The sequence below is a fragment of the Streptomyces fumanus genome (assembly GCF_014655295.1).
Lineage (GTDB): Bacteria > Actinomycetota > Actinomycetes > Streptomycetales > Streptomycetaceae > Streptomyces > Streptomyces fumanus.
Window position 1 is genome coordinate 341,321 of sequence record NZ_BNBI01000004.1, and the last position, 57,671, is coordinate 398,991.

Annotated in this window: 43 protein-coding genes and 1 pseudogene (1 of these 44 cut by a window edge); 27 read left to right on the top strand and 17 right to left on the bottom strand. The window is 72.7% G+C overall.

The genetic code is table 11. The annotated features are described in order from the left end of the window. Nucleotides 1-1,146, top strand: partial view of a PQQ-dependent sugar dehydrogenase gene (locus IE316_RS10995; RefSeq protein WP_190204028.1) — the 3' portion only. Its footprint begins 1,170 nt before the window's first position; the window shows 1,146 of its 2,316 coding nt (coding positions 1,171-2,316); its start codon lies beyond the left edge, outside the window; its stop codon occupies nt 1,144-1,146. A gap of 207 nt (nt 1,147-1,353) precedes the next feature. Here the strand turns inward: IE316_RS10995 and IE316_RS11000 are convergent, their stop codons facing one another. Beyond that, nucleotides 1,354-2,244 carry an NmrA/HSCARG family protein gene (locus IE316_RS11000; RefSeq protein ID WP_190204029.1) on the bottom strand — a complete coding sequence of 297 codons (891 nt, stop codon included), beginning with the start codon at nt 2,242-2,244 and terminating at the stop codon, nt 1,354-1,356. An 83-nt stretch (nt 2,245-2,327) separates the two neighbouring features. Continuing rightward, the gene (locus tag IE316_RS11005) at nt 2,328-2,768 is read right to left on the bottom strand and encodes a MarR family winged helix-turn-helix transcriptional regulator (protein WP_190204030.1); all 441 of its coding nucleotides are present in this window, start codon (nt 2,766-2,768) and stop codon (nt 2,328-2,330) included. Between the two features lie 505 nt (nt 2,769-3,273). On the opposite strand from IE316_RS11005, the gene IE316_RS11010 reads away from it, so the two are divergent. The 15 genes from IE316_RS11010 (at nt 3,274) to IE316_RS35935 (ending at nt 20,637) form a co-directional block, all read left to right on the top strand. Beyond that, nucleotides 3,274-4,089 (top strand): hypothetical protein, encoded by an 816-nt coding sequence (locus IE316_RS11010; protein WP_190204031.1) that lies wholly within the window; start codon nt 3,274-3,276, stop codon nt 4,087-4,089. A gap of 239 nt (nt 4,090-4,328) precedes the next feature. Continuing rightward, entirely contained in the window at nt 4,329-5,771 is a 1,443-nt protein-coding gene (locus IE316_RS11015) for a hypothetical protein (protein ID WP_229910326.1), read from the top strand. Between the two features lie 14 nt (nt 5,772-5,785). Next, nucleotides 5,786-6,178 (top strand): hypothetical protein, encoded by a 393-nt coding sequence (locus IE316_RS11020; protein ID WP_190204032.1) that lies wholly within the window; start codon nt 5,786-5,788, stop codon nt 6,176-6,178. Between the two features lie 2 nt (nt 6,179-6,180). Further along, nucleotides 6,181-6,369, top strand: coding sequence for a hypothetical protein (locus IE316_RS11025; protein ID WP_190204033.1), 189 nt, complete (start codon nt 6,181-6,183; stop codon nt 6,367-6,369). Beyond that, a complete protein-coding gene (locus IE316_RS11030) occupies nt 6,366-6,866 on the top strand; it encodes a hypothetical protein (protein ID WP_190204034.1) in 501 nt (166 codons plus the stop codon). The genes IE316_RS11025 and IE316_RS11030 overlap by 4 nt, the downstream gene beginning before the upstream one ends. Nucleotides 6,867-6,912: 46 nt before the next feature. Further along, nucleotides 6,913-7,296 (top strand): hypothetical protein, encoded by a 384-nt coding sequence (locus IE316_RS11035; RefSeq protein WP_190204035.1) that lies wholly within the window; start codon nt 6,913-6,915, stop codon nt 7,294-7,296. After that, nucleotides 7,293-8,972: a hypothetical protein gene (locus tag IE316_RS11040; protein ID WP_190204036.1), complete on the top strand. Its 1,680-nt coding sequence runs from the start codon at nt 7,293-7,295 to the stop codon at nt 8,970-8,972. The genes IE316_RS11035 and IE316_RS11040 overlap by 4 nt, the downstream gene beginning before the upstream one ends. Beyond that, entirely contained in the window at nt 8,972-9,310 is a 339-nt protein-coding gene (locus tag IE316_RS11045; RefSeq protein ID WP_190204037.1) for a hypothetical protein, read from the top strand. The genes IE316_RS11040 and IE316_RS11045 overlap by 1 nt, the downstream gene beginning before the upstream one ends. Further along, nucleotides 9,307-9,774, top strand: coding sequence for a hypothetical protein (locus IE316_RS11050; protein WP_190204038.1), 468 nt, complete (start codon nt 9,307-9,309; stop codon nt 9,772-9,774). The genes IE316_RS11045 and IE316_RS11050 overlap by 4 nt, the downstream gene beginning before the upstream one ends. A 3-nt stretch (nt 9,775-9,777) precedes the next feature. Further along, on the top strand, nt 9,778-11,094 hold the full coding sequence (locus IE316_RS11055) for a baseplate J/gp47 family protein (protein ID WP_190204039.1): 1,317 nt from the start codon (nt 9,778-9,780) through the stop codon (nt 11,092-11,094). Continuing rightward, the gene (locus IE316_RS11060; RefSeq protein ID WP_190204040.1) at nt 11,091-14,162 is read left to right on the top strand and encodes a LamG-like jellyroll fold domain-containing protein; all 3,072 of its coding nucleotides are present in this window, start codon (nt 11,091-11,093) and stop codon (nt 14,160-14,162) included. Before IE316_RS11055 ends, IE316_RS11060 begins: the two co-directional genes overlap by 4 nt. Continuing rightward, entirely contained in the window at nt 14,159-14,644 is a 486-nt protein-coding gene (locus tag IE316_RS11065) for a hypothetical protein (RefSeq protein ID WP_190204041.1), read from the top strand. The genes IE316_RS11060 and IE316_RS11065 overlap by 4 nt, the downstream gene beginning before the upstream one ends. A 27-nt stretch (nt 14,645-14,671) precedes the next feature. Next, the gene (locus IE316_RS11070; RefSeq protein ID WP_190204042.1) at nt 14,672-16,099 is read left to right on the top strand and encodes a M48 family metallopeptidase; all 1,428 of its coding nucleotides are present in this window, start codon (nt 14,672-14,674) and stop codon (nt 16,097-16,099) included. A 4-nt stretch (nt 16,100-16,103) separates the two neighbouring features. Then, complete coding sequence (locus IE316_RS11075) at nt 16,104-16,724, top strand: hypothetical protein (RefSeq protein ID WP_190204043.1); 621 nt, start codon at nt 16,104-16,106, stop codon at nt 16,722-16,724. Nucleotides 16,725-16,737: 13 nt separating this feature from the next. Continuing rightward, nucleotides 16,738-20,637, top strand: a complete 3,900-nt coding sequence (locus IE316_RS35935; RefSeq protein WP_190204044.1) for an AHH domain-containing protein — start codon at nt 16,738-16,740, stop codon at nt 20,635-20,637. Nucleotides 20,638-20,785: 148 nt separating this feature from the next. On the opposite strand, the gene IE316_RS11085 is transcribed toward IE316_RS35935, so the two are convergent. Genes IE316_RS11085 through IE316_RS11150 form a run of 14 tightly spaced genes read right to left on the bottom strand, consistent with a single transcriptional unit; the run spans nt 20,786 to nt 39,175 of the window. Next, a complete protein-coding gene (locus IE316_RS11085) occupies nt 20,786-21,709 on the bottom strand; it encodes an SDR family oxidoreductase (protein ID WP_190204045.1) in 924 nt (307 codons plus the stop codon). After that, nucleotides 21,706-22,794 (bottom strand): ROK family protein, encoded by a 1,089-nt coding sequence (locus IE316_RS11090; protein ID WP_229910327.1) that lies wholly within the window; start codon nt 22,792-22,794, stop codon nt 21,706-21,708. Before IE316_RS11090 ends, IE316_RS11085 begins: the two co-directional genes overlap by 4 nt. After that, nucleotides 22,775-23,149, bottom strand: coding sequence for a cupin domain-containing protein (locus tag IE316_RS11095; RefSeq protein WP_190204046.1), 375 nt, complete (start codon nt 23,147-23,149; stop codon nt 22,775-22,777). The genes IE316_RS11090 and IE316_RS11095 overlap by 20 nt, the downstream gene beginning before the upstream one ends. Further along, a complete protein-coding gene (locus IE316_RS11100; protein WP_190204047.1) occupies nt 23,146-24,312 on the bottom strand; it encodes a sedoheptulose 7-phosphate cyclase in 1,167 nt (388 codons plus the stop codon). The genes IE316_RS11095 and IE316_RS11100 overlap by 4 nt, the downstream gene beginning before the upstream one ends. Further along, nucleotides 24,293-26,386 carry a 4-alpha-glucanotransferase gene (gene malQ / locus IE316_RS11105; RefSeq protein WP_190204048.1) on the bottom strand — a complete coding sequence of 698 codons (2,094 nt, stop codon included), beginning with the start codon at nt 26,384-26,386 and terminating at the stop codon, nt 24,293-24,295. The genes IE316_RS11100 and malQ overlap by 20 nt, the downstream gene beginning before the upstream one ends. After that, entirely contained in the window at nt 26,383-29,604 is a 3,222-nt protein-coding gene (locus IE316_RS36080) for a Cof-type HAD-IIB family hydrolase (RefSeq protein ID WP_190204049.1), read from the bottom strand. Before IE316_RS36080 ends, malQ begins: the two co-directional genes overlap by 4 nt. A 13-nt stretch (nt 29,605-29,617) precedes the next feature. After that, nucleotides 29,618-30,541, bottom strand: coding sequence for a carbohydrate kinase family protein (locus tag IE316_RS11115; protein WP_190204050.1), 924 nt, complete (start codon nt 30,539-30,541; stop codon nt 29,618-29,620). Then, nucleotides 30,538-31,671 (bottom strand): sugar phosphate nucleotidyltransferase, encoded by a 1,134-nt coding sequence (locus tag IE316_RS11120; protein WP_190204051.1) that lies wholly within the window; start codon nt 31,669-31,671, stop codon nt 30,538-30,540. The genes IE316_RS11115 and IE316_RS11120 overlap by 4 nt, the downstream gene beginning before the upstream one ends. Then, the gene (locus tag IE316_RS11125; RefSeq protein WP_229910328.1) at nt 31,664-33,757 is read right to left on the bottom strand and encodes a glycogen/starch synthase; all 2,094 of its coding nucleotides are present in this window, start codon (nt 33,755-33,757) and stop codon (nt 31,664-31,666) included. Before IE316_RS11125 ends, IE316_RS11120 begins: the two co-directional genes overlap by 8 nt. 2 nt (nt 33,758-33,759) lie before the next feature. Further along, nucleotides 33,760-35,229, bottom strand: a complete 1,470-nt coding sequence (locus tag IE316_RS11130; protein ID WP_190204052.1) for a phosphotransferase — start codon at nt 35,227-35,229, stop codon at nt 33,760-33,762. Between the two features lie 7 nt (nt 35,230-35,236). Then, nucleotides 35,237-36,037 (bottom strand): ABC transporter permease, encoded by an 801-nt coding sequence (locus IE316_RS11135; protein ID WP_190204053.1) that lies wholly within the window; start codon nt 36,035-36,037, stop codon nt 35,237-35,239. Continuing rightward, nucleotides 36,034-36,843, bottom strand: coding sequence for an ABC transporter permease (locus IE316_RS11140; RefSeq protein WP_229910329.1), 810 nt, complete (start codon nt 36,841-36,843; stop codon nt 36,034-36,036). Before IE316_RS11140 ends, IE316_RS11135 begins: the two co-directional genes overlap by 4 nt. Beyond that, the gene (locus IE316_RS11145) at nt 36,840-37,880 is read right to left on the bottom strand and encodes an ABC transporter ATP-binding protein (protein WP_229910330.1); all 1,041 of its coding nucleotides are present in this window, start codon (nt 37,878-37,880) and stop codon (nt 36,840-36,842) included. Before IE316_RS11145 ends, IE316_RS11140 begins: the two co-directional genes overlap by 4 nt. 2 nt (nt 37,881-37,882) lie before the next feature. Beyond that, nucleotides 37,883-39,175: an aspartate aminotransferase family protein gene (locus tag IE316_RS11150; RefSeq protein WP_190204055.1), complete on the bottom strand. Its 1,293-nt coding sequence runs from the start codon at nt 39,173-39,175 to the stop codon at nt 37,883-37,885. Nucleotides 39,176-39,434: 259 nt separating this feature from the next. Here IE316_RS11150 and IE316_RS11155 point away from each other — a divergent pair, with 259 nt between their 5' ends. Both IE316_RS11155 and rfbB read left to right on the top strand, forming a co-directional pair. After that, nucleotides 39,435-40,502: a glucose-1-phosphate thymidylyltransferase gene (locus IE316_RS11155; protein ID WP_190204056.1), complete on the top strand. Its 1,068-nt coding sequence runs from the start codon at nt 39,435-39,437 to the stop codon at nt 40,500-40,502. Beyond that, entirely contained in the window at nt 40,499-41,476 is a 978-nt protein-coding gene (gene rfbB / locus IE316_RS11160; protein WP_190204057.1) for a dTDP-glucose 4,6-dehydratase, read from the top strand. Before IE316_RS11155 ends, rfbB begins: the two co-directional genes overlap by 4 nt. Nucleotides 41,477-41,541: 65 nt before the next feature. On the opposite strand, the gene IE316_RS11165 is transcribed toward rfbB, so the two are convergent. Further along, nucleotides 41,542-42,576, bottom strand: a complete 1,035-nt coding sequence (locus tag IE316_RS11165; RefSeq protein ID WP_190204058.1) for a LacI family DNA-binding transcriptional regulator — start codon at nt 42,574-42,576, stop codon at nt 41,542-41,544. A 244-nt stretch (nt 42,577-42,820) separates the two neighbouring features. Here IE316_RS11165 and IE316_RS11170 point away from each other — a divergent pair, with 244 nt between their 5' ends. From IE316_RS11170 to IE316_RS11210, 9 genes and pseudogenes are all read left to right on the top strand, one after another. After that, nucleotides 42,821-44,095, top strand: a complete 1,275-nt coding sequence (locus tag IE316_RS11170; protein ID WP_190204059.1) for an extracellular solute-binding protein — start codon at nt 42,821-42,823, stop codon at nt 44,093-44,095. 26 nt (nt 44,096-44,121) lie between these two features. Then, nucleotides 44,122-45,144, top strand: coding sequence for a carbohydrate ABC transporter permease (locus tag IE316_RS11175; RefSeq protein WP_190204060.1), 1,023 nt, complete (start codon nt 44,122-44,124; stop codon nt 45,142-45,144). 8 nt (nt 45,145-45,152) lie between these two features. After that, complete coding sequence (locus IE316_RS11180; RefSeq protein WP_229910347.1) at nt 45,153-46,025, top strand: sugar ABC transporter permease; 873 nt, start codon at nt 45,153-45,155, stop codon at nt 46,023-46,025. A 27-nt stretch (nt 46,026-46,052) separates the two neighbouring features. Further along, complete coding sequence (locus IE316_RS11185) at nt 46,053-47,738, top strand: glycoside hydrolase family 13 protein (protein WP_190204061.1); 1,686 nt, start codon at nt 46,053-46,055, stop codon at nt 47,736-47,738. Next, nucleotides 47,726-48,784 (top strand): LacI family DNA-binding transcriptional regulator, encoded by a 1,059-nt coding sequence (locus tag IE316_RS11190; RefSeq protein ID WP_190204062.1) that lies wholly within the window; start codon nt 47,726-47,728, stop codon nt 48,782-48,784. Before IE316_RS11185 ends, IE316_RS11190 begins: the two co-directional genes overlap by 13 nt. 412 nt (nt 48,785-49,196) lie before the next feature. Beyond that, on the top strand, nt 49,197-50,903 hold the full coding sequence (locus IE316_RS11195) for a carbohydrate-binding module family 20 domain-containing protein (RefSeq protein WP_190204063.1): 1,707 nt from the start codon (nt 49,197-49,199) through the stop codon (nt 50,901-50,903). A gap of 150 nt (nt 50,904-51,053) precedes the next feature. Next, nucleotides 51,054-54,194, top strand: a complete 3,141-nt coding sequence (locus IE316_RS11200; RefSeq protein ID WP_190204064.1) for an alpha-amylase family glycosyl hydrolase — start codon at nt 51,054-51,056, stop codon at nt 54,192-54,194. 101 nt (nt 54,195-54,295) lie between these two features. Continuing rightward, nucleotides 54,296-57,367 (top strand): annotated as a pseudogene (locus tag IE316_RS11205) (alpha-amylase family glycosyl hydrolase); the annotation flags it as partial. Between the two features lie 27 nt (nt 57,368-57,394). Further along, nucleotides 57,395-57,601 carry a hypothetical protein gene (locus tag IE316_RS11210; RefSeq protein ID WP_190204065.1) on the top strand — a complete coding sequence of 69 codons (207 nt, stop codon included), beginning with the start codon at nt 57,395-57,397 and terminating at the stop codon, nt 57,599-57,601. Nucleotides 57,602-57,671: the final 70 nt, after the last annotated feature.

Here is a 57,671-nt window from a genome sequence, read left to right on the forward strand (position 1 = left end):
GCGGACGCGACGGCCCGCGGACTGCCGGGGGCACCCGCCCGCTCGGTGCTCGGGATGGCGTTCGATCCCGCGTCCACCCCCACCAGCCCGATCCTGTGGATCACCTCCAACACCATGTACGCCGGCGGCACCCCGAACGAACCCGACTGGTCCAGCAGCATCGCCAAGCTGAGCGGGCCGAACCTCGCCACGTACACCGAGGTGATCAGCCATCTGCCGCGCTCGGTGAAGGACCACGAGACCAACTCCCTCGCCTTCGGCCCGGACGGCGCCCTCTACGTGACGCAGGGCGCCCTCAACGGCATGGGCGCCGCCGACCCGGTCTGGGGCAACCGGCCCGAGCACCTGCTCAGCGCGGCGGTGCTGCGCCTGGACCCGGCCAAGCTCCCCGCGTCCGGCGCCGTCGACGTACGGACGGAGAGCCCGGGAACGTACGACCCGTTCGCCGCCGACGCGTCGCTGACCCTCTACGCGACCGGCATACGCAACGCCTTCGACCTGGTGTGGCACAGCAACGGCCATCTCTACACGCCCACCAACGGGTCCGCGGCCGGCGGCAACACTCCCGCCACCCCCTCGCCGCTGCCCGCTGCCTGCACGGGCCACCGCATCGACGCGGCGACGGCCGGACCCTACACCGGCCCCGCCGTCCCGGCGCTCACCTCCAACCCGGTCGCGGAGACCGACTACGTCTTCGACGTGAAGAAGAACCGGTACTACGGGCACCCCAACCCGGCGCGCTGCGAATGGGTCCTGGCCGGCGGCAACCCCACTTCGGGCACCAACCCGTTCGAGGTCACCGGCTACCCGGTGGGCACCCTGCCGGACCGCAACCTCGATCTGGCGGGGATGTACGACGCCGGGCCGCACGCCTCCGCGAACGGTGTCGTGGAGTACCGCAGCGACACGTTCGGCGGCGCGCTCAAGGGCAGGCTCCTGGTCGTGCGGTACAGCAGCGGCCAGGACATCGAGACGTTCGGTGTCGACGCACAGGGCCGGTTGTCGGCGCCCACGGTCGGCACGACGGGCTTCACCGGCTTCCAGCAGCCGCTCGACGTCACCGAGGACACCGCGAAGGGCACGCTGTACGTCACGGAACTGGGCGCGTCGAGGATCACCCTGCTGCGGCCCAGGGTGTCATCGTGAGGAACGGGGCCCGGGGCGGGGGCAGGACCCACGGCTGAGCCCCGGCCGCCGGAGCGACGCCCGCCGTCGCTCCGGCGGCCGGGGGAGGCGGGCGCGGCCGGGAACGCCGCCGCCGGGCCGGACAGAAGACGCCGCGACCGCCCAGAAGCCGCCGCGGAACGACGCTGGGCCCACAGCCTGGCCGAGCGACGCACCGCGGCCGGAGGCTCAGGAAACAGCCACGTCCGCGGGCGCGGTCCAGTTGGTGGCTCGGATCCACTCGGCCAGGTCCAGAGTGGCCGGCTCGATCGAGCGCACCACCGCGGGGTCCGAAGGGTACTCCGCCGCCTTCGCGAACTCCTGGAACATCACCTTGTCGAGGTCGCTGGGCAGCACGCTCAACGGGAGGGCCTCGTACCGTGCCGGGAGCCCGGCGCGTGCGCCGAACGCCGCGGCGATCTGCGGGCCCGTCAGCTCGTCGCCGACGAGCTCGATGACTCCGCCGGGCGCCTCCGCGGTGTCGAGCAGGAGCGCGGCGGCGACCCGGCCGACGTCCCTGACCGAGATCATCTTCAGGGCGACGTCCTCCGGCAGCGGCAGCCTCAGCACGATCTCCCCGTGCTCCAGGCTCGGTGCCAGCACGCTCGCGAAGTTCTCCATGAAGGCGGTCGCGCGAACCATCGAGGCCCTGAGGCCGGACTTCCTCAGGTACTCCTCGATCGAGTGCTTCGAGTCGTGGTGCGGCACACCCCGCTCCCGGTCCGCTCCGAACACCGAGTTGAACACGACGTGCGGGACGCCCGCCTCGACCGCCGCGTCGATGAGCGTGGTACCGATGCGGATCTCCGCCTCGACCTCTTGGAGGCTGTTCGCCTCCGGAGTCATGAAGGAGAACCCCTCGACCGCCGCCAGCGCGGTGGCCACCGACGCCGGGTCGTCGGCCCGGACGGCCGCCAGCTCGACGCCGCGGGCGGCCAGCGCCTGAGCCCGGTCGGACCGCGGGTCGCGGACCAGAGCCCGCACCCGCGCCTTGTGGTCCAGCAGCGCGTCGACCACCGCCCCGCCCTGCTGTCCCGTCGCGCCGAAGACTGCGATCGTGCCGGTCGTCCGTGGGTTCATCGCTGCCACCCTTCACTAGTTCATGGCGTGAACGAAATTAGTTCACGGCATGAACTTCGTCAAGGTGCCGGTACGGCAGGACCTCACGGTGTGGTGGATCGGTTCGAGGTGGGTGCGGAGAGGTCCGAGGTGTCCACGATGGCGGTGGCCACGCGCTCGAAGTCGCGCTGGTCGTCGGCGTCGAGGTTCCCCGCGATCTCGGGCAGGCGCTTGGCGACCTCGGCGAAAACGGCCTCGGCGAGCACCTTCCCCGTGGGCGTCGCACTGACCATGACGACCCGTCGGTCCTGCGCTGAACTCGCCCGGCGGGCCAACTCGCGCCGCGCGGTGCGATCGACCAACTGGCTCAACGCGTTCTTGGTCATACCCAACGACGCGGCGAGGTCGGCCATCTGCCGCGGCTCGTTCCTGACCGCGCAGAGCAGCGTGGCCTGCGAGGGGGTCAGGTCGAACTCGGCGCAGATCTGCGCGTACTTGCGCTGGATGAGGACCGAGAGCCAGAAGAGCTTGTCACCATAGTCCACGCCGACCTCCTCGGTCCGATGGCGAACGATCAGTCCTGCTCGTCGCGGGCCTGCGGACCACGCCACTCCCGACCACGTTGATCGACTCACCCTGTTCCTTCACCCTCAGTATCCGGCAAAGGCTGTCGACATCCTCCACCGGCCCCCACAGCGGGCGCATCGGAATTCGTTGCCGCTCGTGACGGTCGTCGTCTCGTGCGCACGCGCCCGCCAGAGGCCGTGCCACCCCGTACGGCGGGGCCCGACCGGCAGGCCGGTGACCACGCGTCAGGGTGGTGTGCCCTGTGCGCCCGAAATGACGAAAAACGGAAGGTAAATCAGTCCGACGGGCAGAGCGACGCCTTCCGTCGTGCACGATGTTCGGCGTGACCGTGAAAGTGGTGGCGGCCCGGCCTGCGGGACCGTTTGCTGAAATGGTGGCCGCTGCCGCCGAGTCGGGCCTGCCTCGCGATCCGCTGCCGCCGCATCGCCGCGACCCGGCCGCCCGCACCGCGAGGGCGGCCTCGTGAGCGCCTTCGTCGACGAGCAGATGGTGCGGCTGCGGGACCCCGCGCAGTTGGCCGCCCTGGTGGATCCGCCGGGAGACACCGAGCACGCCCGGGTCCGCGCGCTGCTGGCCGCCATGTACACCATGGACTTCGCGACCGTCCGGGACGTCTCGGACCTGCACGTGCGGCAGGTGGAGTTCCAGCGGCCCGTGGTCGCCGCCCGGCGTACCAGCGGGAACTGGTTCCGGTCGACCCCCGCGTACACCAGGACCGAGGTCGCCCTGGAGCAGCGGGATCCGCTGGCGCCGCTGTGGGTGGATCTGTCGGCCGAGATCGATGTCACGCTGCTGCTCGAGGTCGACGGCGGCGCGGTGGAGTCCGTCGTCACGCGGGAGATCACCGGGGTGACCAGCCTGGACGACTTCCGCAGCCGCTTCCGCTTCCTCGACGTGGACGCGTTCCTGCGCAAGCACGACATCACCACCGTCGAGGAACTGCGCGAGGCGTTCCAGTACCTGCTCACCGAGATCCATCTGCGCGCCCCGGGGCCGTTCGACCCCGACGACCCGGCGAACAGGCACCCGTACGAGCTGCGGCTCGCGATGCTCATCCGGGACACCGTGGACGTCGCGTCCCTGCTGCGGGACGCGAAGCTGGCGCGGGCCGCCGTGGAGAGCGCGGTCCTGCCGGGCGAGGCCGGCGGGGCGGAGATCCGGACGCCGTACGCCCCGGTGCTCCTCATACCCGCGGCAGTTGCCCCGGGCGGGCCACTGAGCACCACCGCCCTGGAGTCGTTCTTCGCCGCCGAAGGAGTGCTCGCTCTCTTCGTCTGACGCCCGGCACCGGGCATGCGGGAGCCATGCCCCGACCGCCGCGCCCCCGCACCGGCGGCCCGGCCGGCGCCCGCCACCCCGCGGGCGGAGGAGACCGGCGCGGCCGTGATCCCCGCCCCCGTGACCGCGAACCCGCCCCGCTCCCGCGCTCAGCCACGGGCAGCGGGCAAGGCCGCGCCGCAAGCCGGCGGCCCCGTTCCACCGACTGAGCACCGAGCGAGCATGGAGACGGAACATCGATGACTGTCCGCTATATCCGGGTGAACCCGGTTGCCGACCTGTTCGCGCCCGCGGTGCGTGCGTACGGCAACGTCGCCGTGGTGGGCCAGGTCCAGCCCGCCGCCCCGGCCCCGGCCGCGCCGACCGCCGCGGCGGCCTCCGGCGCGGGCCTGGGGGTCGGCAACTACCGCTACGCGGTGACGCTGGTGACCGCGCAGGGCGAGACCGAGACCGGCGCCGAGGCCGCCGTCGCCACCACCACGGGCAACCAGACCGTCAACCTCACCGCCATCCCGACGGGCGCGGCGGGCACCGGCACCGTGGGCCGCCGGATCTACCGCACCGCCGTCAACGGGCCCGCGGGCTCCGGGCAACTGCTGGCGAAGATCGATGACAACACCACGACCACCTTCAGCGACACCGTGCCGGACGCGCGGCTGGGCGACGAGCCGCCCGTCGTCCGCCCGAACACCCCGACCGCCTTCACCGACCCGGCCGAGGCCCGCCGCCGCGTCCCGGGCCCCCTCGGCGAGTCCATCGCGCTCGCCTTCGCACAGTCGCCGGGCCCGACGCTGGTCTACGGCGTGCGCACGGCCGGGACGGCCGGGACGGACTGGGGAACGGCCCTCGGCACGGTGGCGGCCCTCGACGTACAGCTCGTCGTCCTCGCGAACACCGCTGTCGACGGCACCACCGCCGCACCGAACGGCGCGATCGCCCAGCTCGCCGGCCACGTCACCAGCGTGTCCAGCACCGGCGGGGACGGCCAGGAGCGGATGGGCGTGGCCATGCTCGCCAAGGGGTCCACGGCGACCTCCGTCGTCACCGGGAGTCTGGCCAGCGAGCGGATGGTCTACCTCGCCCACAAGAGCGACCAGGACGCGGCGGCGGCCCTGGCGGGGGTGATCGCCGGCTACGAGCCGCACATCTCGATGCTGCTCAAGCCGGTCAACATCACCAGCGCGCCCCTCACGCCCGCGGAGATCGCGACCATCAACGGCACCGAGACCTTCGGGAGCGGTCCGGCCGGGAACGGCGTGAACTGGCTGGTCGACCCCGTGCTGATCCCCGGGCACGGCACCTACCTCGGCGAGGGCTACACCGGCGACCCCGGCGGCAAGAAGTACATCGACATCGTCCGCACCGTCGACGACGTGTCCTTCCGCCTCAAGGCCCAGCTCATCAAGACCATCGGGACCCTGCGGGTGAGCCGCACCGGGCTGCGCACCCTGGAGGCCCGGATGGAAGCGGTGCTCCAGCCCCTGGTGCAGAGCGAGGTCATCGAGGGCTTCGAGATCACCTCGCCGCTCAAGGCGCTGCTCGACAAGGACCCGAACACCCTGACGGAGGCCGAGCGCGCCCGGATCGACGACGCGCAGGCCCAGCGCGTGGTCGAGGTCCTGGTCTCCGTCGACTACGCCGGGGCGGTCCACCGCCTGTCGATCACGCTCAAGTTCGTGTAGGAGGACCCGCGACCATGGCCGACTGGAACACCCGCCTCGAGGTCAAGCTCGGCGATCGGACGATCACCCCGATCACGAACTTCACCCCCACCTTCAACGTGCCGCACACCGTGGTGCACAGCCTGGAGCAGGACAACACCGGCTACGTACGGCAGCCCTTCACCTTCACCTTCACGATGACCGTGCCGGCGATCGCCTCGACCGTCGCCGACCTCACCGAACTGGCGGTCACCGGCGCCGAGTTCGCCGTCACGGTGGCCGAGAGGCGCGGCACCGACTGGGCGTTCAACGCCATGAAATTCGCCCGCTGCGTGGTCACCTCGGCCTCGCCCAGCAACGTGGTCGTCGACGGGGTGCCGCAGGCGAACTTCACCTGCATGGCACTGACCGTCGGCGTGGAGGACTGACCGTGGCAGGCCCCGGCGACACCGCCCTCCCGGCCGCCGGGCCACCAGCCCCGGCCGGCCGGGGCGCGGCGGTCCACTACTACTTCCCGGTCGAGGTCGAGGTGGCCGGCGACGCGGACGACGCCCTCGTGCAGCGGGTCGTCTCCGAGGTCTTCGCGCAGCTCGACCGCGAACTGGCGAGCCGGCAATGACCAATCCGCCGGTGCTGGTCGGCGCCGTCCCGCTGCTGCATGTGCAGAGCATGTCGATCAGCCAGGGCTACCGGATCGAGCGGATCCTGGGCAGCCGCTGGTCACAGGCGACCCAGCCGACCGTGAAGACGATCGCGATCGAAGCGATCCTGATCGGCCCGGACCGGCTGCTGGTCAAGAAGGCGCTGGAGGCGATGGCGCTGACCAGCCGGGCGCTCGCCGCGGCCGCCGGGCCGCTGCTGGCGGTGGCCGGCATCCCGGTGGTGTCCGGCCTGACGATCAGTCTGGACATGCAGATCACCGATCTGCGCATCACGCAGAGCACGACGAAACGGGAGGCGCTGGACGTCTCGCTGAGCCTGCAGCACGTGCCCCGCTCCAACCTCTCGGCACTCGCCGGCGAGGCGGCGGACATGGCGCTCGCGGCGGGCACGGCGGCCTCCCGGGCCGCGCCGCCGCCCAGCCCGGCGCCCCGCAGCCCCGGCCCCCCGCTCTAGGGCCGCCCCGGCCCTCCCCAGTCACCCGTATCCGTCTGGAGTCCGGATGAGCGAACCACCTTTCCTGCGTCTGCCCGTCGACCCCGACGAGGGCTTCCCGCAGTCGTTCCGGCTCTCCTTCGAGGGCCGCTCCTACGTCTTCGGCCTCCAGGTCACGATCGCCGAGGAGGCGCTGCCGGACGCGAGTGCCCCGGCCGGCCTCGGCACCGTGCTGGAACTGCCGGGCGACGGCGCCTTCCTGGTGGTGTCCGTGGTCCGTGAGGGGACCGCGGAGGGCGTCACGCTGCTGCGCCGCAAGGTGATCCCCGGCCTGGTGTACCGCGCGGGCGAGCTCGCGCTGGTCTTCCGCACCGTCCGGATCGCGCTGGGCAACCTGAACGGCGCCGGCCGGTGGGGTTCCGAGGTGGTGGCGGGGGTGGCGCTCGCATGAGCCTGGTGCTGTGGCACCGCGTCCACGTCGAGCAGGCGTCCGGCGGCGGGGGCGGTCTGCTCCAGGCGGCCGCCTCCTTCGCCGGGTTCGGCGGGCTGCCGCTGACGGTGAGCAACGACGTGTACGCCGGCGGGCTCGTCCTCGACGCGAAGGTGACCGTCGAGATGGGCGAGGGCGCGACCGCAGACACGTTCCGCGTCACCCTCTACGACCTGCCCGCCGACACCGTCCGGCAGCTCCGGTCGGGCTACGCGTCGGACGGGCTGAAGGTGACGATCCGGCTCGGCTACTTCGACGACCTGGGCACGCGGTTCGGCGCGCGGCCGGTGATGACCGGGCGGGCCACGGAGGTGACCACCGGGATCGGCGACGGCGGGCTGACGGAGACGGTCATCGAGGGCCAGGAGGAGGCCGGTCACCTGCTGCGCAACAAGCCGGCCAGGCTGGACCGGCCGGCCGCGCTGCCCCGGATCAAACTGGTCCGCGACCTGCTGCCGGCCGGGGTGGACCTGGCGCCCGGCTCGACGATCCCCGGATCGGTGGGCGATGTCAGCGTCTGCTCCGGCAACACCCTCACCGCGCTCCAGCAGCTCGCCGCCGACGCGGACGTGCCGATCGTCGTACGGGACGGCTCGGTCCTGCTCGGCGACGCGGTCGGGCGGGAGTCCGCGCCCGTCCAGGTCGATCCCGACCGGAACCTGGTCGCCCGCGCGGACACCCAGGCCGAGGGCCCGGACATCCCGGCGCAGGGCGCGGCGCCCGCCGTACGCACCGGTCTGGAGGTCACCGTTCTCGGGCACCCCGAGCTGCGCGCCGGGCAGACCGTCACCGTGACCGGGCTCGACGACGTCCCGGACGGCCCGCTGCGCATCGGCCGGCTCACCCACACCTACGGCGCGGCCACCGGCTACACCTGCCGGCTCACGCTCACCGCGGTCGCGCCGGGCAAGCGGGCCCGGCTCACCGGCGGTGTGCGCGGCGTGGTGGACCGCATCGGCGACGTGGTCGAGCGCGGCCGGTCCGACCACCCGGCGATCGACGTGGGCGAGGTGACCGCGTACCGCCCGGGCAAGGACGGCAAGCACGTCACGGACCTCCACTACGGCCAGCACCCGCAGCCCGACGTGTCCACGCCGAGCGTCGCGAGCCCGGTCGACGACGACGTGAAGCTGCACGCCAAACCGCTCGCGGCACCCTTCGCCTTCCACAAGGTCGGCCTGATGACCCCGGTCTACCCCGGGATGCGCGCGCTGCTCGCGCACAACCGCGGCGCGGTGGACGACGCCGTCGTCGCCGGCTGGCTGTGGTCCCGGCAGTCGGGGCACGAGCCGCCCGGCAACGAGCCCGGCGACTACTGGCTCGCCCTGCCCACCGAGCTGGACGACGACGGCCTGCCCACGGGCAAGGGCGCCAACGACCTGATCGACGCCGCCGGCCGCAGGACCGTGCAGGTGCGGGCGCTGCACGTACTGGTCGGCGCACGGAAGCTGCCGGAGGTCGGGAAGCGGCCCGAACCGCCGGCCGACGACACGGTGACCATCGAGCACCACTCCGGCACCAGGATCGAGATCTCGTCCCAGGGCCAGGTCACCGTCACCACCGACGACAAGTCGCTGACCCTGACCAACGGCAAGGTGTCGCTCCGACTCGACGGCGCGAGGGTGGCGGTGTCCTGATGCCGAAGGTGCTCACCGCCGCCGCCCAGCTCGTCTGCGCCCACCAGGGACTGCTGACGGTGCGGGCGTCCACCGCGGCGCTCACCGCCGGCGGGTCGCCCGTGCTGGTGCAGGCGGACATCCTCGCCGCGACCGTGACCGGCTGCACGAACAACGGCCCCGGGCTGAAACCCTGCCTCAAGGTGACGGCGGTCGTCACCGGGCAGAGCCGCACACTCACCGTGTCCGGCCAGCCGGTGATGCTGGACACGGCGCTGGGCCTCACCGACGCCGTCCCGCCGCAGCCGGTGCTGTGGCAGGTCCGCAGCGCGGGCCAGACCGTGCTGGAGGCGTCATGACCAGCCCCGCCCCGCCGCCCGGGGACATCCTGTACGGCTGCGGCTTCCGGCTCCAGGACGGCGACCTCGTGCTCGCCGCGGACCCGCGGAAGGCCGAGCCGCAGATGGTGCACGGCCTGGCCAACCTCGAACAGGCGCTGACGCTGCGGCTGCTCACCCCGTTCGGCACCGATCCGCTCAACGCCGGCTACGGGCTGGACGTGCGGGGGGCGTTCACCGGCGCCCACGACCGGCGCACGGCCAAGGAGCTGATCCGGCTCGAAGTGGTGCGCACCCTCGGCTCCGATCCGCGGGTCCGCGAGGTCACCGAGGTGCTGTTCGACGACGACCCGCAGTTCGTGACCCAGGTGCTGGCGGCCGGCGGCCGTCCGTCCGACCACCGCACGCGGCAATGGCAGGTGCTCGTGACGGTGGAGACGGTCCAGAACGTCACGACGTCGGTCCTGATCGATGTGGAGTTCTGAGCGATGACCGAATACGGGGTGACCAGGGACGGCTTCGTCGTCAAGGGCATCGACGCCATCATGGACGACACCCGGGAAAGAGCCCGGCAGATGTGGGCCACCCTCGGTCTGACGGCCGACCTCAGCGCCACCAGCCCGCTGACCAAGCTGATCGAGGCCGCGGCCATGGAGGACGCCGAGCTCTGGAAGCGGCTGCAGGACTACTACTACAGCGGCTACGTGTCCACCGCGACCGGGGACAGCCTCGACCTGCTCGGCAAGGACGTCGGGCTGCCGCGCCGCGACCTCTTCGCCACCGGGAAGGTCACCCTGTCCCTCACCGGGGGCCTGCCCGGCCGTACCTACGTCGTGCCGGAGGGCATCGTCCTGGTGGCCCCGTCCCTCGGGCAGTCCTTCGCGACCACGGCCACGGCCGAACTCACCGCCGCCGCCCCCGCGCGGGACGTGCCGGTGCAGGCCCTCGCCCGCGGCACCGACGGCAACGCCAAGAAGGACAAGATCACCGCGATCGACCCCGCATACCGCGCGGCCTACCTGGCCGACTTCGGCCCCGCCGACGTGACCGTGCACAACGCGGCGGACCTCACCGGCGGCGAACGCCACGAGGACGACGACACCTACCGCGGCCGGCAACTCGGCATCGCCCGCACGGTGTGGACCTCGGAGGCCGTCCAGCAGGCCGTGCTCGACGTCGACGGCGTCGTGGACGTGCTGGTCTCCGACCCCTTCGGCGGGGTGGACGTGTCGCAGAGCGTCTTCGACGAGTTCTCCTTCGCCGAGCGGCTGTTCAGCGCCGAGCGGCGGATCGGGGAGCCGTACACCTTCGACGTGGTGGTGGCGCACGACTACCGCTGGCCCTGGCGCACCACCGGCGCGGTGCCGGGTCTCTTCGAACGGGTCCGGAAGGTGCTGGAGGAGGTCCGGCCGCCCGGAGTGCACCCGAACGTCCTGGAGGCCGACCACATCGACGTCGGTGTGCGCGCCCTCGTGGTCGTCGAGCGCGGCTCGGACGAGGCGGCGCTGGACCGGGCGATCCGCTCCCGGCTCGCCGGCGCCCTCGGCACCCTGCGGCTCGGCGGCGACGTGCTGTACAGCCAGGTGGTCAGGACCGTGGTCGAGGTGGAGGGCGTACTCGACGTCCAGCGCCTGCACCTGCGCCGCCACCCGGCGGCGTTCGGCCGGATCACCTTCGGCGAGGTGGTGTTCCAGACCACCTCGGTGGACGCCGCGGTGGGGCAGAACCTGGTGATGGGCCCGACCGAGCTGCCGGTCTTCCGCCCCGACGCCGCCCTGCACGACCTGGAGCTGGTGACGCCGTGACGCTGCCCGCCGAGCTCGACCTCGCCTCCGTCGCCCGCGGCGCCGCGGGCCGGATGTCCCGCCGCCTCACCGCGCCCTTCGCGGCCGGCGGCGACGTGCTGCACCTGACGCTCGTGCCGGCCGCCGGCGTACCGGATGCGGCCGATGTCGGCGGATACGACTTCACCGACCACGTCGCCCGCTTCGGCGCCCTGCCCACCCCGTCGTACGTGGTGCGCACCCTGCGCGACCTCGACAGCGACACCCGGGTGAGGGTGCGCGTCGCGGATCCGGCCCTGGCCGGCGGCGCGGACGCCGCGGAGGTGATCCTCCCGGCCGGCGCCCTGGCCGGCGAGTCGGTGCCACTGCCGCTGCCGGCCGGCGCCACCGACGCCGCCCGGCTCACCCGGCTCACCGTCGCCCGCCGGGCCGGGGCCGGCTTCGTCCCCGCGCCCGGCGCGGTGGCGGACCAGTGGGCGGTCACCGCGCTGCTCGGCCACACCGCGCGCCTGCTGTGGGTGCTCGGCGCCGAACGGGACGTGCTGCGCCGCCAGATCGCCAGGACCGCCACCCAGCGGCAGCTCGCCACCGCGTCCGGCGTGAGCCTCGACCTGCTCGGCGCCGACCTGGCCGTGCCGCGCTTCCCGCCGCTGGCCCACTCGGTGGACGACGACACCGTCGCGCTCTACCACCTGGACGACGTGCCCGGCGCGCCGGTCGCGGTGGAGGACTCCACCGGTCGCTTCCCCGGCCGCACCGCCCACCACGGGACGCTCTCGGGCAGCGTCACCCTGGGCGCCCTCGGGCGGTACGGCACCGCCGCCGCCTTCACCGGTTCCGGTGCCGTGACGGTCACCTCCGCCACCGCCTTCGACGTCCCCGCGGACGCCGCGCTGACCGCCGAGTGCTTCGTCAGACCGGACGCCGACGGCCCGGACGCCCGGATCCTGGCCCGCCGCGCCGCGACCGGTGCGGGGTGGTCGATCGAGCTGGGCGCGTTCGGCCGCGGCCTGCCCCGGACCGTACGCGCCACGGTCTGCGACGGCATCCGCGAACTGGTGCTGTACGGCGGCCGCCAACTGCGCACCGACCGCTTCACGCACATCGCCCTCGTCCTCGACCGGGCCGAGGGCTCGGTCGCGCTGCTGCTGGACGGCGCACCGGCCGACGTGCGCCCCGCATCGGAGCTCGGCGCGCTCACCGCCGCGCAGCCGCTGGTGATCGGCCCCGGGCCGGGCACGCCGCTGCGGGCCACCGTCGACGAGGTGCGCGTCAGCCGGGTGGCCCGCCGGGGCTTCGCCCCCGTGCTCGGCGAGGACGACGACCACTACCGGCGCCGGCTGAGCATCTTCCGGACGTGGACGCTGCCCACCCCGGCCGCGCTCACGGCCGTGCTCAACGGCCTCGTCGGCAAGATCGGCGGCGTGGCCGACCCGCTCGTCGTCGACGACACCGATTCCCCCGCCGACCGCGGCCACCTGATCGTCCGGGTGGTGCCGGCGGCGCTCCCGCCGGGCGAGAGCATGGACGCCACCGGCCGCCGCGGGGTGGTGTCCGAGGACGACCTGTACGGCGACGCGGACGACCTGGCGATCGACCCGGCGCTGCTGCTGAGACACGACGCGGCCGACGTGGACTACGGGCCCGTGACGTCCGGCGACCCGCGTCTCATGCAGCCGCCGCTGGCCCGGATGCTCGACCGGCTGCGCACGATGACCGGCGCCGCGGGCCGCCTGCACGTCGTGGCCGCCTGGACCCCGGACGCCGCGGACGCCCGTGCGGCGGGCCGCGCCGTCGTCCTGCGGCACGGCGCGATCGCCGTGCCCGAACTCGCCGCGCTCGCCCACCGGGCGGGATTCGGGCTGGTGCGGACCCTGCCGGACGCGACCGGGGTGTACGCCTCCTGCGCCCCGGGCACACCGGTCGTCATCGGCCTTCCGGGCGCCGCCGGGCAGGACATCACCGTCGAGGCCGGCTCGACCGTCACCCTGGCCGCCTCGCCGGTGCCGCCCGCCGCGGCCGACCTGCGCTGGTCGGTGGCGGCCGGCGGGGTCGGGGTCGCCCCGGCCGCCGCGGGGCGGGCCACGGTGACCGCGGTGACCCCCGGCCCCGCCGTGATCACCCTCGACGTCGTGTCCGGTGGGTTCGCCGCCACCGCCTCGGCCGCGGTACGCGTACTGCCGGCGACCCTCGCCACGGGCGCGTCGATCTCCGCCGACGGCACCCTGGGCGCGGGCCGGGACGCGGCGGGCGCTCCCGCCGAGCGCTTCGACCCGGCCTTCCTCGTGACGTTCACCCACCCCTCGGTCACCGCCGCCACCGCGGACGCCGGCCGGATGCAGCCCGGCACGGCCGGCCGGCTGCGCGCACTGGTGAGCGGCCTCACCGGCACGCTCACGCTGAGCTCGGGTTTCGTCCCGGTGCCGGCGGGCGGCACGCCGACGCTCGCCTCCCAGGGCCGGGCCCTCACGATGCGGCACTCCGCGCTGTCCGCCGGACGGCTCGCGGCGCTGGCGCACGCCGCCGGCTTCAGTTGGGTCACCGTGGACGGCTCCGACGTCAAGGTGCTGCACCGCGCCGAGGACCTGGTCGTGGTCAGCGGATCCGGCGAGGTCGAGGAGGGCGCGGACATCACCCTGCAGGCGGCGCCCGCCCCCTCGGCGGTCTCGGCGGCCACCCGCCTGATCTGGTCCACCGGGCCGCTGGACCCCACGGCCGGGCGGGCGGAGGTGGCGGGCGCGGCGCCGAACACCTCCCGGCTGACGGGGCGGCGGGCCGGCCGGGTCTGGGTGCAGGCCGCCTACCGCGAGGCGGGGGCGAACGGTCCGTACGCGCTGCGGGTACGGCTGGCCGGAACGGTCCCGGCCGGCGCCAAGATCACCCGCGACCAGTACGAGCTGATCATGAACGTCGTGCACGCCCTGCACCCGCTCGGTGTCGAGGTGCTGACCCGTGACATCCGCCCGGCCGTGGTCGAGCTGGCCGGCCGGCCGTCCCTCGACCCCGTCTACACGTATCCCAAGTTCCGCCTGCACCGCTCCACCGCGCGACTGGATCCGGAACAACTCCGAAAGGGCCTCGACACATGACTGGCGTCTCCTTCACCCCGACCTTCCAGCACACCGACTACGTCGACAACCGGGACCGGGTGCAGGCCGGCGGCCCCAACGGCTTCAACGCCCGCTTCCGGGCCCTCCAGGCCGACCTCGGCAAGCTGTCCGAGGTCATCACCGAGGTGGACGGCGCGCTTCAGACCCGGCTCTCGGCCGGAACGCTGATCGACACGACGGTCACGATCCCCGCCTTCAACGCCGGCCCCCCGGCCACCGGTGGCGTGTCTGACGTCCAGCTCGGCTCGCTGCTCCCGCTGACCAGCCACGCCTTCCACTTCGTCAGCGTCCGGCCGGGCGCGGCCTTCCTGAACGCGCAGGTCACCTGGCAGGAGATGGCCTTCGCGGCGGACACCGGGACGAGCGCGCCGCTGATCGCCCGCATGCTCCGCCTCCAGCACCAGCGGCCGATCGCCGTCACCGTCTCGGTCCGCGTCCTGCGGCTCGAGATCCAGAGCTGACATCACCACCGAGGAGAGGACACACCGATGCCTTCACAGAAATGCATGGACAACGTCAACAGCTCCCCGCCGCCGGCCAACGTGTGGTGCGGTGACGACATCTGCGCCGCCGCGCAGCAGACCGTGGACAAGCACTGCGAGCTCAACGGCCACCTGCCGGACGACCCGTGGATCATGTTCATCCCCGGCGACACGCCCGGCACCTACAAGCAGTGCTCGTGCTGCTGCAGTTGCTTCGGCCAGGACACGCCGATCGAGGCGCGGCCCGGCGAATTCGTGAAGGTGCAGGACATCAAGACCGGCGACAGCATCCTCGCCGCCGGCGCGAGCCTGGCGTGGCAGCCCACGCAGGTGTCCTTCGCCTCCGGCATGGAGACCGCCCAGCCCGCCTTCCCGGTCCTGAACGTCGTCTTCGCCTACGACACCGAGGACATCCGCGCCCTCCAGGTGACCGACGACACCCTGTTCCTGATGGCCGACGGCCTGCTCAAGTCGGCGGGGGTGCTGGTGCCCGGCGACCGGCTGCGCCGCGCCGACGGCGGCGAGGCCGAGGTCTTCGGCCCGGTCACCAGGAGCCTGTCGGTCGGTGTGCACTCCCTGGAGATGGGCCCGTTCGACGGCGTCAACCTCGACGGCCACCTGCTCAGCACCTACGGCGTGGTCACCGCCGACCTCTCGGTACAGCGCATGCACAGCAGCGGGAACCTGCGGAACACCGACATCATCGACCCGATCGTCTTCGACGAGAACACCCCGGTGGCGGGAACCGAGGAGTACCTGCTCAGAAACCGGGCGCACAGCACCTTCCTGGAGGACGTCCGGGCGGCCGGTATCAGCCTCCACGCCTCGGCCCTGGAACCGCCCCGGCCGCTGGTCACCATCCCGCCCGGGGCGAAGGGCTTCCTCACCAACGACCAGGCCGAGCAGATCCGCGACGGCGCCCCGCGGTTCTCCTCGACCAACACCTTCCGCATCACCGTGACGGAGCGGCTGATCGACCTGGCCCGGCCGCGGCACGGCGACGTGGTCATGCTGATCGACTGGAACGACAGCCTGCCCGGTGCGTACGCGTGGACCCAGCTCCGGCAGAAGTACGTGGTGCTGAGCGGTGGCCTGCTGCGCATCAAGGCACTCACCGAGGCCGGGCTCGCGCTGGTGCTCTCCCACGCGCTGGCCTACCACGACGGCGCCGAATGCGTGGGCGAGGCCGATCACGCGGCCATCGAAGGACTGCGGGGGATCTGGACACCCGCGGTCTTCCCGACGATGTGCGAGCGGGGCCTCGCCGAGATCACCACCGTCTTCGGCTACGTGGACGAGGCCGCGGGCAAGGGGGACCCGCGCAACCGCTGCGAACAGCCCTCGATCGACTGCCGGTTGGAGTCCTACGGCGCCGCCATGCGCATGCAGCCGGTACCCGACTGCGCCCTGAACGCACCCGTGCAGGAGGACTGACGGAATGCTGGCCGAACTGGAGGAGAGGCTGGACGGCCTGGAGTGGGAGCAGGCCCGAGCGGCGGCGGCGGAGTACGTCGGGCTGCCCGGCCCGCTCCCCGCACCCGCGCTGCGCCGGGCCATGGTCGAGGACACCTACTGCTTCGTCCTGCTGGCCTTCCGCGGCAACCGGTCGCGGCTGCGGGAGCTGGTCGAGCACCCGGGCAACCGTCCGTACGAGCTGCCCGAGGACTCCGCCCCGGAGACGGCGGAGGCGGAAACGGAGACGGAAGCGGAAACGGAGACGGCCACGGCCACGGCTGGGGTGGCGAACCGCTCGACCGCCGGGCTGGTCGTGGAGGCGGGCAAGGCGCTCAACCGCTGGGCGGCGGCCGGTTTCCGCACCGTGGACCCGGAGACGTACGAGCGGCGGACGGCGGCCTGTGCGGCCTGCCCGGAGCTGACCGAGCCGCCGGTCAAGTGGGTCTACAAGGTCGCCATGGCCAAGACCGGTGACGACCGGGTCTGCGGCGCCTGCGGGTGCGTGGCCTCCCGCAAGGCCCGCCTGGTCAGCGAGGGGTGCCCGCGCCGTGATCCGGCGGATCCCGGACTGACCCGGTGGGGCGAGCCGTTCACGACGGTCTGAGGAGGGGCGTGGCGTGAGCGACGGCCGCGCGCGCGGACCGGCGGCGGCCCGCGCGCTCACCTTCCCCCTCCGGCTGCGCTGCACGGGCGCGGGCGCACTGCTGGCCGCCGAAGGGCTGGAGGACGCCGTGGCCCGGGCCCTGAGCCGGGCCTTCGACCGGGCCCAGCAGGCGCTGCACGCCTCCGCGGTGGTGCTGCACCCGCCGGAACTGGTCCGGGGCGAGCTCACCGCGGCCGAGCGGTCCGCGCTGCTCGGCCGGGTGAGCCGGGCGGTCGAGCAGGCCGCCCGGGCGCGGTCGCTGCCGACGGTGCCCGCCGGCAGCGGGGTACCTCCGGGCCCGGCGGGGCGGGCGGCGGCGGAGCCCTGGCGCGTCGAGACCACGGTGGAATTCCGGCTCACGCCCCGCCGGTTCTTCGAGATCCGGCAGCAGCACGCCGCCCGGGACAGCGGTTCCACCGACCCCGCCGACCCGCTGGAGCTCTACTTCCCGCTGCTGGACCAGCCGGTGCCGGCGACCGCCTGGGTGACCGAGGTGCTCGACGAACGCGAGGCCGGCGCGCACGGCCAGGAGGTCCTCGGGCGCTTCGCCGCGACCCGGCGGCCCGACGAGTACGTGTGGTCGGTGCACGGCTGGGACGAGCTGCGCGCGCTGTTCGTGCGCGCCGCTCCCGAAGTCGCCGACCGGGTCCCGGCGTTCACCACGCGCGGCTTCGTCGTGGAGCGGCCCGGGCCCGCGGAGGGCGAGCGGCAGCAGGTGCTGCGGCCCGGCGCGTGGACGCTGTCGGTCTTCCTGCCGCTGCCCGGCGTCGTCCTCGCCGACCTCGTCGCACTGGGGGAGGTGGGGGCCGTGGACGTGCCGCTGCGCGAGGCGGCGGCCCTGGGCACACCGGCGGACTTCGCCGCCGAGGCCGGGCTCGACCTGCCCGCGGCGGTACGGGACGCACCGGAGGTGCCGGTCGCCGTCGTCGTCACCCCGTTCACGGTCCGGCGCCGGATCCACGAGCGCGCGCTCGCCGCGCTGTTCGCGCAGTACCGCCGCGAGCAGTTCGGCGGCCGGCTCGGTGCCGTCGTACCGCTCACGCGGTCCGCGACCGCCGGGCTGGGCCCGGCCCTCGGGACCTTCCTGGCCGCGCGGGCCGGCTCGGGCGGGGCGCCCGCGGGCGGCTTCTGGCCGCCGGGCAGCACGGGCGTGAACCTCACCCCGCTGGTCGGGGACGTACGCAAGCAGGTGCTGCGCACGGCGAACGCGGACCTCGTCCGCGCCGAGGCGGCCGAGGCGGAGCGCATTCTGCGGACGGAGAACGGCATCTGGAGCGCCGACCGGGACGACGCGCTGCGCGGCTTCCTCACCCGGTGGACCACCAAGGTGCACGACGGGGAGCTCTTCGGACTGCTGCTCGACGAACTGGAGCGGCGCGGCGGGCTCGACGCGTTCGTGCGCGCGGTCCGCGGCCTTCCGGCGCTGGACACGCCGCTGAAGCGGGATGTCGTCGCGCTCGCGGACCGGGACCCGCGGATCGCGGCGGTGGCGGGGGACATCGAGTCCCTCGTCCGCGACATCGTGAAGCACCACTACGACGTGGACGCCCAGGAGATCCTGCTCGACCGGGACCCGGGCCGCAGGCTCCGCGCGGCGGGCCGGAGCAGCGACGACCGGGCCGGTGTGGTGGCGGTGGTGGAGCCGTACTACGCCGAGTTCTCGCGGATCCTCCAGCCGAAGCCGGAGATCCTGGACCGCCTGCGCGAACCGACCCGCAAGAAGGTGTCCGAGCTGGTCGGCCGGATGGTCTGCCGGCCGGGCGAGCGGATGACCCGCGAGGAACTGCTGCACAGGGCCACCCAGGAGGCCGCGAGGGAGCTGCCGCCGCTGGAGGAGAAGGACCTCGTGAAGGTCACGCTCCTCAAGTCCGTGCGGGTGCTGAAGCTGGAGCGCCGCCGGGAGCGCGGGATCGACGAGGTCTACGTGCACTACCAGCCGGTGCAGAAGGTCGGGGACAACCCGTGGATGCCCGCGGGGGACGTACGCGTCCAGGTGCCCGCCGCCTTCGAGGCGTACCTGACCACCTATCACGTGCGGCATCTGGAGAGCGCGCTCACCGTCCTCATGATGGGGGAGGCGGTCGTCCTCGGCGGTGTGATGATCGTCGAACTGGGTGTCGCCACCGTCGGCCAGCTCTTCTTCTTCGTCAGCATGCAGGTGGTCGTCCACCACTTCACCACCGACGCCGAGGACCGGACGCTGGAGGGCTATCTCGGCGCGGCGCTCAAGGGCGAGCTGGACGCGGTCGGCTTCAAGGGCCTGTCCGGGGTGGTCAAAAGGCTCGGCGGTTTCGCCGCGGGGCAGCTCGTCACACGCGAGCTGGTCGGCCAGGTCGCGGCCAAGTGGATCGTCTACGGGCTGCGCGGCGTCGCGACCGCGACCGGCGTCGGCGGCCTGGAGGCCACGTACCAGTTCGGCGACGACCTGGTGCACTACTCGCACTGCGACGGCTGGTCCGACCCGGGCAGGTACTGGGACCGCTTCACCACCGGCTTCGCCATGACGCTGGCGTTCGAGTTCCTGGCGGTGCCCGTCCTCTCCCCGCCCCTGCGCCTCGCGCTGGAGAAGGCCACGACCGCGACGCAGGCGGCCCGCGCGCTGCGGGCGAGCGGCAAGCCGCTGCGCGAGATCGCCGGGCTGCTGCTGCGGGGTGCGGAGGCGGTCGAGGCCGCGGTCGGCAGGACGGTCGGGAACGAGGCCGGGCCCGCGATCGCCCGGGGGTTCCGGCAGAAGGTCGGCGACGTCCTGAAGGCGCTCGGGCGGGAGTACGAGTCCCGGGCCGCCGAGTCGCTGCGGGAAGCCTACGGGCCCGAGCCGGGTGGCGAGGCGTCCGGCAGGCTCCCCGGGGCACGGCCCGAGCCGCGGCCGGAGGCGGCGCCCGAAGCGCGACCCGGGGCAGCAGAGCGCGGGACCGCACCGGAGAGCGCCGAAGGCGGGACACCAGGGCAGGCGCCGGCGGAGGCCCCCGCGATCGAGCCCGAGGCGCCGCCCGCGCCGGCCCCGCCGCGCGAGCGGCTCGCCGACGTCCTGCGCAGGCTCGCGGACCGCGGTTTCACCAAGGAGGACGTGCTCCTCTTCAAGGGGCCGCGGAAGCGGCTGTCGGCCGAAGTCGCCCGCCGGGTCGAGCAGTTGCTGGAGAAGTACGCCCCCGAGGAGGTCCGGGCCCTCGGCCGCCAACTGGCGCTGCGCAAGGTCTACCTGAGCAAGAAGTGGGTCGCGCGCATCCTGGAGCACATGCCGCGGGGCAGGCTCGGGGCGGCGATCGCCGAGAAGGAGCTGCCGGTCGAGGACGCGGCCATGCCGCAGATCGTGTCCGAGGAGGACCTCGCCGATCTGTCCGTCCGCGACAAGGAGCCGCCCCGCACCAAGTACGGGCCCGGCGGACTGGAGAAGCCGCTGCGGGACGTGGTGGAGACGCCCGGCAGCCGCGCCCTGCGCAGGTCGCTGGTCGCGCGCGACGGGGCGGAGCCGCCGGAGGGCTACCACGCCCACCACATCGTGCCCGAGAAGGACTTCAGCCCCGGTCTCGACTGGCTGCGCAACCGGCTGGCGGAGGCGGGCTGCGGCATCGACGAAGCGGGCAACGGCGTCTTCCTCGCCGGGTCGAGGTCCACCGCCAACCCCGAGCTGACCCTCCTGCACAACTCGTACATCCACGCCGGCAGGACCAAGGAGTACGCCTACACGCTCACCTTCCGGCTGAGCCACCTCAGGGGTGACGCGCTGCTCAGGGAGGTCGAGGCCATCGGCGAGGAGATGCGCTGTGGCGGATTCAAGATCATGGAGATCCCGTACGGCTGGAAGGGAAAGTGGGAGCCGGGAATGGCCGTCCCGTCCGGCCGCAAGGCGACGCCCGAGTGGATCGAGGAGTGACCGGGGCGCCGCACCGCGGCGGGAAGGCACCCGCCGACGGCACGGCGCACGGCCGGACCACCCACGCGGCCGTGCCGCCGGCCATGGCGGTGCCGATGGTGACGACCTCGTTCACGGTCGTCTGCGAACCCTGCGCCGGGCGGGGTGTTCAGCGTGCCGCCGTGAACGCCGGGGCCAGGTACCGGGCGCCCTCCCGCACGCCCCGGACGGTGATCGTCCCGGTGGCCGGCAACCGGGCGAGACGGGAGCCGGTCAGGCACGCGTTCTCCGGCCGGGAGGCGTACCGGGTGGCCGCCCGCGGCACCGGCACGACCAGGTGCCCGGGCGCCCCCAGCGTCTCGGCGACGACCGAGGCCCAGGCGGCACGGCTCACACGGTCCGGCCCGCCCAGATGGAGGACCGGCGGCAGGGCCGCGCCGGCGTCCAGCAGGGCCGCCGTCACCTCCGCTACGTCGTCCACCAGCACCGGGGTCGTCCACTGGTCCCGCGGCACCCTGACCTGCTCGCCGCGCCGCAGCCGGTGCGCGCACGCGGCGAAGAAGTTGAGCCATTTGCCGGCGTCCGCGGGCTCGTGCCCGTAGACCAGGCTGACCCGCAGCACCACCGCGTCCGCCGCCGCGTCGAGCAGGGTCCGTTCCGCCCGCAGTTTCGCGCGGCCGTAGGCGTTGGCCGGGGAGACCGGGGCGTCCTCGGGGTTGTCGGGCCGGGACCCGTCGAAGACGTTGTCGGTGGAGATCATCAGCAGCCTCGCGTCCCGGGCCGGCGCGGCGAAGTGGGCGGCCGCGGCGGTGTGCGCCGCGAGGGCCAGGTCCGGGTGCTCCTCGCACCATGTGACGTCGGACGGGCCGTGCACGAGGACGATGCGCCGCGGGTCCAGTCGGGCCACGAGCCGGCCGCAGGCCGCCGCATCGGTGGCGTCCAGGGCGTGCCACCCGAACCCCGGGAGGTCCGGAAGGTGCTCCGGGCGGTGCCGCGAGGTGACGGTGACCGGCTCACCGGCCGCCGCCAGCCGTCGCGCGATGCCCGTGCCGACGAAGCCGCTGCCGACGACGAGGGTGCCCCCGGCGCTCACCGGGCACCCGCCGGGGACGGCCGGGACATCCGGTCGGCCAGCAGTCTGCCGGCACCGATCAGTCCGTGGTCGTCGTCCGGTTCGCCGAGCGACACCATGGCGTCGACGGCGTCCGCGTCCAGACCGAAACACCCCAGTCTCACCAACTCGCCCACCAGCAGCTCCCGGTAGCGTTCGCCGACCGCCAGGGCGAAGCCGCCCATCACGATGTACCGGCACACCCCGACGGAGGTGAAGACGGCCCCGATCGCCTGCGCGAGATGCGTGAGGGTGCCGCGCAGCACCCGCGTGGTGAACTCGTCGCCCTCCCGCGCCGCGGCCGCGACGGCCGGGTTGTCGATGCCGGGCACACGGCCGCCGCAGCGCGCGGCCAACCGGGACCGGGCGAAACCGGCGGGGTCGGCGTCCGCCGCACGGCGGACCGCGGCGAGCACCCCCCGCCCGGAGGCGATCGCACCGAGATGGCCGCGCGCACCGCAGTCGCACAGCGGCGCCCCCGGGGACGGATCGCACACCCAGTGCCCGAGTTCGCCCCCGTGCCCGTCCGCGTCCAGCAGCACCTCCCCGCCCCGGAAGACCTTGTTGCCGATGCCGGAACTGACGGTGATCAGACAGAACGGCTCGGTCTCGGTCGCCGCGTAGCGCCAGGCCGCGGCGGTCAGGTCGTTGACCACCACGACCGGTACGCCGGTCCGCTCCGTCAGGAGCTGCCCCAGCGGCAGCGGGTCACCGCGCCGACCCCACACCGTGGGAGCGGCCAGCACCAGGCCGCCGGCGGAGATCGGCCCGGCGAAGGCCACGCCGACGGCGCGCGGCGCCGTCCCCGCGGTGTGCCGGCCGACCTCGTGGACGATCTGGTCCACGACGCGGCGCTGCAGACCGGCCACCGGGTCCCCCGGATGACGGGCCATGCCCTCGACCGGCACCCGGCGCACGCGGGAGACGGCCGCCGTCGCCGGGTCGTAGCTCCCGGTCCGCAGCGTCGTGCCTCCCACGTCGAGGACGGTGAAGAGGTTCTGGGGCCGCCAGGGGTCCGCGCGGTGCGCCGGACCGGCGGAGAGACGGTCAGACTGCGGGATGGTCACGGAGCTCCTCCTCGAAGACCAGAAGCCACAGCTCGGCGGCCGAGTCGTTGACGAGGCCGTGCTCGCCGTACGGGCGGTTGACGACGACGTCCCCGGCGCCGACGCGGAACGTGGCTCCGTCCCGGTACATCAGCCCGCTGCCGCTGAGCACGACGTACGTCTCACGGTCCAGGGCGTGCCGGTGGCGCCCTATGGACGTGCCGGGCGGCAGCACGGCGAGGTCGATGAACTCCGCGCCCGCGCCGCCCTCGGCGCGGGCGAACAGGCGGTGCGCGAGGATCGTGCCCAGCCCGCCGTGGTCGTGCTCCTTGCCGCGCAGGAGCGTGCCGAGGTTCACCACGTCCCGGGTGGTCACCGAGCGCCCCCGTCGCGCGCCAGCGCGTCCAGGGCGGCCCGCAGCACGTCGGCGGGCAGGTCCTCCAGCCGCTCCACGAAGTCCGCCTTGCCGATGCCGGTCGGCACGACGAGGTGCAGCTTGCGTCCCCGTCGCTGCCAGGAGGCGTGCAGGGCCCGCGTCATCAGCTCCGGCGTGCAGGTGGCCGGGTCGAAGACGGGGAGGCCGATGCGGCGCAGCAGCGTCACCACGCGCGCGCAGCTCTCCGCGTCGACGAGCCCCAGCAGCCGGGCCACGTGTGCCGACAGGGCCATGTCGACGGCGACCGCCTCGCCGTGTTCCAGGCGGTGGCCGCCGGCCGTCTCGATCACCGGGCTGAAGGTGTGCCCGAAGTCGACGAGCCGGGCGAGGTCGTGCTCGCGGAGATTGGGGCAGAGCTCCTCCATCATCAGCCGCATCGACGTGCGCAGCACGTACGTCTCCAGCGCGCCGTCGGAGGAACGCAGGAAGGCGTCCGGGTGCTCCTCCAGCGCCCGGAAGAGGTCGGAGTCGAGGATCACGGCCATCTTCACGATCTCCGCGAGGCCGCAGCGGATCTCCCGGGCCGGCAGCGTGGCCAGCAGGGCCGGGTCGTTGAGCGAGGCGTGCGCGGGGTGGTAGGCGCCGAACATGTTCTTGGAGTCCAGGGCGTTGACGCCGGTCTTCACGCCGACGCCCACGTCCACCTGTCCCACCAGGGTGGTGTTGACCTTGATGTAGCGGATGCCGCGGGCGTACATCGAGGCCGCGAAGCCCACGACGTCCGCGACGATCCCGCCGCCCACGGCGAGCATCACCCCGTGCCGGTCCAGGCCGGACGCCTTGGCGACGGCGCACACCCGCTCCACCGACGTGAGGGTCTTGTTCCGTTCACCGCTGCCGATGGTGTGCACGCTCCAACTGCCCGGCTCCAGCCGGGCGTCGAGGTAGGCGCGCAGCCGGTCCCCGTAGAGACGGTCCACCGTGGGTCCGACGAAGGCCACCACGCGCCGTCCCGCCACATAGCCCGCGAGGAGCGGGTTGCGGGGGTCGAACACCCCGCCGGTGACGTCCACACGGTAGCGCGTGCCGTCCGGCGCCAGCAGGTCGAAGCCTCCGGAGTCCTCGCGGACCCCCTCGTACCGATCAAGGGCCTGGCCTGACATCTCTCTCCTCGGTCTTCGTTCCGTGCGGTTCACCGTCGGCGAACACGCGGGCGACGGCCTGTACACCGGGATGGCCGGGCAGGTCCTCCAGGGGCACCGGCCGGCCCTGCCCGTCCGCCACCGGCAGCCTCCAGTTGGGGTGCAGGTCAGCGGTACCGGGCAGGTTCTGGGGCCTGCGGTCGCCGGTGGCGTCCGGCAGCCAGACCCCGAGCAGGGTGGACGGGGTGCGGGTCAGGAAACGGTGCAGGGCGACCAGCTCGCCGTCGGCGTCGGGCAGCAGGCCCTGCCGGCGCAGCTCCGCCAGCCAGCCGTCCCGCTCGGCCGCCGCCCGCGCCTTCTCCTCCGGTTCCGGGTGGGTCAGCAGCCCCAGCCGGGCCCGCAGGTCGACGTGTTCGCCGCTCAGCCATGCGGTGGTCGTCGGCAGGTCGTGGGTGGTCAGCGTGGCCAGGCAGTTCCTGCGCCACTGCCGCGGCGGCAGCGGACCGTGCCGTCCCTCGGAACCGCCCAGGTATTCGAAGCGCTGTACCGACGTGCCGAGCACGCCGCGCGCGGCCAGTTCCTCGCGGACACCGCGCTCCACCGTGCCGAGGTCCTCGCCGATCACCGCCACCCCGGCCCGGTGGGCCTCCAGGAGCAGTACGCCGAGCATGGCCTCGGCGTCGTAGCGGACATAGGTCCCCTCGGACGGGGGCCGGCCCTCGGGCACCCACCACAACCGGAACAGCCCCATGACGTGGTCGACCCGCAGGGCCCCCGCGTGCCGCATCCCGGCGCGCAGCAGCTCGGCCAGCGGCCGGTACCCTTCGGCGGCCAGCGCCTCCGGCCGCCAGGGCGGCTGGCCCCAGTCCTGACCGAGCGGATTGAAGTCGTCCGGCGGGGCCCCGACGCTCATCCCGCCGGCCAGGCAGTGCTGCAGCGCCCAGGCGTCGGCCCCCTCGGGGGCGACGCCCACCGCCAGGTCGTGCACCAGGCCGATGTCCATGCCCGCGTCCTTCGCCGCGCGCTGCGCGGTGGCGAGCTGCTCGTCGGTGATCCACGCCAGCCAGCGGTGGAACGCGACGGCTTCCGCCAGTTCCGCGCGCGCCTCGGCCACCCGCGGCGACCGCGGGTCGCGCAACCCCTCGGGCCAGGACCGCCAGGCGCCGCCGTGCACCTCGGCCAGCGCGGACCAGGTGGCGAAGTCCGTCAGGTCCCCGCCCTCGCGGGCGGTGAACGCCTCCAAGGCCGCACGGCGGCCGGGCGGGGCCGGCACCCGGTACACATGGCGCAGTGCCTCGAACTTGAGGGCGCGCACCGCCTCCCGGTCGATCAGCGTCCCCCCGCTGAGCACGCGCTCGTTGAGGGCCCGTGCCCGGGCGGCGCAGGAGTCCACCGCGCGGCGGGCCTCCCGGTCCAGGTACCGGTACTCCGGCACCTCCTCCACCCGGACGTGCATCGGGTCCGCGAACCGCCGTGAACTCGGCCGGTACGGCGACGGATCGGGCAGCGGGCCCGGCTCCACCGCGTGCAGCGGCCCCAACTGGACGAAGCCGGCGCCCAGCGCGCGGCCGGACCAGGAGGCCAGCTCGGCGAGGTCGGCCAGGTCGCCCATGCCCCAGGACCTGCGGGAGAGCACCGAGTAGAGCTGGACCAGGAAGCCCCAGCCGCGCCGCTCGGGCACGGGGATGCGCTCGGGCACCGACAGCAGCGGAGCGGACGCCCGCCGCCGGCCCGCCACGGCGTGCAGGACGTGCGCGCCCGGCGGCAGCGGGTCCCCGGGAGCTGCCTCGCCGCCGTCCTCCAGGGTGACGCGGGCCTCGGCGCCGCGCGGCAGTTGCGGCCCCGCGGCGGATCCGGCCCGGACCACCAGGCAGGGCGGAAGCAGCCTCTCCGCGTCCGCCGCGCGCCGGGCGGCCAGGGCCCGCCGGGCGGCGTCCGGAGTGCTGGCGTCCACGCCGCACGCGGCCAGGACCGCGACCAGGGTGTCCGCGGCGACGGTGACGCGCTCACCGCGGTCGGTGACGTACGCGGTGCTCACGCCGTGTGCGCGGGCCAGGTCCCGCAGGGCCGGGCCGGGCGCGGTGGGGCGGGTCACGGACGGCCCCCTTCCGGCGCGAAGAGGCGTTCGAGGACGGCGGCGACCCCGTCCTCGTCGTTGCCCGGGGCGACCTCGTCGGCCATGGCCCGCAGATCGGGGTGGGCATTGGCGACCGCCACGCCGTGCGCGGCCCAGGCCAGCAGCGGGATGTCGTTGGGCATGTCGCCGAAGGCGACGGTGTCGGCGCCGGTCAAGCCCAGCAGTTCGGCGGCCCGGGCCACACCGGCGCCCTTGTCGGTGCCCGCGGGCAGGACCTCCACCATGCCCTTGACCGAGTGCACGACGCTCACCTCACCGTCCGTCAGCCGTTGCGCGACGGCGGCCAGCCGGTCCTCGTCGACGTGCCGGTGGTGCAGGATCAGCTTGTCGATGGGCGCCCCCCACAGCCGGCCCGGGTCGGTGGTCACGTCCCAGCCGTGGCGGACCCGTTCCCCGAAGCCGGGGGTCACCTTGAACCGGCTCTCCGGCGGCGAGGTGACGACGCCCAGCTCGACCGGGCCCAGTTCGGCTTCGACCTTCGCGACGACGCCGCGGGCGAGATCGCGGTCCAGGGACACCGAGGACAGCAGGCGGTCCGCACCGGCGTCGTACAGTTGCGCGCCCTGGCCGCAGACGGCCAGCCCCCGGTAGCCGAGGGCGTCCAGGAGCTGCCGGCAGGCCACCGCGGGGCGTCCGGTGACCACCAGGTGGTGGGCGCCGGAGGCGGCGACCCGGTCCAGCGCCCGGCGGGTGCGCGCCGACACGGTCAGGTCGCTGCGCAGCAGCGTGCCGTCGAGATCGGTCGCCACGAGCCGGAACGCGGGTGCGCGGGTCGGCACGGTGTCCCAGACCACCCGGCCGGAGCGCAGGGTCACCATGGCGACGGCGTGACCTCCCACCGGCGGTCCGTCCAGGGTCCCCGTGAACACGCCGTCGCCGCCGGCGGCGAGCGGCCGCAGCACGGCACCGCCGGAGGCGGGAGCGGGCTCGTCGGAGGCGAGGACCTCGGTGACCGACTCCAGCGGGGGGCGCGGAGCGCCGGCTTCCCGCGCTTCACCGTCCGCGGCAGCCGTGACCCCGGGTGCCGCGGACGCGGTCGCCGTGACCTCGGGTGCTACGGACGCGGTGGCCGGGGCCCCGGGTGCCGCGAGCACGGTGGCCGGGCTCGGGGCCTGGGCGGCGGGTGCGGTGGGGGAGGCGGCCGCCGGGGCCCGGCCGGGGGCCGTGTCCGTCGTCGCGGATGCCTCGACCACCAGCTCGACCCGTTCCGCTTCGGCGTGCGCGTACCGCACGTGCCAGGTGCCGTCCGCGGCGGCGGTGAGCCGGAAGCGGTCCGCCTGCCGGGCCCACAGGTCCGGTCGGCCCGCCCGCCGGGCCAGTTCGGCACAGCGGGTGAAGTCCCCCCGGTGGTGGGCCGAGGTGAACAGTCGTTCCCAGTCGTCCGCCGCGAGTTCGTCGACGCCGCACCCGAGCACGCGGGCGAGGGCGGTGGCGTCACCGCGTTCCGTCGCCGCCCGCGCGATCAGCTCACGGTGCTCGGTGCGGGCGGCGGGCGGCAGCGCCTCCAGCCAGCCCCGCTCGATCAGTTCGCCGGCCGGCGGCTGCGCGCGCTCGCCGCGCAGCAGACGTTCGTAGGCGGCCAGACGCAGATCCGCGCTGCGGGCCCAGGTGAACGAGCGGCCCAGGCGCCGGGCGTTGCCCGAGAGCCGGGCGTAGGTGCCGGGTGCCGTGCGGAAGAGCGTCACGGCCTCGCGTATTCGCCCGGCGAGGGCCCGGGCCAGCCCCGGGTCGTCGTCGCGGAAGGAACCGGGCACGGCCAAGCCCGTCGCGTCCGGGTCGTCGAGGGGCCGCCCGTGCCCGAAGTGGGAGGTCACCCGCTGGGCGGTGGCGATCGGCACCGCCCCGCAGGCCATCGCCTCGGCCTGGGCGATGAGGAAACCGTCCAGCTCGAACTTGGACGGATACACGCAGAAGTCGGCGCTCGCCGCCTGCTCGAACAACGTGTCCTCGTCGGCCAGCCGCCACTCCAGACGCAGTTGTCCCGGAAAGCGGTCGGCGAGCCGCTGGAACGCGGCGTTCGCCACCGTCGCCGGCGCGTCACCGCCGCCCCCGGTCGAGCAGCGGATCACGAAACCCACCTCCGGATCCCCGGCCAGCACCTCCTCCACGGCCCGCATCAGCTCCAGTTGGCCCTTGTGGTGCACCGCGTAGCGGGCGGCGTGGTAGAAGACCGGGCCGGTGCCCGTCAGACCGAGCGACCGGCGCACCGCGGCCCGGTCCACGGCCTCCGGGTCGCGCGCCAGCCAACTGTCCGCGATGCCGCAGCCGCCGGCCAGCAGCCGGTCCGGGCGTTCGCGCAGCCGCCGCGCCACGGGCAGCGACTGGAACAGGGCTTCGAACGGCGTGTCCTGCCAGGTGACGTAGTGGTCGCGCTGGCCGGAGGAGACGAAGTCGATCAGATCCGCGCGGTCGGCGATCAGCGGGAACACACCCACGTGGTCCGGCCCGTACTCGACGTGCATACGGGTGCCGGCCAGCGCCCGGGCCATGGTGGCCAGGGGGGAGTCCTCGGCGGGCGGTGGCCCGTCCAGGGCGTCGAGGTCCGGTCCGCGGACCCCGAACAGCTCCAGCAGCCGTTCCACCTGCGGCCGGTACACCTTCTGCGTGACGGGGGCGTTCGCGGCGATCGTGCTCACCGTCCGGTACCGGTCGTCGTCGGCGAGGACCGCGGGCAGCAGGTAGTGGTAGTAGGGCTCGAAGCCGTGCACGACCACCGGACCGTCCGCCAGGTGGCGCTGGACGAAGCGCAGGCCGCCGACCTGGAAGACCAGCGGCTTCAGGTACGCCAGGTCCCGTCCCTCCAGGGCCGGGGGCGGGTAGAGCCGGTCCGGCAGCAGGTCCAGGAAGGCGTCGGACAGCAGATAGACGTCCACGCCGTCCTGGCGCAGCAGGTGGGCGCGGGTGTCGAGGGCGAGACCGGTCTCGGCGGGCCGGCCGGGCCACACCTTGGGGTCGAGCACCAGCGGCACCGTGTGCTCGTCGCGGTAGTCGAGTTCCCGGACGTCGAACCGCTCCCGCAGGGCCCGGAGGTGACCGTGCGCGGGTGTGACCAGCGAGACGCGGTGGCCGCGTGCGGCGTACTCACGGGACAGGTTCCACACGAGCGGGGACAGCCCGCCGCGCATCAGCCGGTTGTCGAAGCCGCCGCACTCGAAGGAGAAGGTGACGATGTGCACGCGCGGGGCTCCTTCACTCCGCCGCGGCCCGCGCGCGGGCGCAGGCCGCGCGCAGACCGGGCAGGTCGATGAACTCGGTGTGGGTGCCGGCGGCACCGCAGGCGAAGGCCCCGGACACCGATCCGGCCAGGACGCACTCCTCCACCGGCCGCCCCTCGAAGTAGGCGTGGAGGAACGCGGTGACGAAGGCGTCGCCGGCCCCGTTGGAATCGACGACGGGCCGCTCCGGCCGCACGGCCGGGAAGTGGCGCACCCCGGCCTCGCCCCGCACGAGCACGTGGCAGCCGTCCGCACCGTCGGTGGCCACGACGAAACGGGCCCGGCCCTCGTCGAGGATGCCGTGCAGGACCTCCGGGAGCCGGTCGTGGACGGCCGCGGCGCTCATGAAGACGTAGTCGGAGGCGAGGGCGTAGGTGCGGTGGTGGGGATCGGCACCGTCCCAGTCGTGCAGGTCGGTGGAGCTGGTCACCCCGAGCCGGTGGACGTCCTCGTACAGATCGCGGTTGTGCCCCACGATGGAGAGGTGGACATGGCGCGCCCGCTCCAGGTGGGGCAGGTAGAAGGCGCGCGGCAGCCGCAGGTCCGCGGGGTGCCGGGAGTCGTAGAAGGAGAAGCGGCGGCCCTGCGCGTCGACCAGGTTGACGCCGCGCGGGGTGCCGTGCGGGGACACCACGTGGCTGAAGTCCAGACCGTGTCCGGCGTACGCGGCGAGCACCGCGTGACCCTGGGGATCGTCGCCGAGGAAGTCGATGAACTTGGTGGTGAGGCCCAGGGCGTGCCAGCCGAGCGCCACGCCGTTGCCGGTGTGCGCCACGTAGTCGTACACCGGGGGCACGTGCAGCGAGTCGCCCGGGGGGACCTCCAGTTTCTCGACCGGGACGACGGTGTCCACGCCGGCTCCGCCGACCACCAGGACGTCGTAAGGGGACTGGTTCATGTACGGGCTCCTTCCGCGACGGCCGCGGGGTCCTCGACCCGCTGCACCTGTCCGTTCTCCAGGACCACCGCCGAGTCGATGTCCTGACCGGGGCCGACCGCGGCACCGGGCAGCAGTACGCTGCGCCGGACCCGGGCGCCCGCCCCGACGGTGACTCCGGGGAAGAGCACGCTGTGCTCCACCCGGCCGTTGTTGACGAGGTCCGCCGGGACCAACGAGGCGACCACGCCCGGGGAGTCGGCCACCCAGCCCCGGTCCACCCCGGGCCGGACGGTCCTGGGCATCCGTTCGACCGGGAGCGGGGCCCGCGGGCCGCCGGCCGCGAGCATCAGGTGCGCCCGGTGGTAGCGCTCGACGGTGCCGATGTCCTCCCAGTGGCCGGCCACCTCGTGGCCGCGGATGTCCTCGCCGCCCGCGAGCATCGCGGGGATGACGTCCCGGCTGATGTCGTGCTGCCAGTCGGTGCCGTCCAGCTTCTCCAGGTAGCGGTGCAGCACCGCGGCGTCGAAGACGCAGAACGCGGCGAACACCAGGTCGCTGGTCGGTACGGACGGCTTCTCCACGAACTCGGTGAGCCGGCCCGCCCGGTCGAAGCGGACCATCCCGAACAGGTGGACCCAGCGCCGCTCGATCCGCTGGTAGGCGACGGTCAGGGCGGCGCCGGAGGCCCGGTGCTCCGCGATCAGCGGCCGGTAGTCGAAGCGGTAGACGTGGTCCGCGTGCAGCACCAGGACCTGCTCGCGGTCACCGCCGAAGACGTGCCCGGCCTTGCGGATCAGGGCGTCCGCGGTACCGCGCTCGGCCGGCCAGGTACGGGCGGGCAGCTCACGGGGGAGCCCGGCGCCCGCGGCCCGGTAGGCGTCGTCGTACGGCCCGAAGTGCACCCGGAAGCCCGGGTCGCGGTTCCACACCCGGTGCAGGTCGTCCATCAGCCGGCGTTCCTCGTACTGGGACAGCAGCAGCACTTCCCCCAGTCCCGAGTCGCGCGCGTTGGCGAGGCTGAAGTCGATCAGGCGGCAGGCGCCTCCGTACGGGACGAGCGGCTTCAGGCGCCCTTCGCCCAGCGGCCCCATGCGCCGTCCCTCGCCGCCCGCCAGCAGCACCGCGCGTACCCCTGCCCGCTCAGCCATGACGGGCCTCGTCCCAGGTGACCCGCCCGGAGGACAGCGTCAGCAGCAGTCGCGCCCCCGGCCGCGGCGGCGGTCCCTCGAACACGCCGGGCGCGGTGCGGCGCAGCTCCCGCACCCCGGGCAGCGCCCGGACCGCCGGGCCGCGCGGGGCCGGGACCACCAGCTCCACCCGCTCGGCGTGCGGCAGCCGGTACACCAGTCCGCCGTCGCCGCCGACCGAGCACCGCTCCCGCAGGGCGCGCACCTCCTCGGCGGTCACCGCGGCCGGGTGGCCATCCACGATCCGTTCGCAGGTACGGAAGTCGGCCCGCTCCCAGGCCGCGTGGAAGAACCGGCGGGCGACCGGGGCGTCGACGGGGGCGCGGCGCGCGTACGCCGCCGGGTCGCCGTGGGCGAGGGCCGCCTCCTCGGTGATCTCCTCGTCCTTCAGCAGGTCGAACCAGCCGAGCCGCAGGGCGCGTTCGGCGGGCAGCTCGGCCGGCTCGCCCCGCCACAGGCGGCCGAACGCGGCGAGATGCAGGTCCGCGCAGTGTTCCCAGGTGAACTGCCGGGCGACCGCCGCCGCGCGCCGGGACAGCTCACGGTAGCGGGCCGGGTCGTCGGACCACAGCGCCACCGCCTCCCGGATACGCGCGGTGAGCGCGGCGGTGAGCAGCGGGTCGTCCTCGGCGAAGGAGCGGTTGACGGCCAGGCCGGTGGTCTCCGGCTCGGGCCGGGCGTGCCGGAAGTGCGCCATGCCTTCCTGCGCCGTGGCGATGGGCACCGCCCCGCACACCATCGCCTCGCCCTGGGCGATGAGGAAGGTGTCCATCTCGAACTTGGAGGGGAACAGGCAGAAGTCGGCGGCCGACGCGTACTCGAACACCCGCCGCTCGTCCACCCGCTCCGACTCCAGGTGCAGCCGCCCCCGGTGCCGCTCGGCGACCTCGCGGAAGAAGGGGTCGTCGAGCGGGGCGCCGGAGATGCAGCGCACGACGAAGTTCGCGGCCAGGCCCTCGCCCAGCACCCGGTCGACGGCGCGCATCAGCTCCAGTTGGCCCTTGTGGTGCAGGGCGTAGCGGGCGTTGTGGAAGAACGTCGGCAGCGCGGGATCCAGTCCCAGCCCGTCGAGCACCGCCGTCCGGTCCACCTCGCCCGGGTCCCAGGCGAGCCACTGGTCGGATATGGCGCAGCCGCCGACGAACATCTTGTGCGCGTTCTCCTTCACGGCCCGCGCCAGGGGCAGGTGCGCGAAGAGCGCCTCGAAGGGCGTGTCCCGGAAGGAGGCGTAGAAGTCGAGCTGGCCGGGGGAGAGGAAGTCGATCAGGTCGGCGTTCTCCAGGACCAGCCGGTAGACGGCCACGTGGTCCGGCGGGTACTCGTAGTGCAGATGGGTCAGTTGCTGGTACTGGCGCACCGCTTCGAGGTCCGGCCCGGCCGGCGGCTGCTCCCGCGGCAGGCCGTCCGGTGCGCCCAGGAGTTCGAGCAGGCGCCGGACCTCGGGCGCGTAGACCTGCTTGGTGATCGGCATGTTGCTCTGCACCGTGCTGACGACGTGCTTCGTCGGGTCGTCGCGCAGCGCGGCCGGCAGCAGGTAGTGGTAGAAGGGCTCGTGGGCGTGGACGATCGCCCGCTCCCCGCCGAACCAGTGGCGCAGGAAGCGCACGCTGTCCGCCTGGAAGACCAGCGGCTTGAAGAAGACCAGGTCGCGGCCCTTGGTGGAGTACGGCGGGTAGAAGGTGTCCGGGAGCCGGTCGAGGTGCTCGTTGGACAGGAAGTACAGGTCCACGCCGTCGAGGCGGATGCGGTGCGCGGTGGTGCGCACGGGCAGTCCGGTCTCGGCGGGGAAGCCGTGCCACACCTCCGGGTCGAGGACCAGCGGGAGCACGTACTCGTCCGAGTAGCCGAGGTCCTCCACCTGGTACCGGCCGCGCAGGTCGTCGAGTCTGCCGTGCGCGGGAGTGACGAGGGAGACCCGGTGCCCGCGGGCGGCGAACTCCCGGGAGAGGTTCCACAGGTACACCGAGGTGCCGCCCTGCAGGAAGGTGTGGTCGAAGCCGCAGCATTCGAAGTAGGTCTCGATGATGTGCATCGGGGGCTCGGTCACGTTCACGTCCTTGCCGGGAGGGTCGGGGCCGGGGTGCGGGCGCCGAGCGCGAGGGCGTGGCGCAGGTCGATCGCGGCGTGGTAGGGGCGGGCGTGGTCGGTGTTGTAGGCGAGTTCGTGCAGCAGCCGGTCCAGGTAGAGCAGCCGGCGCAGGGGGTCGGCCACCGTGCGTCCCAGGAGCAGCCGCAGCACGTGCGCCCGCCAGACGTCGGCGGCGTGGAAGACCAGGTGCGGTACGGAGCGCTGTCCGGGCGGCCGGTCCCGGGCGCCGTCCAGCGCGTCCCGCATCGTCTCCATGGAGTCGACGCCGAGGCGCCGTGCGCTCTCGAAGGCCGCCTCGTCGGCGGTGAAGTACTCCAGGGCGCGCTCGACGGCGATCAGGTCCTGGACCGGCGACTGCGCGGCCCAGCCCGGCTCGCCGGGACCGAGGGCGGGGGTGGACATGTCGATGACGTTCATCGACCAGCCTCCGTCGTCACGCGGCCGGCACAGCAGGTGGGACAGGTGCAGGTCGCCGTGGCACGGTCCGGAGGGAAACCCCGCCGGAGCGGCGTCGAAGGCGCCGCGCAGCGCGGCGGCCTCCTGCCGCAGGGCCGTGAAGGCGGCGGTGCGCGGGGCCTCGGGCAGGTCGATGTCCGCCGCGGCCAGTGCGTCCGTGCGGGCGGTGGCCCGGGCCAGCATCTCCCGTACCGGGTACGGCGGCACGGGACCCCCGCCGAGCCGGCCGGCCAGGTCGCGGTGGAAGCCGGCCAGGAAGCGCCCGGCGTCGCGCAGGTGGTCCGCGAGCGGGCGCAGGTGCGCCCGCACGACGTCGTCGAGCGAGCCGGGGGCCCGTCCGCCGGTCACCTTCGGCCACAGGGACCGCAGACTCCGTCTCAGCGGCAGGTCGATCCCGTCTCCGGGGGCGTACCGGTAGAACACGCCCAGCGGGCGGTGGGTGCCGTCCGCCGGGTCGACGTAGGCGTAGTCACCCGCCCAGTCGGGGGTGCGGCCGGTCCCGGTCATCAGCCGCAGGAGTTCCGGCTCCCGGACGGTCTCGTCCAGCCTCCGGTAGGTCTTGTGCACGTAGGCGGTCCCGCCGTGCTCCACCAGGGACAGCACGTTGGAGGACCAGCCCCGCTCGAACGGCAGCCGGCGTACCGAGCGCGCGGGGAGTCCCGCGCCGCGGAAGAGCACCCGGCCGCCGCGGGCGGTGGGCAGCCGGCGTCCGGCGCGGACCGCGTCCAGCACGGCCGAGTCGAACTCGACGCCGCCGTGCGCCTCTTCGGCGCCGTACCCCGTGGGCGCGGGCCGCACCGGCATGAAGTAGCGCCGTCCCGACACCGGCCCGCCGACGGCGGCCACCACCAGCAGGCGGGCGGTGGCGCCGAGGTCCGCGTGGTCGACGCACTCGAAGCGTTCGGCCCGCCGGCCGTCCTCGGGCATCCACGGGGCGGTGCGCAGTAAGGGGCCCAGATCGTCGTTTCTGATCATGGCAGGCTCAACTCCCGGTCATTTCGTAGCGGTTGACGCCGCGGCGCCAGACGGTCAGCGCGAGGGCCAGGGCGCCGGCGGTCACCACGGGCAGCCAGCCGAGCAGGCCGGTCCCGCCGCTCAGCAGGTAGACGCAGGGCACGTAAGCGGTGAAGGCGAAGGGCAGGACCCAGGTGAGCAGGGCCTTCAGCGAGGGGTGGTAGATGTCCAGGGGGTAGGCGGAGAACTCCGACACCTGGTTGGCCGCGTACATCGCGGGCATGCTCGTCACCGTCCAGAAGGACAGGGAGGCGAAGAGCAGCTTCACCGAGGTGTGCAGCAGCGCCCCGCACAGCACCAGCACGGGCGCCAGCACCCACTGCACGGGGCTCGGCGACAGGCCCAGCTCGCTCCCCGCGTATCCCACCAGGACCGCGCCGACGACGAGTTCGCCGAGCCCGTCGGGGTGGAAGAAGCGCTCCGACAGCAGGGAGAACAGCGGGTCGACCGGCCGGACGAGGTAGCGGTAGAACTCTCCGCGCTGGACCAGTTTGCGGCCCAGTTCCCACAACTGGTCGGTGAAGAGGTGGTCGAGCCCGCGCGGCAGCAGGGAGAACCCCAGCAGGAACAGCACCTCGTGGTACGACCAGCCGCCCACCGCGGGGACCTGCCGGAAGACGAGGCCGACGACCGCCGTCTGGATGCCGACCCGCACCAGGAAGGCGCCCGCCCCGAGCACGAAGTCCATGCGGTACGCGGCCAGCCGGTGCAGGCCCACCCCGCCCAGGAACCAGGCCAGCCGCAGGTACCGCGTCACGGTGCGCGTCATCCGCCGAGCACCTCCAGTTGTCCCAGGGCGGCGCGCCACAGCGCGGCGCACAGCAGCGACAGCCCGGCCGCCCAGGCCGCCTGCTGGACGAGCACCCCTGCGGCGTCCGCCCAGCCGTCGTAGCGGCCGAGCAGCAGGGTCAGCGGACCGTCGACCATGCCGCGGAAGGGCAGGACCTCCGCGAGCGCGGCCAGCGGGCCCGGCATCAGCGCGAGCGGTACGAGCTGTCCGGCGAAGAAGGCGACGACGCTCTGCTTGACCATCCGCACGCCCCAGGTGTTGGTGGTGAGGAAACCCGTCATGCCGGTCAGCAGATTCACGCAGAACGCCAGCAGCACCGACAGGGCGGTGGAGACGGCGAACAGCAGCAGGTCCGCCGGCCGGGGCGCGGTGAGCGGGACGAGCAGCGCGAACAGGCCGAGGACCGGCAGGCCGACCAGGACGGCGTTGGCCCCCACCACGGGCAGGCAGGCGAAGAACCGCAGCACCGGGTAGCTGACGGGGCGCACCAGCATGACCGCGACGTCACCCCGGTACACCTCGGCCGCGACCTCGTCGTCCACCCGGTTGGTGTGCAGCACCTGCAGGATCTGGGCCACCAGCAGGTAGGTGGTGATGTCCGCCACGGTGAAGCCGCCGGGTCCGCGGCCGGGTGTGCCCGCGTACACGGCGCGCCACAGGAAGACGGTCACCGCCGCGCCGGCGGCCGCGGTCATCGCGGTCATCACGAACATCGAGCGGTACTGCAGCAGGGACTGCAGGCCGCTGGTGGCGAACGGCGTGTAGCGGCGCAGGCGGGCGGTCACGCGGCACCGTCAGGTGTACGGCCGGCCCCGTCGGGTGTGCCGCCGGGAACGCGTGCGCGGCCGTAGATCTTGCGGAGCACGTCCTCCAGGCCGGGTTCGGGGGCGTACCAGTCGGCGAGGTCGAAGTGGTCCAGGAGGAAGGTGAGGACCTGCCGGGAGGTGTAGCGGCCGGCCGGGTAGTCGACGCGGACCCGACCGCCGTCGTCCGGTGTGACGCGCACGCCCGGCAGACCGGCCTCGACTCGGGCGCGGACGGTGCCGGTGGCGGTGCCGTCCCGGTGGTCGAAGACGACCGAGCGGTGGTCGGCGGTGCGCAGCAGGTCCTTCAGGGTCCCCTGGTGGACGACCCGGCCGTGGTCGACGACCAGGGCCCGGTCGCAGATGGCGCCGATGTCGGCGATGTCGTGGCTGGTGAGCACCACGGTGGTGCCCAGCTCCCGGTGGGCGCGGTTGACCAGGTGGCGCACCGCGTCCTTGAGCACCATGTCGAGGCCGATGGTGGGCTCGTCCCAGAACAGGACGGCGGGGTCGTGCAGCAGGCTCGCCGCGATCTCGGCGCGCATGCGCTGGCCGAGGCTCAACTGCCGTACGGGGGTCGAACCCAGCGCGTCGATGTCGAGGAGCTCCCGGAACAGGTCGAGGTTGCGCCGGTAGACCGGCCCGGGGATGTCGTAGACGCGGCGCAGGATGCGGAAGGAGTCCGGCACCGACAGGTCCCACCAGAGCTGGCTGCGCTGGCCGAAGACGACGCCGATGGTGCGGGCGTTGCGCTGCCGGTGCCGGTACGGCTCCAGGCCGGCGACCGTGCAGCGGCCGGAGGTGGGGGTCATGATGCCGGTCAGCATCTTGATCGTGGTCGACTTGCCGGCCCCGTTGGCACCGATGTAGGCCGTCTTGGTGCCGGCCGGTATCTCGAAGGAGACGTCGTCGACCGCGCGGACCACGCGGTGGCGGCGGGTGAGGAGGGTGGAGAGGCTGCCGAGCAGGCCGGGTCTGCGTTCGGCCAGCCGGAACTCCTTGACGAGGTGCTCCGCCACGATCACGTCATCACCCGTTCCAGGGCCTTCTCCAGCAGCCGCAGACCCTCGTCGAGCAGGGCCTCGTCGAGTGTGAACGGCGGGGCCAGGCGCAGCATGTGGCCTCCGAGGGAGGTGCGCAGTCCCACGTCCAGGGCCGTGGTGTAGACGGCCCGGGCCGTCTCCGGCGCGGGGGTGCGGGTGACGGGATCGGTGACGAACTCCAGGCCCCACAGCAGTCCCAGGCCGCGCACCTGGCCCAGCCGGTCGAAGCGGGACTCCAGGACGCGCAGCCGGTCCTCCATGATCTCGCCGAGGACGCGTACGCGGTCGATCAGCCGGTCGCGCTCGACGACCTCCAGCGTGGCGCGGGCGGCGGCGATGCCCAGCGGGTTGCTCGCGTACGTCGAGGCGTACGCCCCCGAGGTGGCCGCTTCCGGCCTGCGCAGCAGCTCCGCGCGGCCGGCCAGAACGGCGAAGGGGAACCCGCTCGCGGTGCCCTTGGACAGCATCGCGAGGTCCGGTTCGACGCCGAAGAGGTCACTGGCGAGGAAGGCCCCGGTGCGGCCGCCGCCGGTGAGCACCTCGTCCGCGACGAGCAGGACGCCGCTCTCCCGGCAGGCGTCCGCGATGCGTTCCCAGTAACCCGGCGGCGGCACGATGACCCCCGCCGCGCCGAGGACGGGTTCGAAGACCAGCGCGGAGACGTTGGGCTTCTCGGCGATGTGCCGGCGCACCAGCGTCGCGCAGCGCACGTCGCACGACGGGTACTCCAGCTCCAGGGGGCAGCGGTAGCAGTAGGGGCTGTAGCCCAGCACGCTGTTGCCGCTGAACGCCTGGTGGCCGATGTCCCAGTGCACGAGCATCCTGGCCCCCATGGTCTTGCCGTGGAAGCCGTGGCGCAGGGCGCCGATCCGGTTGCGTCCCGGCGGCGCGGTCGCCTGGACGACCCGCAGCGCGGCCTCGACCACCTCCGCGCCGGTGGAGAAGAACGCGTAGGTGTCGAGCCGCTCGGGCAGCAGCCTGGCGAGCAGGTCCAGCAGGTCGGCGCGGTCCGCGGTGGCACTGTCGTGGACGTTCCACAGACGGCGGGCCTGGGCGGTGAGCGCCTCGACCACCTCCGGGTGCCCGTGGCCCAGGGACTGGGTGAGGGTGCCGGCGGCGAAGTCGAGGTACTGGTTGCCGTCGAGGTCGGTCAGCACGGGGCCGCGCCCCTCGGCGAACACCCGGCGTCCGTGAACGGCTTCCTCGGAAGCGCCCGGCGCCAGATGCCGGGCCTCCCGTGCCAGGTGCTGGGTCTGCCGTAAACCTGTCATCGCTGTCCTTGCTCGTCGGACCGGCTGTACGCGATCACCGGCGAACTGCGGTGTGACACACCGCGGTTGGCCGTTCGCCTTGAGTCAAACACTTGAACGCGGATGGCTGCAAGGCTTTGCGGATCGTTTCAGAAACTTGTTGCGGGGAGGTGCGGCAGTCTGCTTGAGTCGATGTGCCCACGGCGACACCACGCCTCTCATGCGAGGAGAGACCTGTGAGAAAACGCCCCCTGAGCGGTCCGCCTCCACGGAGGCCGCGGTGAAGGCCCTGGTCCTGGCAGGTGGAACCGGCAGCAGACTGAGGCCGTTCACGCACACCGGCGCCAAGCAGTTGCTCCCCATCGCCAACCGGCCCGTGCTCTTCCACGCGCTGGACTCCCTCGCCGCGGCGGGCATCCGGGAAGTCGGCGTCGTCGTGGGGTCGCACGGCCGCGAGATCCGCGAACTGACCGGTGACGGTACGGAGTTCGGATTACGCATCACCTACGTGCAGCAGTCCCGCCCGCTCGGCCTCGCGCACGCGGTGCGCATCGCCCGCGACTTCCTCGGTGACGACGACTTCCTGCTGTACCTGGGCGACAACTACCTCCCGCAGGGGGTCACCGACTTCGTGCGCCTGGCCGCCGCCGACGCCGCGGCGGCCCGGCTGCTGCTGACCCCGGTGGCGGACCCGTCCGCCTTCGGGGTCGCGGAGGTCGACGCCGAAGGCAACGTGCTGCGCCTGGAGGAGAAGCCCGACACTCCGCGCAGCGCGCTCGCCCTCATCGGCGTGTACGCCTTCAGCCCGGCCGTGCACGAGGCGGTGCGCGCCATCGCCCCCTCGGCACGCGGCGAGCTGGAGATCACCCACGCCCTGCAGTGGATGGTCGACCAAGGGCTGCGGGTGCGCGCCGAGACCACCACCCGGCCCTGGCGCGACACCGGCAGCGCGGAGGACATGCTGGAGGTGAACCGCCACGTCCTGGACGGGCTGGAGGGCCGGATCGAGGGCAAGGTCGACGCGCACAGCACGCTGATCGGCCGGGTCCGGGTGGCCGAGGGCGCGGTGGTGCGCGGGTCACGCGTCGTCGGCCCGGTGGTCATCGGCGCGGGCGCCGTCGTCAGCAACTCCAGCGTCGGCCCGTACACCTCCATCGGGGAGGACTGCCGGGTCGAGGACAGTGCCGTCGAGTACTCCGTCCTGCTGCGCGGCGCGCGGATCGAGGGGGCGTCCCGCATCGAGGCGTCCCTCATCGGCCGCGGCGCCGTCGTGGCCCCGGCCCCCCGTCTTCCGCGAGCTCACCGCCTGGTGATCGGCGACCACAGCAAGGTGTACCTCACCCCATGAACACAGCGATCCTCGTCACCGGCGGAGCGGGTTTCATCGGCTCCGCCTACGTCCGCCACCTCCTGTCGCCCCGGGGGCCCGGGGGCACGGCGGTGACCGTCCTCGACAAGCTCACGTACGCCGGCAGCCTCGCCCACCTCCACGCGGTGCGCGACCACCCCGACCTCACCTTCGTCCAGGGCGACGTGTGCGACGCGTCCCTGGTGGACGCGCTGGTCCGACGGCACGACCAGATCGTGCACTTCGCCGCCGAGTCGCACGTCGACCGCTCCATCGCCGACGGCGGCGCCTTCGTCCGCACCAATGTGCTGGGCACCCAGGTGCTGCTCGACGCCGCGGTCCGCCACGGCGTGCGCACCTTCGTGCACGTCTCCACCGACGAGGTGTACGGCTCCCTGCCCCAAGGGGCCGCCAAGGAGAGCGATCCCCTGCGGCCCACCTCGCCGTACGCGGCGTCGAAGGCGGCCTCGGACCTGATCGCCCTGGCCCATCACCGCACGCACGGACTGGACGTCCGGGTGACCCGTTGCTCGAACAACTTCGGGCCTCACCAGTACCCGGAGAAGCTCATCCCGCGCTTCCTGGCCCGCCTGCTGTCCGGCGGCACCGTTCCGCTCTACGGCGACGGACGGTACGAGCGCGACTGGCTGTACGTCGACGACCACGTCCGGGCCGTCGAACTCGTCCGCGTGTCGGGCCGGCCGGGGGAGGTCTACAACATCGGGGGCGGCACCTCGCTGTCCAACCTTGAGCTCACCCACCGGCTGCTCGCCCTGTGCGGCGCGGGCCCGGAGCGGATCGAACATGTCGAGGACCGCAAGGGGCACGACCGCCGCTACGCGGTCGACCACAGCAAGATCACCGCCGAACTCGGATACCGGCCCCGCACCGACTTCGCGACCGCCCTGGCCGAGACCGCCCGGTGGTACGAGCACCACGCGGACTGGTGGCGTCCGCTGCTCGCGTCCGCGTGACGCCGGACCGGGACCACGGGACCTCGGCCGCCCCGGTGTACCGGGTCCGGGTGGTGGCCGGCGGGTCAGCGCCGGTCCGGCGGGCGCCGGCCGTCCCGCGGAGCGGCGGCGGTGGACCCCCGGACCACCAGTTCCGGCATGAGGACGAACTCGGTGCGCGGCGGCGTTCCGGACATCTCCTCCAGCAGCGCGTCCACGGCGATCTGCCCCATCGCCTTGACGGGCTGTCTGATCGTGGTCAGCGGAGGGTCGGTGAAGGCGATGAGCGGCGAGTCGTCGAAGCCGACGACCGAGAGGTCGCCGGGGACCGCGAGGCCCCTCTGGCGCGCGGCCCGGACAGCGCCGAGGGCCATGATGTCGCTGGCGCACACGACGGCCGTGCACCCCCGGTCGATCAGCGCGGACGCCGCTGCCTGGCCCCCTTCCAGGGAGAACAGCGAGTGCTGGACCAGTTCCCCGGTCTCCTGCTCGGACAGCCCCAGGTGCTCGTGCATACCGACGCGGAAGCCCTCGATCTTGCGCTGCACCGGCACGAAACGCTCCGGCCCGAGCGCGAGCCCGATGCGCCGGTGCCCCAGCTCGGCCAGGTGCGCCACGGCCAGCCGCATGGCGGCCCGGTCGTCGGGGGAGACGAAGGGCGCGTCGATCCGGGGGGAGAACCCGTTGACGAGCACGAAGGGCACCCGCTGCCGGTGCAGCCGGTCGTAGCGTCCGGTGTCCGCGGTGGTGTCGGCGTGCAGCCCGGAGACGAAGACGATGCCGGCCACGCCGCGGCCCACGAGCATCTCGGTGAGTTCGTCCTCGGTCGAACCACCCGGCGTCTGCGTGGCCAGGACGGGTGTGTACCCCCGGCGCGTGAGCGCCTGCCCCATCACTTCGGCCAGCGCGGGGAAGACGGGGTTGTCCAGCTCCGGTGTGATCAGGCCGACCAGCTCCGCGCGCCGCTGCCGGGACGGGTGCTCGTACCCCAGCGTGTCGAGCGCGGCGAGCACGGAGTCGCGGGTGTCCGTGGCCACACCGCGCGCGCCGTTGAGCACGCGGCTGACCGTGGCCTTGCTGACGCCCGCCTGGGCTGCGATGTCGGCGAGCCGCATGGTCATGGCAGGGCACTTTACCCGCTGGTCGCCGCTGTGCCCACTGAGAGGGGGAAGCGGTGCGACCGCGCCGTGCGCCCGTTCGCCGTCCGCATCCTGTCTGAAAAACGTTGCAGTAAATTGCCGCAATGGCTTTCGGTGTCCTTTCGTCCCTGTTACGTTCCTGGCAACCCCGGCGCCGCACAGGAGCGGTTGGCGTGAGGCCCTCGGCGCTTCCGCCCGATTCCGGGACATCACAGGGGAGTTCACAATGCGGCGTGGCATTGCGGCCACCGCGCTGGTCGCGGCTCTGGCCATGACGGCTTCGGCATGTGGCGGGGACGACGACGGCCGGGACGGTGCCGGCGGGAGCAGCGGGGAACTGTCGGGAACCGTCACTTTCTGGGACACCTCCAACGAGGCGGAGAAGGCGACGTACCAGGCCCTTGCGGAACGTTTCGAGAAGGCGCACCCGAAGGTCGACGTCAAGTACGTCAACGTGCCGTTCGGCGAGGCGAACGCCAAGTTCAAGAACGCGGCGGGCGGCAACTCCGGTGCCCCGGACGTGATGCGCACGGAGGTGGCCTGGGTCGCGGACTTCGCCAGCATCGGCTACCTCGCCCCGCTCGACGGCACGGCCGCCCTCGACGACGCGTCGGACTACCTCCCGCAGGCCGCGGCCAGCACGAAGTACGAGGGGAAGACCTACGCGGTCCCGCAGGTGATCGACACCCTGGCGCTCTTCTACAACAAGGAGCTGCTGAAGAAGGCCGGCGTCCCGGCACCCGCCTCCGTCGCCGAGCTGAGGACGGCCGCCGCCAGGATCAAGGAGAAGACCGGCGCGACCGGCCTCTACCTGCGGGGCGACGACCCGTACTGGTTCCTGCCCTACCTCTACGGCGAGGGCGGCGACCTGGTCGACGAGAAGAACAAGACCGTCACCATCGACGACGGGCCCGGTGTGAAGGCGTACCGGGTCCTCAAGGAGCTGGTGGACAGCGGAGCGGCCATCACGGACGCGTCCGACGGCTGGAACAACATGCAGAACGCCTTCAAGTCGGGCAAGGTCGCCATGATGCTCAACGGTCCGTGGGCCATCGAGGACGTCAAGGCGGGAGCCCGGTTCAAGGATCCCGCCAACCTGGGAGTGGCTCCCGTCCCGGCCGGCAGCGCCGGTCAGGGATCACCTCAGGGCGGGTGGAACCTGTCGGTGTACGCCGGCTCGAAGAACCTCGACGCCTCCTACGCCTTCGTGAAGTACATGAGCTCCGCCGAGGTGCAGCGGGAGACCACCGAGAAGCTGAGCCTGCTCCCCACCCGCACCTCCGTCTACGACGTGCCGGCCGTCGCGGAGAACGAGATGGTGAAGTTCTTCAAGCCGGCGGTCGACAAGGCCGTGGAGCGGCCGTGGATCGCCCAGGGCAACGCCCTCTTCGAGCCCATCCGGCTGCAGATGGCCAACGTGCTGGCCGGCAAGACCAGCCCGGAGAAGGCGGCGTCGAGCACCGGCGACGCCTACCGCAAGCTGCTCAGGGACTACCAGTAGGCCACGGGAAGGCGGACCGACGACCCATGGCTGTCGAGACCGGCCGGACGGTGACGAAGGCCCCGGGCACCCAGGGTGCCCGCGGCCGGACCCACCGCACCGGCCACAAGAACCCCAGGACCCCGGGACGACTGCGCAGGGCCCTGGCCACCCACTGGTACGCCTGGAGCATGGTCGCCCCCGTGGTGGCCGTGATCGGCGTGATCATCGGATACCCCCTCGCGCGCGGCGTCTGGCTGTCCTTCACCGACGCCGACGAGGCCAACGTCGAGCGCACCATCGGCGTCAACCACATCCCGGCCACGTACGAACAGGTCGGACTCGCCAACTACCGGGCGATCCTCGCCGACGGCGTCTTCTGGGACCGGCTCGGCTGGACCGTGGTGTGGACGGTGAGCTGCGTGGCGCTCTCCTTCGCCCTCGGGCTGGCCCTGGCCGTCATGCTCAACCGCACCTTCAAGGGCCGCACCCTGTACCGCACGGCCCTGGTGCTGCCCTGGGCGGTACCGGCGTTCGTCTCCGTGTTCACCTGGCGCCTGCTGTTCAACGAACGCAGCGGCCTGTTCAACGCACTGCTCACCGGCGCCGGGTTCGACCGGATCTCCTGGCTGAACGACCCCACCTGGGCGAAGATCTCCGTCATCGCGGTGAACGTCTGGGTCGGCGTGCCCTTCATGCTCATCGCCCTCCTCGGCGGCCTCCAGTCCATTCCCGGAGACCTCTACGAGGCCGCGGAGATGGACGGGGCGAACCCCTGGCAGCGCTTCCGCCACATCACCCTGCCCGGACTGCGGTCCGTCTCGAGCACGGTCGTCCTGCTCAGCACCATCTGGACCTTCAACATGTTCCCGGTGATCTTCCTGCTGACCCGGGGCGGCCCGGGCGACGCCACCGAGATCCTGGTGACGTACGCCTACCGCCTGTCCTTCGTCGTCAGCCCGCGGGACTACTCCACGTCCGCCGCCTGGGGCGTGCTGATCCTGCTGCTCCTGGCACTCGTCACCGCGGCCTACCGCCGCGCACTGCGCAAGCAGGGAGACACCTGGTGACCGACACGATCACGCGCACCCCCGTACGCACCGGGCGGCCGGCCTCCGGGCGCGGGCGCGGCGAGCGCGGCCCGCTGGCCCTGCTCGGACTGCACCTGGCGCTGCTGACCGCCTCCGTCGTCGCGGTCTTCCCCCCGCTGTGGCTGCTGGCCACCTCCTTCAAACCGAAGACCGACGCGTTCGACACCTCGCTCGTCAAGGACTTCACGTTCGGCAACTACAGCCATGTCGTACGCGACACCGACTTCCTGTCCTGGCTGCAGAACTCGCTGGTCGTCGTGGGACTGACCACGCTGATCGGCGTCTTCGTCTCCGCCACCACCGGCTACGCGGTGAGCCGTTTCCGCTTCCCCGGCATGCGCCCCCTGATGTGGATGCTGCTGCTCACCCAGATGTTCCCGGTCGCGGTGCTCATCGTGCCGCTGTACAACCTGCTCGCCGGCCTAGGGCTGCTCAACCAGCCGATCGGGCTGGTCGTCACCTACCTCACCGTCGCCGTGCCGTTCTGCGCCTGGATGATGAAGGGCTACTTCGACGGCATCCCGGTCGAGATCGACGAAGCCGGCCGGGTCGACGGGCTTTCCCCGTTCGGCACGTTCTGGCGGCTGGTACTGCCCCTGGCCAAGCCGGGACTCGCCGTCACCGCCTTCTACACCTTCATCACCGGCTGGGGCGAAGTGGCCTACGCGTCCGCCTTCATGACCGGCGAGGAGAACCTCACGCTCGCCGGAGGGCTCCAGACGTTCGTCAACCAGTACACGAGCGACTGGGGCGCGCTGACCGCGGCCGCCGTGATCATCGCGGTCCCCGCCGCGCTCGTCTTCGGACTCGTCCAGCGGCATCTCGTCTCCGGTCTGACCGCAGGCGCCACCAAGTCCTGACCGTCCCCCAACGCAGGCAGGAGAACCATGACCCAGTACCTTGCCGAACCCGGCACCCGGACCCGGCCCTCCGGTCCCGGCGAGCGTCCGCACTGGTGGCGGGAGGCCGTGATCTACCAGGTCTATCCCCGCAGCTTCGCCGACAGCGACGGCGACGGGGTGGGCGACCTCCAGGGCATCCGCTCCCGGCTGCCGTACCTGAGGGACCTCGGCGTCGACGCCGTCTGGCTCAGCCCCTTCTACGTCTCGCCCCAGGCCGACGGCGGCTACGACGTCGCCGACTACCGGGCCGTCGACCCCGTGTTCGGGACACTGCTCGACGCGGACGAACTGATCCGCGACGCGCACGCCCTGGGGCTGCGGGTCATCGTCGACGTGGTCCCCAACCACTGCTCGGACCAGCACGACTGGTTCCAGCGCGCCCTGCGCGAGGGCCCCGGCTCCCCGCTGCGCGACCGGTTCCACTTCCGGCCGGGACGCGGGACCGCCGGTGAGGCTCCGCCCAACGACTGGGAGTCCGTCTTCGGCGGCCCCGCCTGGACGCGCACGAAGAACCCGGACGGCACACCGGGGGAGTGGTACCTCCACCTCTTCGCGCCCGAGCAGCCCGACTTCAACTGGGACAACCCGGCCGTGCGGGACGAGTTCCGCTCCGTCCTGCGCTACTGGCTCGACATGGGCGTCGACGGCTTCCGCGTCGACGTCGCCCACGGCCTGGTCAAGGCCGCGGGACTGCCCGACATGGGGCGCACCGGGCAACTGCGCCTGCTGGGCACCCAGCCCCTGCCCTTCTTCGACCAGGACGGCGTGCACGAGATCTACCGGTCCTGGCGCCGGATCCTGGACGAGTACCCGGGAGAGCGCATCGGCGTCGCCGAGGCGTGGACACCGAGCCACGAACGCACGGCCAACTACCTGCGGGCGGACGAGCTGCACCAGGCGTTCAACTTCCACTACCTGGGAGCCGGCTGGGACGCCGGCGCCCTGCGCCGGGCCATCGACGACTGCCTCGACGCCATGCGCCCGGTGGGCGCGCCCAGCACCTGGGTGCTGTCCAACCACGACGTCGTCCGGCACACCACCCGCCTCGCCGTGGACAGCCCCGAGCAGGGGGCGCGCCGGGCCCGCGCGGCGACGCTGCTGATGCTGGCCCTGCCCGGGTCCGCCTACCTCTACCAGGGCGAGGAACTCGGCCTGCCGGAGGTGACCGACCTGCCGGACGAAGTGCGCCAGGACCCCTCGTTCTTCCGGGCCAACGGGCAGGACGGGCTGCGGGACGGCTGCCGGGTACCGATCCCGTGGTCGGGGACCGAGGCGCCGTACGGCTTCGGACCCGTCGCGGGCGGACCGAGCTGGCTGCCGCAGCCGGAGAGCTGGCGGCACCTGTCGGTCGAGGCGCAGTCCGGTGATCCCGGCTCGACGCTGGAGCTCTACCGCAGGGCCCTGGCACTGCGCCGGGAGCACCCGGCCCTCGGGGCCGGCGACGGCGTCGAGTGGCTGGAGGCCCCCGAGGGCGTGCTCGCTTTCCGCCGCACCGCGCGGGGCCCGGGCGACCAGGCCCGGGACGGCGACCTGGTCTGCACCGTCAACCCGACCGGGGCGTCGGTGCGGTGGACCCCGCGGGGGCGGCCGCTGCTCAGCAGTTGCGAGCCGGTGACCGGGGGCGAGGCGGCGGTGCTTCCGGCGGACAGCACCGTCTGGTGGGCGGTGTGACCCTCTCCCTGGCGCGGGGTGCCGAGTACGGCACCCCGCGGCTCACCGACATCGCCGCGCAGGCCGGGGTGAGTGAGGCCACGGCGAGCCGCGTGCTCAACGGGAGACCCGGCGTCGCCCCCGCCACCCGGCGGCGGGTGGTGGCCGCGCTCGACGTACTCGGCTACGAGCGGCCCGTACGGCTGCGCCAGCGCAGCGCCGGCCTGATCGGGCTGGTGGTCCCGGAGCTCACGAACCCGATCTTTCCGGCTTTCGCGCAGGTCATCGAGCAGGTGCTGGCCGGGCACGGATACACGCCCGTGCTGTGCACGCAGATGCCCGGCGGGTCCACCGAGGACGAACTGGTGGAGCAGATGGAGGACCGGGGCGTCACGGGCATCGTCTTCCTGTCCGGGCTGCACGCGGACATGACGGCCGACCCGGTCCGATACCACAAACTCGCCTCCCGCGGCATGCCGTTCGTCCTGGTGAACGGCTACAACGAGCGCATCACGGCGTCCTTCGTGTCGTCCGACGACCGGTCCGCGGTACGGATGGCGGTGCGGCACCTGGCCGACCTGGGGCACACACGGGTCGGACTGGCCGTCGGCCCCACCCGTTTCGTGCCGTCACGGCGGAAGGCCGAGGGCTTCCTGGCGGCCGTGCGCTCCTTCTGCGGGGTGTGGGGGGAAGAGGCCGAAGCGCCCATCGAGCGCACCCTGTTCACGGTGGAGGGGGGCCACGCGGCCGCGGCGGCGCTGCTGGACAAGGGGTGCACCGGCCTGGTCTGCGGCAGCGATCTGATGGCCCTGGGAGCGATCCGCGCGGTGCGCGAACGAGGGCTGTCGGTTCCGCACGACGTCTCGGTGATCGGGTTCGACGACTCGCCGCTGATCCCGTTCACCGACCCACCGCTGACCACCGTGCGCCAGCCGGTGCAGGCGATGGCGACCGCGGCGGTGGGGGCGCTGCTGGAGGAGGTGGGCGGAACCCCCGTGCGGCGGACCGAGTTCGTCTTCCAGCCGGAGCTGGTCGTGCGCGGTTCCACGGCGCGGCGCGGCGGGTGAGCGCACCGGCCTAGGGAGGCTCCGCAGCCGGCCCTGGTCGGGGCTGCGGGGCGGCATGGAGGCTGCGGAGCCCCGGCTGGAGCCCGGTCCGGCGGACCGGGCGCGTGGGCTCCGGCATCTGTCGGAACCTCCGGGCCGCCGGACCGGGCGGTGATTGAACGTAACACCTCTGAAACGCTTGCGAAAGTCTTTGCAGAGCATCAATTCTCCCCCGCGCCAGTGATGTCGAGGTTCCCGGAGGGGGATGCAAGAGTCCCGTCGCGAAGGGTTGACCGATGGTGAGGGGGCTCGTACGGTCTCGATCGCAACAACTTGCTGACGCGTTTCAGCAAGAGCCCCACAGGACCTGCCGGGCAAGGCGCGTTGCTGCGTGAAGGTCCTCTCATCCGCATCAGGTGGATCAGGAGGAACCATGGCCAACAAGACCGTGGCCACTGCACTCGCCCTCGTGGCGGGAGCCGCTGTGGTCGTCACGGCACCCGGAACCGCGCAGGCGGACCCGCCCGGCGACAAGGACGTCACCGCCGTGATGTTCGAGTGGAACTTCGACTCCGTCGCGAAGGCGTGCACCGACGACCTCGGGCCGGCCGGGTACGGGTACGTGCAGGTGTCACCGCCGAACGAGCGGGTCCAGGGCCCGCAGTGGTGGACCGCGTACCAGCCTGTCAGCTACAAGATCGGCACGAGACTGGGCGACCGCACCGCCTTCAAGAACATGATCGACACCTGCCACGCCGCCGGCGTCAAGGTCGTCGTCGACACGGTCATCAACCACATGGCCAACAGCACCGGCACCGGAACCGCGGGTTCTTCCTACAGCAAGTACAACTATCCCGGCCTGTACTCGTCGTCCGACCTGGACGACTGCACGAGGGACATCGACAACTACGGGGACAGTTGGAACGTCCAGCACTGCGAACTGTCCAGCCTGCCCGACCTGGACACCGGCGAGGAGTACGTCCGCAAGACGATCGCCGGGTACCTGAACGACCTGCTGTCCCTCGGCACGGACGGCTTCCGCATCGACGCGGCCAAGCACATCCCACCGGGTGACCTCGCCAACATCAAGGGCCGGCTCAGCAACCCGGACGTCTACTGGAAGCAGGAGACCATCGGGGCGCCCGGCGAGGCCGTGCAGCCCGGCCAGTACACCGGCACCGGTGACGTCCAGGAGTTCTCCTTCGCCAAGGACCTCAAGCGCGTCTTCTCCGGCGAGAAGCTGGCCTACCTGAAGAACTTCGGGGAGGCGTGGGGCTACGTCCCCAGCGGCAAGGCCGCCACCTTCGTGACCAACCACGACACCGAGCGCCACAACACGACGCTGACCTACAAGGACGGGGCCGCCTACACCCTCGCCCACGTCTTCATGCTGGCCTGGCCGTACGGCTCACCGGACGTCCACTCCGGCTACGAGTTCGGCAGCGACGCGGGCGGTCCCAACAACGGGCAGGTCAAAGCCTGTTACACCGACGGGTGGAAGTGCCAGCACGCCTGGCGCGAGATCGCGAGCATGGTCGGCTTCCGCAACACCGCCGGCAGCGCGGGTGTCACCAACTGGTGGGACAACGGCAACAACGCCATCGCCTTCGGCCGCGGTGCCAAGGCGTACGTCGTGATCAACCACGAATCCAGCGCGCTCGACCGCACCTTCCAGACGTCACTGCCCGCCGGCACCTACTGCGATGTGCAGAGCGGCAAGACCGTCACCGTGAACGGCTCCGGGCAGTTCACCGCGACCCTCGGCGGCAACACGGCGCTCGCCCTGCACACGGGGGCGACCGACTGCTCCGGCACCGACCCCGGCCCGACCCCGGACCCCGAGACCGGCACCGGCGCCTCGTTCAGCGTCGACGCCACCACCACCTGGGGCCAGAACATCTACGTCACCGGCGACAACGCCGCGCTCGGCAACTGGAACCCCGCCGCCGCCCTCAAGCTCGACCCGGCGGCCTACCCCGTGTGGAAGCTCGACGTCGATCTCCCGGCCGGCACCCCCTTCGCGTACAAGTACCTGCGCAAGGACGCCTCCGGCAGCGTGACCTGGGAGAGCGGCGGCAATCGCACCGCCACCGTCCCGTCCAGCGGCAAGATGCTCCTGAGCGACTCCTGGCGCAACTGACCCAGCCCAGCGCTCCATCTCGCCGACCGAAGGACCGCCCGGTCCGCCTCCCCAGAGGCGTACCGGGCGGCGCGCCTTGTCCGCGCCGGCTCCCGCCGCCGCGCACCGGGCGGCCCGCCCCGTTCGAACGGTGAGGAGAAGAAAGGCCCCATGACCGGTTTACTGTCCCGGCGCCGAACCGCCCGATGGCCGGCCGTCGCACTGATCCTGTCCGTGCTGCCGGCCCTCCCGCCCACCACCCCGACCGCGGACGCCGTGACCCCGCGGCCGCCGTCCGATCACGCGCTCGCCCGCACACCGGCGCGCCCCGCCCCGTCGCGCGAGCAGTTCTACCTGGTGCTGCCCGACCGCTTCGCCAACGGGACCACCTCCAACGACGAGGGAGGCATGACCGGCGGCCGCTCGAAGACCGGCTACGACCCGACCGACAAGAACTTCTACCAGGGAGGTGACCTGAGGGGCCTGATCGAGAAGCTCGACTACATCAAGGACCTGGGCACCACCGCGATCTGGATGGCGCCGGTCTTCAAGAACCGGCCCGTGCAGACCATGAGCGGCACCGAGATGGCCAGCTACCACGGCTACTCCATCACCGACTTCACCCGGGTCGACCCGCACTTCGGCACCAACGCCGAACTGGCGGAACTCGTCGACAAGGCCCACGCCAAGGGCATGAAGGTCTTCTTCGACGTCATCACCAACCACACAGCCGACACCGTCGACTACGCGGAGAAGACGTACGGCTACCGCTCCAAGGGAGCGTTCCCCTATCTGGACGCCGAGGGCCGCCCCTTCGACGACGGCTCCGGCATGCGCGAGATCGACGAGGACGGCTTCCCGTACACACCGCGCCCCGGCACCGGAGAACACGACACCAAGGTGCCGGCGTGGCTGAACGACCCCACGATGTACCACAACCGGGGCGACTCCACCTTCGCCGGTGAGAGCGCCCTGTACGGCGACTTCAAGGGCAACGACGATCTGTGGACCGAACGGCCCGAGGTGGTCGAGGGAATGCGGCGGATCTACGAGAGGTGGGTCAAGGACTTCGGCATCGACGGCTTTCGCGTCGACACGGCGAAGAACGTCAACATGGCCTTCTGGACGCAGTGGGCCACGGCACTGGACGCCTACGCGGCCCGGCAGGGGAAGCGGGACTTCTTCATCTTCGCGGAGGCGTTCTCGGCCGACCCCGTCGTCATGGCGCCCTACCTGACCGAGGGCCGGCTCGACGCCACGCTTGACTTCCCGCTGCAGGCCGCGCTCCGCAACTACGCGTCACGCGGCGGTCCCACGCGCGACCTCGCGCACGTCCTGGCCCAGGACTACCGCTACACCACGGACAAGGCCGACGCCTACGGCGAGGTGACCTTCCTCGGCAGTCACGACATGGGCCGCATCGGCGGCTTCATCAGCCAGGACAACCCGGGGGCGGACGATGCCGAGCTGCGACGCCGGGACCGGTTCGCGCACGAGCTGATGTTCCTGTCACGGGGCAACCCGGTGATCTACGCGGGCGACGAGCAGGGCTTCACCGGATCGGCGGACGATGTGTACGCCCGGCAGACGATGTTCGCGTCGCAGGTCCCGGAGTATCTGGACGACGACCAGATCGGTACGGAGCGTACGCATGCCTCGGATGCGTATGACCCGACCCATCCGCTGTACCGGTCGATCGCGGAGCTGTCGGAGCTGACGAGGCGGCATCCGGCGTTGCGGGACGGTGTGCAGCAGGAGCGGTACGCCGATGACGGCCCGGGGGTGTACGCGTTCTCGCGTACGGATGCCGGGCAGCGGGTGGAGTACGTCGTGGCGGTGAACAATGCGTCGACGGCCCGGACGGTGGAGGTGCCGACGTACTCGGCGCGGATGGACTTCCGTGGGGTGTACGGGTCGTCGGCGCGGGTGCGCAGTGGTGCGGACCGGAAGGTGCGGGTGGAGGTGCCGCCGTTGTCGGCGGTGGTGTTGAAGGCGGCCGGTCCGGTGGCCCGTGCGGCCGGCGGGCCGTCGGTGTCGGTGTCGGCTCCGGCGGCCGGTGCGAGCGGTGACGTGGAGGTGTCCGCCGAGGTGGGCGGTGGCGGGCTGAACCGGGTGGTGTTCGCCGCGCAGGTCGGCAACGGTCCCTGGCGGACGTTGGGTTCCGCCGACCACGCCCCGTACAAGGTGACCCAGCACCTGCCGCAGACGGTAGGTGCCGGGACAGCGCTGCGCTACAAGGCCGTCGTCGTCGACAGTGCGGGACGCACCGCGAGCGACACCGCCGCCACCACCGCCGGACAACCCCCCGCCCCCGAGAAACCGACCGCGAAGCGACACCATGCGGTCGTCCACCACCGCCGGACGGACGGTGACTACGACGGCCTGCTGCTGCGGACCGCCGACGGTACGACGGCCCGGTTCACCGGCCGCGACGCCTACGGGGCCTTCGCGTGGATCACCCCCGGCTCCGGTACCGACGCCATCCGGTTCACCATCGAGAAGGACGGAGTCCCCGACGGACCCGAGCGCGTCCTCGACGTCGCCGTGTCCGGCGAGGTGTGGACCGAGCAGAACAGCACGACGGTCCTGAAGGCCAGACCCAAGTCCGCCTACCCGCCCCAGGACGGCACCAAGGCCGTGCTGCACTACCACCGGCCCGACGGCGACTACGAGGGATGGGGCCTGCACACCTGGACGGGGTCCGCCGACCCGCCCGAGTGGAACGACCCCATCCGGCCGGTGCGCGAGGACCCCTTCGGGCTCGTCTTCGAGGTGCCGCTGAACCACGGAGCCGCCTCCCTCAGCTACATCCTGCACAAGGGGCAGGAGAAGGACATCCCCGACGACGAGGCCCTCGACTTCTCCCTCTACGGGCACGAGGTCTGGCGCGTGGCGGGCGACCCCACCTATCTGACGCCCTCTCCCGGCGGCGCCTTCGGCCTCGACCTGCGCGCGGCGGAGGCCACCTGGATCGGTGACGACACCGTCGTATGGGCGGGTGAGGGCAGCGGCGTGGCCAGTCAGCAACTGGTGTACGCCACCGAGGGCAACCTCACGATCGAGAACGGAGCGCTGACCGACGAGGGACAGTGGCTGCGGCTCGTACCGACCGAGCTGACCGAGGCCCAGAGGTCCCGCTACCCCCAGTACGCACAGGCGTCGGCGTTCCGCGTGGACCCCCGGGACCGCGACCGCGTCGGCCAGGCACTCCGCGCCCGGCTGATCGCCACCCAACGCGCCGACGACGGGGCCCTGCTGGGCGCCACCGGCGTACGGATCGAAGACACCCGACCGGAAGGAACCGGCAAGTGATCGGCTCGCTCCCCAACCGAAGAGGCCGGAGAAGACGAGGAGGCGACCCCGGCGGCACGCACCACGGAACCGTGCCGGGACCCACGGCCGCCCCCGCGGCCATGACCGCCGCGGTCGTCGTGGCCGCACTGCTCGCCACGGCGCTGGGCACACCCCAGCGGGCAGCCGCGGCACCCCGGCCGCCCGGTCCGCCGTCCGACGCCCGGCTCGCCGCCGAGCCGGCCCGCCACGACCTGACCCGGGAACAGGCGTACTTCCTGCTGCCCGACCGGTTCGCCAACGGATCCCGTGCCAACGACCGCGGAGGGCTCGACGGCGACCGGACCACGACGGGATTCGACCCGACGGACAAGGGCTTCTACCAGGGAGGTGACCTGAGGGGAATGATCAAGAAGCTCGACTACATCAAGGACCTGGGCACCACCGCCATCTGGATGGCGCCGATCTTCAAGAACAAGCCGGTGCAGGGCGGTGGCGAGTCCGCCGGCTACCACGGCTACTGGATCACCGACTTCACCCAGGTCGACCCGCACTTCGGCACCAACGCCGAACTCGCCGAACTCATCGTCAAGGCCCACGCCAAGGGCATGAAGGTCTTCTTCGACGTCATCACCAACCACACCGCCGACACCGTCACGAACGCCGAGAAGAAGTACGGCTACCGCTCCAAGGGCGCCTATCCCTACCTCGACACCCAAGGACGCCCGTTCGACGACAGCTCCGGTATGGGCAAGGTCGACCGGGACAGCTTCCCCTACACACCCGTGGTGAACGAGGACGAGGCCGACACCAAAGTCCCGGCATGGCTGAACGACCCCACGATGTACCACAACCGGGGCGACTCGACGTTCGCCGGCGAGAGCGGCCTCTACGGCGACCACACCGGTCTCGACGACCTGTGGACCGAACGGCCCGAGGTGGTCGAGGGCCTGGAGAAGATCTACCAGAGGTGGGTCAGGGACTTCGACGTGGACGGCTTCCGCGTGGACACGGTCCGCAACGTCGACATGCCGTTCTGGACGCAGTGGGCGACCGCGATCGACGCCTACGCCGCGAAGAGGGGACGCGAGGACTTCTTCGTCTTCGGCGAGACCCTCTCCTCCGACCCGGCCGTCACGGCGCCCTATGTGACCGAGGGCCGGCTCGACGCCACGCTCGACTTCCCGCTGCAGAACGCCATCCGCGGCTACGCCTCCCAGGACAAGCCCGCGAGCACCCTCTCCGGCGTCCTGGCCCAGGACTACCGCTACACCAGCGACAAGGCCAACGCCTACGAACAGGTCACCTTCCTCGGCAACCACGACATGGGCCGCATCGGCGGCTTCATCAGCCAGGACAACCCGGGTGCGGACGATGCCGAGCTGCTGCGCCGGGACCGGTTCGCGCACGAGCTGATGTTCCTGTCACGGGGCAACCCGGTGATCTACGCGGGCGACGAGCAGGGTTTCACCGGGCCGGGCGGGGACAAGGGTGCCCGGCAGACGATGTTCGCGTCGAAGGTCCCGGAGTATCTGGACGACGACCAGATCGGTACGGAGCGTACGCATGCTTCGGACGCGTACGACCCGACCCATCCGTTGTACCGGTCGATCGCGGAGCTGTCGGAGCTGACGAGGCGGCATCCGGCGTTGCGGGACGGTGTGCAGCAGGAGCGGTACGCCGATGACGGCCCGGGGGTGTACGCGTTCTCGCGTACGGATGCCGGGCAGCGGGTGGAGTACGTCGTGGCGGTGAACAATGCGTCGACGGCCCGGACGGTGGAGGTGCCGACGTACTCGGCGCGGATGGACTTCCGTGGGGTGTACGGGTCGTCCGGGCGGGTGCGCAGTGGTGCCGACCGGAAGGTGCGGGTGGAGGTGCCGCCGCTGTCCGCGGTGGTGTTGAAGGCGGCCGGTCCGGTGGCCCGTGCGGCCGGCGGGCCGTCGGTGTCGGTGTCGGCTCCGGCGGCCGGTGCGAGCGGTGACGTGGAGGTCTCCGCCGCGGTGGGCGGTGGCGGGCTGAACCGGGTGGTGTTCGCCGCGCAGGTCGGCAACGGGCCCTGGCGGACGCTGGGTTCCGCCGACCACGCCCCGTACAAGGTGACCCAGCACCTGCCGGAAACGGTGCGTGCCGGGACACCGCTGCGCTATAAGGCCGTCGTCGTCGACAGTGCGGGACGCACCGCGAGCGACACCGCCGCCACCACCGCCGGACGACCCCCCGCCCCCGAGAAACCGACCGCGGTGGACCGTCCCTACGCCGTGGTGCACTACCGGCGGACGGACGGCGACTACGACGGCTGGCAGCTCAGGTCGTCCGCGGGAACCGCGGACTTCACCGGCCGCGACGCCTACGGAGCCTTCGCCTGGGTGAAGCTGGACGACGGTGCCGGCGACGTGACCTACACCGTCGAGAAGGACGGCGACGCGGACGGTCCGCGGCGCACGCTGGAGGTGGCGAAGACAGGTGAGGTCTGGATCGAACAGGGGCAGGACGGACAGGCGGTGACCGCGCCCGAGGGCGCCTATCCGCCGCAGGACGAGAAGAAGGCCGTCCTGCACTACCACCGCGCCGACGGCGACTACGACGGCTGGGGCCTGCACACCTGGACCGGTGCGGCGAATCCGACGGACTGGTCGAAGCCGCTGCGGCCGGTCGGCAGGGACAGCTTCGGTGTGACCTTCGAGATCCCCCTCGCCGACGGCGCCACGTCCCTCAGCTACATCATCCACAAGGGTGACGAGAAAGACATCGCCGGCGATCGGTCCCTGGACTTCGCCACCCACGGCAAGGACGTCTGGCTGATCGGCGGAAGTGCCGACTACCTGCTGCCGACCGTGGGCTCGGCCCCCGACCTCGACCTGGGCGCCTCGAAGGCCCAGTGGATCGACGCGGACACGGTGGTGTGGAACGTCAAGGCCACCGACGCCACCAGCCAGCAGCTCGTGTACGCCCCCGAGGGCGACATCACCGTCGAGGACGGCGCCCTCTCCCACGAGGGGCACTGGCTGCGTCTGGTGCCGACCACCCTCAGCGATGCCCAGAAGGCGAAGTTCCGGCACCTGAAGGACGGCACCGCCTGGTCCGTCGACCCCCGTGACCGGGACCGGGTACGGGAGGCGCTGCGCGGCCAGCTCATCGCCACGCAGCGGGCCGCCAACGGCGCGCTGCTCGCGGCGACGGGTGTCGTCACGGTGTGAGCCCCGGCGGTCCGCGGGATCGTGCGCTCCAAGTCCCTGGGCCGCGCCTCCTTCGACAGCGGCGACTGGTTCGACGCCACCCACGGGAACCGCGCGGACGGCAACGGCTTCGGCCGGGGGCTGCCGCCGGCCGCCGGTGCTGACCGCGTGGTCAGGACGGTCACCTACACGAAGAGCACCGGCACCTTCGAAGTGCCGGGCCGTACCGTGGCGGTCTTCACGCGCTGACAGGAAATGGCCCACGAAGTGCCCGTACCGGCAGACCGGTACGGGCACTTCAGTATGTGGGGGTCGGCAC

Bases quoted from the DNA above. Each gene is read 5' to 3' on its own strand.
- IE316_RS11035 (WP_190204035.1), top strand. From the start codon at position 6,913: ATGAGCGAACCACCTTTCCTGCGTCTGCCCGTCGACCCCGACGAGGGC.
- IE316_RS11050 (WP_190204038.1), top strand. From the start codon at position 9,307: ATGACCAGCCCCGCCCCGCCGCCCGGGGACATCCTGTACGGCTGCGGC.
- IE316_RS11040 (WP_190204036.1), top strand. From the start codon at position 7,293: ATGAGCCTGGTGCTGTGGCACCGCGTCCACGTCGAGCAGGCGTCCGGC.
- IE316_RS11015 (WP_229910326.1), top strand. From the start codon at position 4,329: ATGACTGTCCGCTATATCCGGGTGAACCCGGTTGCCGACCTGTTCGCG.
- IE316_RS11100 (WP_190204047.1), bottom strand. From the start codon at position 24,312: ATGTCAGGCCAGGCCCTTGATCGGTACGAGGGGGTCCGCGAGGACTCC.
- IE316_RS11200 (WP_190204064.1), top strand. From the start codon at position 51,054: ATGACCGGTTTACTGTCCCGGCGCCGAACCGCCCGATGGCCGGCCGTC.
- IE316_RS11135 (WP_190204053.1), bottom strand. From the start codon at position 36,037: ATGACGCGCACCGTGACGCGGTACCTGCGGCTGGCCTGGTTCCTGGGC.
- IE316_RS11185 (WP_190204061.1), top strand. From the start codon at position 46,053: ATGACCCAGTACCTTGCCGAACCCGGCACCCGGACCCGGCCCTCCGGT.
- IE316_RS11070 (WP_190204042.1), top strand. From the start codon at position 14,672: ATGCCTTCACAGAAATGCATGGACAACGTCAACAGCTCCCCGCCGCCG.
- IE316_RS11165 (WP_190204058.1), bottom strand. From the start codon at position 42,576: ATGACCATGCGGCTCGCCGACATCGCAGCCCAGGCGGGCGTCAGCAAG.
- IE316_RS11020 (WP_190204032.1), top strand. From the start codon at position 5,786: ATGGCCGACTGGAACACCCGCCTCGAGGTCAAGCTCGGCGATCGGACG.
- IE316_RS11150 (WP_190204055.1), bottom strand. From the start codon at position 39,175: ATGACAGGTTTACGGCAGACCCAGCACCTGGCACGGGAGGCCCGGCAT.
- IE316_RS11075 (WP_190204043.1), top strand. From the start codon at position 16,104: ATGCTGGCCGAACTGGAGGAGAGGCTGGACGGCCTGGAGTGGGAGCAG.
- IE316_RS11170 (WP_190204059.1), top strand. From the start codon at position 42,821: ATGCGGCGTGGCATTGCGGCCACCGCGCTGGTCGCGGCTCTGGCCATG.
- IE316_RS11115 (WP_190204050.1), bottom strand. From the start codon at position 30,541: ATGAACCAGTCCCCTTACGACGTCCTGGTGGTCGGCGGAGCCGGCGTG.
- IE316_RS11120 (WP_190204051.1), bottom strand. From the start codon at position 31,671: ATGGCTGAGCGGGCAGGGGTACGCGCGGTGCTGCTGGCGGGCGGCGAG.
- IE316_RS11045 (WP_190204037.1), top strand. From the start codon at position 8,972: ATGCCGAAGGTGCTCACCGCCGCCGCCCAGCTCGTCTGCGCCCACCAG.
- IE316_RS11130 (WP_190204052.1), bottom strand. From the start codon at position 35,229: ATGATCAGAAACGACGATCTGGGCCCCTTACTGCGCACCGCCCCGTGG.
- IE316_RS11030 (WP_190204034.1), top strand. From the start codon at position 6,366: ATGACCAATCCGCCGGTGCTGGTCGGCGCCGTCCCGCTGCTGCATGTG.
- IE316_RS11000 (WP_190204029.1), bottom strand. From the start codon at position 2,244: ATGAACCCACGGACGACCGGCACGATCGCAGTCTTCGGCGCGACGGGA.
- IE316_RS11195 (WP_190204063.1), top strand. From the start codon at position 49,197: ATGGCCAACAAGACCGTGGCCACTGCACTCGCCCTCGTGGCGGGAGCC.
- IE316_RS11055 (WP_190204039.1), top strand. From the start codon at position 9,778: ATGACCGAATACGGGGTGACCAGGGACGGCTTCGTCGTCAAGGGCATC.
- rfbB (WP_190204057.1), top strand. From the start codon at position 40,499: ATGAACACAGCGATCCTCGTCACCGGCGGAGCGGGTTTCATCGGCTCC.
- IE316_RS11175 (WP_190204060.1), top strand. From the start codon at position 44,122: ATGGCTGTCGAGACCGGCCGGACGGTGACGAAGGCCCCGGGCACCCAG.
- IE316_RS11065 (WP_190204041.1), top strand. From the start codon at position 14,159: ATGACTGGCGTCTCCTTCACCCCGACCTTCCAGCACACCGACTACGTC.